The sequence below is a fragment of the Variovorax sp. CCNWLW235 genome, from assembly GCF_037204085.1.
In the GTDB taxonomy this organism is placed as follows: Bacteria; Pseudomonadota; Gammaproteobacteria; order Burkholderiales; family Burkholderiaceae_C; genus Variovorax.
Genome location: NZ_JBBCBW010000018.1, coordinates 1 through 54719, shown reverse-complemented (window position 1 = coordinate 54719; position 54719 = coordinate 1). Strand labels below are relative to the sequence as shown.

The window sequence follows — 54719 nt, the reverse complement described above, 5'->3', positions numbered from 1 at the left end:
TCACGCCGACGGCGCCGATCACCTGGCCGTCCTTCACGATCGGCACGCCGCCTTCAAGCAGGCCCTGCACGGCGGGCGCCGTGAGAAACGCGGTTCGGCCGCCGTTGATGATGTCTTCATAAACCTTGCTTTCGCGGCGGCCCATGGCTGCCGTATGGGCCTTGGCCGGGGCAATGTGCGAAGACAGAGCCGCAGCCCCGTCCAGGCGCTGGAGCCAGAGCAGGTTGCCTGCGTCGTCCGAAATGGCAATGGTGACGGCCCAATTGTTCTTCAGGGCTTCGGCTTCCGCGGCTGCGGCAATGGCCTTGACGTCGGCGAGTTCGAGGAAGGACTTGGTCTTCATTTTTGAGCGTCGGTTGCGTAAAACCCAAGAGCATAACGGCCAAAGAGCCGGCCGGTCCCGGCGCCCTTAGGACCATCATCCATACGGTCTTTGTATCACCCCCTCTTGCAGAACCCTAGAATGCGCCCAACTGCGTCAGTGCAGCAACCAAAGGAGCTACTGCCATGAACGACCGCGTGACCACCCTCGACACTTCCACCGGCTACGGCCAGGTGCTGCCGCAGGCTGAGCGCCAACGCGTCCTGCGCAACACCTACTGGCTGCTCGCCCTGAGCCTGCTGCCCACCGTGCTGGGCGCATGGATCGGCGTCAGCACCGGCATTACCCGCTCGCTCACGGGCGGCCTGGGCCTCATCGTTTTCCTCGGCGGCGCCTTCGGCTTCATGTTCGCCATCGAGAAAACCAAGAATTCGGCCGCCGGCGTGCCGGTGCTGCTGGCCTTCACCTTCTTCATGGGCTTGATGCTGTCGCGGCTCATCGCAATGGTGCTGGGCTTCAAGAACGGCTCCGAACTCATCATGACCGCGTTCGGCGGCACCGCCGGCGTGTTCTTCGTGATGGCTTCGCTGGCCACCGTGATCAAGCGCGACCTGTCGGGCATGGGAAAGTGGCTCTTCGTCGGCGCCATGGTGCTGATGGTGGGCTCCATCATCAACGTCTTCGTCGGCTCGAGCGCCGGCATGATGGCCATTTCGGTGGCTGCCATCGGCATCTTCTCGGCCTTCATGCTCTATGACCTGAAGCAGATCATGGACGGCGGCGAAACCAACTACATCAGCGCCACGCTCGCGCTCTACCTGGACCTGTTCAACGTGTTCCAGAGCCTGCTGGCCCTGCTGGGCCTTGCCGGCGGCGAACGCGACTGATTGAATCGAACGAAGGCGCTCTCGCAGCGCCGATATAAAAAGGGCCCTCTCGGGCCCTTTTTTCATGCCAGATCGAACACCGCAATCGACTCCACGTGCGCCGTGTGCGGAAACATGTTGATCACCCCGGCAAAGGTGCACCGGTACCCCGCCTGATGCACGAGCAACCCCGCATCCCGCGCAAGCGTGGACGGATTGCAGCTCACGTACACGATGCGCTTCGGCGGCGTCCAGCCGTCGGTTCGCAGCTCAGGCTGCAGGTGCAGGTCGGCCATGGCCTTGGCGAGCGCGAACGCGCCTTCGCGCGGGGGGTCGACCAGCCACTTGTCCGCGCTGCCGTCGGCCACCAGCATGGCGGGCGTCATTTCGAAGAGATTGCGCGCCACGAACCGGGTTGGCGAAAGCGCCCGCCTGGCCAGCGTGGCAGGTTCATTCTTCTTGAAGTTGTCGCTTGCGCGCGCCACCAGGGTGTCACTGCCCTCGATGCCCAGAACCTCGCGCGCACGGCTGGCCAGCGGCAGGGTGAAATTGCCCAGCCCGCAGAACCAGTCGATCACACGCTCTTGCGGCTGCACATCGAGAAGGCGCAGCGCCTTGCCCACCAGCGCGCGATTGATGTGCGGATTGACCTGCGTGAAATCGGTCGGCTTGAACGGCATGGTGACGCCGAACTCGGGCAGTTCGTACGACAGCGGCGTGCCGCCCTCTTCCAGCAGCTTTACTGTTTCGGGGCCCTTGGCCTGCAGCCACCACTGAACGCCCGGGTTCTGTGCCGCAAACGCCTTCAAGCGGCCGATGTCCGCGTTGGACAGCGGCTCCAGGTGTCTGAGCACCAGCGCAATCGTGCCGAGCGCGGTCGTCCCTGGCGCATCGCCGCAGGCAAGCTCGATCTGCGGGCAGGTCTCCCGCGCATCCATCGAGCCGATGAGTGCGCGCAGCGGCATCAGCATGTCGCTGACCTGCTCCGGCAGCACCGGGCACACCTGCATGTCGGCAAGGTACCGGCTCTTGCGCTCGTGAAAACCGATCAGCACCGTGCCCTTCTTGACCACATGGCGCACCGAGAGCCGCGCGCGGTAGCGGTAGTGCCAAGCCGGCCCTTCCATCGGGCGCAGCACGTTCTCCGGCCGCACCTTGCCGAGATGCCACAGGTTGTCTTCCAGCGCGCGCTGCTTCACCGCCACCTGCGCCGCGGCGTCCAGATGCTGCATCTTGCAGCCGCCGCACGCGCCGGTGTGCAGCCCGAAGTGCGGGCAGCCCGGGCGCACCCGCTGCGACGATTCCCGCCGGATGGCGGTGACCGTGCCTTGCTCCCAGTTGTTCTTGCGCCGGTGAACGTTGAGCTGCACTTCCTCGAAAGGCAAGGCGCCCTCGATGAACACGACCATGCCTTGGGCGTTGTGAGCGACGCCCTGCGCGTCCAGGTCGAGCGACTCGACCTTGAGCCATTCGTCCGGGGCGCTGGCCGGGGTCTTCCCGGCCGCTTTCGTGGGGACTTTCTTTTCTTCAGTGGATTCCGTCATCCCCCGATTGTCTCAGCGCCGGCCCGGCTTCCCGCGGCTGCGCCGGCTCCGCCTAGAACAAGGCGTCGCGACCCACGCCGGAGCGGACCAGCTGGCGGCGCATCTTGGCGAGCGCCTCGTTCTGGATTTGCCTCACGCGCTCGCGCGTCAGGCCGAGCCGAACACTCAGCACCTCGAGCGTTTCGGGCTCCCGGTCGTGCAAGCCGTAGCGGCCTTCGAGCACCTCGCGCTCGCGCGCATCGAGTGCATGAACCCATTGGTCGAGCAGGCGTTCGACCTCGTGCGTGTGGGTCACGTCAGTCGGGTCGCCTCGCTCGTCGTCGGAGGCCACCGTGTCGGCCAAGGCAAAGCCTTCGTCGCCATGCGCGTCGCCGCCATCCAGCGAGCGCGGCGCCTCCGCAAGCGCCAGCAGCTCCGCTACCGCCTGCACTTCGCGCCCCAGAAACGCGGCAATGTCTTCCACCCGCACACCGTCGGGCCGGTTCACCAGAAAGTCCGAATCGCCTTCGAGCGTGCGGCGGGCCCGCAGCACCTGCTGCAGTTCGCGCACCACCTGCACGGGCAGGCGGATTGCACGCGCCTGGGTCATGACGGCCCGCTCGACTGACTGCCGGATCCACCACGTCGCATAGGTGGAAAAGCGAAAGCCACGTTCGGGTTCGAACTTGGTGATGGCGTGCATCAGGCCGAGGTTGCCTTCCTCGATCAGATCGGAAAGCGGCACGCCGCGGCCCAGATAGGCCTTGGCGATGTTCACAACCAGCCGCAGGTTGTGTTCGATCATCGATTGCCGCGCTGCAAAGTCGCCGGCGCGGGCAGCGCATGCGGCCTGGTATTCCTGCTCGGGCGTGAAGAGTTCGGTGCGCCGAACCTGCCGCAGGTAGATGGTCAGGGCATCCGCGCCCTCGCCGCCTAGCGGTTCGGCAACCGCAATCGGGTGTGCGGCAGCACGGCCGGGCTTTGCAGGCGTGCTCTCTAGATTGTTGCCTGCAGCTGCTTCGCCCTTGCCCGCCGACCGGCGCACAGGCAGCGTGCGACGGGGGCGAGAGGCGGCCATGGCATTACCGGCTCGGCAGGTAGCGTGCCGGATCGACAGGCTTGCCCTGGCGACGGATTTCGAAATGCAGCTTGACGCGGTCTGCGTCGCTGTTGCCCATCTCGGCGATCTTCTGTCCCTTTTGCACCGACTGGTCTTCCTTCACGAGCAGCGTCTGGTTATGCGCATAGGCCGTGAGATAGGTGTTGTTGTGCTTCAGGATGATCAGGTTGCCGTAGCCGCGCAGGCCTGCGCCTGCATAGACCACGCGGCCGTCGGCTGCGGCCAGAACTGCGTCGCCGGCTTTGCCGCCGATATCGAAGCCCTTGTTCTTGGCGTCGTCGAACCCGGCAATGAGCGTGCCATGCGCGGGCCAGATCCAGCCGAGATCCTCGTCGCCCGAATTGGCGGCAGGTGCCGAGGGCGATGCAGTGACTGGCGGCTTGCTGGCCGCCGCGCTCGCGGGCGCCGCCGGCAGCACAGCCGGCGGCGTCACGGGCTTGGTCACCGCGCCTTCAGTGGGAGCAGCCGCGGCCGCCACGGTGGTGGAGGTCGGACCCACCGGAGGAACCACGCGCAGCACCTGACCGACTTCGATCAGGTCGGGGTTCTCGAGATTGTTCCAGCGTGCGATGTTCTGCCAGCCTTGGCCGGTTTCGATTCCGATGCGGCGAATCGTGTCGCCGGGGCGCACTGCGTAGTAGCCCGGCTTGCCATAGTTTTCGATGCCTGGAAGCGGCTTGCCCGACGCGTCGGTGGTGATGAGCGGGCCACCGGGTGCCGCATTGGGGGCGCGCGTCATCGTGCCTCGGTCTTCGACCGGCGCCGGCCCTCGCGGTGCGGCGCAGCCCGCGATCACGAGCACAACGGCCAACGTGATACCAGCGCACCAACTCCGATTGCCAAAACCCTGCATGTGTTGTTCCTTCAAGCGATGCCCGATTTTAGGGGGACAAAGTGAACCGCCTCAAGAATGCGGCGCTCCAGCCCACGGGCGGTTTTATCGATGACGACGAGGGCCTGTCCGCCCCCCGCCGATTGCGTGGGCGCGACGATGCGTCCGCCCACTGCGAGTTGATCGGTCCAGGCTTGCGGGACCGCTTCGCCGCCTGCTGCGGCGATGATTCCTGCATAGGGTGCCCCCTTGGCGTAGCCAACCATGCCGTCGCCGAGCATCAAGTGCACGGTGGCAAGCCGGAAGTGCCGCAGGTTGGCACGCGCGCGCTCGTGCAGCCCGCGCAAGCGCTCGATGCTGTAGACCTCCGTGGCCACGTGGTTCAGCACCGCAGCCTGGTAGCCGCAGCCGGTGCCGATTTCGAGCACGCGTCCGAGGCGGTCTTGCGGCTTGCCGGCCAGCGCAGGCGCACCCAGCAGAAGCTCGATCATGCGAGCCACCACGCTGGGCTTGGAGATAGTCTGGCCCAGCCCGATGGGCAGGCTCGTGTCTTCGTACGCCTGGTTGACCAGCGCACTGTCGACAAAACGATGCCGCTCCACCGAGCCGAGTGCACGAAGCACGCGGGGGTCGGTAATGCCTTGAGCGGCGAGCTTCTGCACCATGCGCGCACGCACGGCGTCGGAAGCCATCGAGGGCGTGGCCGGCACCAAAGGCTTGGCCGGCACGGCGGGCATGCGCCCTCGCGTGGCGGCCGATGCGGTGGGTGTCAGGCGAACCGGGAAACCAGGCCGTTGCGTGGCCATGCTCAGTTGCCGAGACGGGCGACCGTCTCGCGCCATTGCCCCAGGTTGGCGTGGTCGGTCAGGTCGATCTGCAGCGGCGTCAATGCGACGTGGCCGGCAGCGGTTGCGTGAAAGTCGGTGCCCTCGCCGCTGTCCTTGGCACTGCCGGCGCCCGCAATCCAGTACATCGTTTCGCCGCGCGGGCTCTCCTGCGTAATCACCTTTTCCGCCGCGTGGCGGCGGCCGAGGCGGCAAACCTTGATCGGCTTGAGCTCCTCGAACGGCCGGTTGGGCACATTCACGTTGAGCAGGAAAGCACCGCCTTCGATCATGCGCTCGCGCTCGATCTGCTGAACCAGCCGGCGCGCCACCTGCGAGGCCGCATCGACATGGGCCCAGCCCTTTTCGATCTGCGAGAACGCAATGGCCGGAATGCCGAACAGGTACGCCTCCATCGCCGCCCCGACGGTGCCCGAGTAGATGGTGTCGTCGCCCATGTTGGCGCCGTTGTTGATGCCGGACACCACCAGGTCGGGCCGGTAGTCGAGCAGCCCCTTGAGCGCGATATGAACGCAATCGGCCGGCGTGCCCGTGACGTAGCGAAAACCGTTGTGCGCCTTGTGCACGTACAGCGGCGCGGCCAGGGTCAGCGCGTTCGACTTGGCGCTGTTGTTGTGCTCGGGTGCAACCACCTCGACATCGGCGATGTCTTTCAGGGCGTCGTGCAATGCGACGATGCCCGGCGCCTGAAAGCCATCGTCATTGGAAATAAGTATCTTCATGTTGCTTCTGGATGCCCCGGATTGTAGGCGCCGGGTGCGTCGCAGCAGGGACAACGGCGCCCTGTCGCGCCCCCTATCATCGCCTCGCATTCATTGCCCACACACGACTCATCCAAGGAGACCCGAGCATGCACGCATGGCTTTGCGAAAACCCCACCGGCGTCGATGCGCTGACCTGGAAAGAACTGCCCACACCAACGCCGGGTCCGGGCCAGGTGCTGATCGAAATCAGGGCTGCCAGCCTCAATTTTCCCGATCTGCTGATCGTCCAGAACAAATACCAGATCAAGCCGCCCCTGCCCTTCGTGCCCGGTTCGGAATACGCGGGCATCGTGCAAGCGGTGGGTGAAGGCGTCACACATCTTTCCATTGGTCAGAACGTGGCGTGCCTTTCGGGAACCGGCGGTTTCGCAACCCACACGCTGGCGCCGGCTGCGCTTTGCATGCCGCTGCCGGAAGGCTTCGGCCATGTCGACGCGGCGGCATTCATCATGATCTATGCCACATCGTGGCATGCGCTGATGGACCGGGCGCAGCTCAAGGCCGGAGAAACGGTGCTCGTGCTCGGCGCCGCCGGCGGTGTGGGCACTGCGGCCATACAAATCGCAAAGGCAGCCGGAGCAAAAGTGATTGCGGCGGCTTCCACCGACGAGAAATGCGAACTCTGCCGCTCCATTGGCGCCGATGCCACCATCAACTACACCACACATGCGCTGCCAAACGGTTTTCGCGACGCCATCAAGGCTGCGACCGACGGCAAGGGGCCGGATGTCATTTACGACCCGGTGGGCGGCGATTTTGCAGAGCCGGCATTTCGCTCGATCGGCTGGCGCGGCCGCTATTTGGTGGTCGGCTTTGCCTCGGGCCCGATTCCATCGCTGCCTTTGAATCTGACACTGCTGAAAGGCGCGTCGCTGGTCGGTGTGTTCTGGGGCGATTTTGCCAAGCGCGAGCCCAAGGCCAATGCACAAATGATGGCCGAATTGGCGCAGTGGTACGGCCAGGGAAAGATCAAGCCAGTGATCGACAGCACGATGCCGATGGCAGAATTGAAAGCAGCCTACGCCCACATGGGTTCACGCGGCGTGAAAGGAAAACTCGTCATGGTGAACTGAGCGCGCCGCGCCCGGTTGGTTCCACGCTTGCAATAAAAAAAGCCCGCAGATGCGGGCTTTTTTTATTGGCCGACGGCCATGTCGAGCGTTTACTTGATCTCGAACTCGGAAAGCGACTTGCCGGCGGCCAGGGCTTCGGTCACCCAACGCGGCTTGCGGCCACGGCCGCCAGACCAGGTTTCGCCGCTCGGGCCGCGGTATTTGGCCGCTGCCTTGGCTCCGGGAACCGCGTTGCCGCGCTTGACCGACCCGCCGCGTGCGCTGAGTTTCAGATCGGAAGCGGTCAAACCGTATTCGGCGATTTTCTTGCGCACCTCTTCAATGACGCCCGCACGTTCTTGGTTGCGAAGGTCTTCGGCCTGCTTGCGCAATTGCGCAATCAGCTCGTCGTGCTTCTTGATCTGGGAATTGATATCGGCAAGGGTCGAAGCCATTGTGGACTCCTGAAAATTGGAAACGGGGCGGATTTTAATTCAATTCCAATTTAAAACAAGCATGCCGCTACCAGAAAAAACCCGGGGCACGCAGTTAACGTGCGGCAGCGCACAATGCAACGCGCACCTGGATCGGGCGTTCTTATCGAACAAAAAGCAGGAATACAAGGGGTTAAGCCCCAAGGCAGCAAGAGTCGGAAATGACAACGCCGGGGCTGGCCCGGCGTTGATGTCCCTTTGGACGCTATTGCGCAATAGCAGTCAGGGAAAGTATTTGGGGTGGCTGATGGGACTCGAACCCACGACGACCAGAATCACAATCTGGGACTCTACCAGCTGAGCTACAGCCACCGAAGAGCCCGCAATTGTAGCGTCAAAAACTCCCGTTTTCGCCACCGGGGCATTCAAGACGTCTGAAATCCCGTTCAACCCGTTGCCAACGGGCCCGCCGGCGCGGTTTTCTCGATCTTGATGGAGCCGTCTGGCCTTTCGCAGGTGCCGATCAGCAGGCCGCTGGCGAGAGCGTGCTCGCAGAGCGCTTCGAATATCTCATCGCGCCCCGGCGCGGAGGAAAATGAAGGCGTGCCGCCGAGCGCAAACAACTGGAAAGCGTAGCGGTGCCCGCCATGCCCCGGCGGCGGGTCCGGCGGTAGCCACGCGGCCTGCAGCCCCGAGTTGCGTCCGACGTGCAGGCCGACGGCGCCCTCGTTGTCGCGGCTCGGAATGGCGGCCTCGTCGAGCTTGCCGTCGCTCGGCCGCAGCCCCACCACGATCGCATGCACCAGTGGATTCGGGGTAGGCGAGTCGGCGTCCTCCACCACCAGCACCAACGAGGTGGTTTCCGCCGGCAGTTGGGCCCACTGAAGCGGCGGCGACAAGCCTTCGCCGTCGGCCGTATAGCGCGGGGGCAGCGGCCCGTGGTCCACGAAGGCGACGCTGGTCAGGGATATGGACGCCATGCCCTGCCGCATTCCGAGCGTATTGAAAATAATCTTGTCCAGGCCGGCGCGCACGCCGTGCAGCGCGTGGCCAATGACTTCGGGCAATTTTTCGAGCATGGTTTCGGTATAGCCCGGTGCGGCAGATCACCCTGTAGGACGCCGCTGCAAGCGAGAGATGGCCAGAGTCCGCGCCAAATTTCTCGAACGCAAATCCGATGTATTTCCTGGCGCGTGGCGCCGGTTTTGCTCCGCTATCATGATCGTCGCCTGAATCAACGGGCAATGCTTTCCCGCTTCTTCCAATTCACCGCCAAAGGAACTTCTTCATGAGCATCGTCTGGACTATTCTGATCGGGTTCATCGTGGGTCTGGTTGCGCGGGCCGTCAAGCCGGGCGACGATTCCGCGGGCTTCATCGTGACCACGCTGATCGGCGTTGCGGGTTCATTGATCGTGACCTATGTCGGCCAAGCCATGGGCTGGTACACCGCGGGCCAGGGCGCCGGCTTCATCGCTTCAGTGCTCGGCGCGATCGTGCTGCTCATTCTTTACGGCCTGATCAAGCGCAAGAGCTGATTTTGGGCAGTGCGCACTGATGCCGCGCAAACCACGAGCCAAGCATCATGTCTACGTGGTCGAGCTCGACGACCGCGTATGGAACCATGGCCGCTTCAGGCGAGCCAATCCCGACTATCAACTCGGCAAGCCTTTCGTCTACGTCGGAATGACCGGGCTCGACCCGGACATCCGCTTCGACAAGCACAAGGCCGGCATCCAGGCGAACACCTTCGTGCAGGAGTTCGGCCTGCGGCTGCTGCCCGCCCTCTATGAGCGCTACAACCCGATGAACTACGAGGACGCGCGGTCGATGGAGGTCGAGCTTGGCATCCGGCTGCGCGCGAACGGCTACGGCGTCTGGCAAGCCTGAGGCCGGCGCCCTCTTCCGGCGCCCTTCTAGCGCCCTTCTGGCGCCAATCGTTCAGGCGTAAGTAACCCAGCCCTCGTACGCCGGGGCATCCAGATGCGCCAGGGTGTTGTACGTCACGAGCATGTGGCGTTTGGGCGTAAAGGCGAACTCCGTCACCGCCGTATTGCGGATGCGCAGATTGAGCTCGATCGTCGTTTCCGGGCTCGTGCCAAGCACATGCCCGACTGCCGTGCTGATCGGTCCGCCGCTCGACACCACCAGCACTTTTGCGCCATGGTGGCGGTCGCGCACATGGTCGAGCGCCGTGGTCACGCCCGCCAGAAAGTCCACATAGCTCGGCATACCGGCAGGCTGGGTCTTGCCCTGCATCCAGGCGCCCAGTCCGTCGCGCAAAAGGCGGAAATGATGGCGGTACATCTCGGGCGAATCGGGTTTTTCGAGCTTGCCCTCGTGGATGGTGGCAATGACAGCCTCGCTGTCGTACTCGTTGAGCCCGGGCCATGGCAGCACGTCGTCGCGCTGCAGTCCGAGCCCCTGTGCAATGCCCTCCCAAGTCTGCCGATGCCGCTTCAAGGTGCCCGTGATCACCGCATCGAAGTGCATGCCGCGCTCGCGCCAGTATTCACCCAGCCGCACGGACTGCCTGTGTCCGAGCTCGCTCAGGTTGTCGTAGTCGGCAGCGCCGAAACTGGCCTGCCCGTGGCGCACGAGATAGAGGGTTCCCATGCGTGCGATTCTGGCGACAAGCGCATGGCGCGCTTGTCCCTCGTGCGACGGAAGGCGTGGTCAGCGTGCCGCCGGCAGCATGTCCGCCGGCTTCGGCACGAGGATCTCGGCCTTGAAGCGTTCCTTCAGCATGTTGTAGTACGCAACATCCTCCGCAGCGGCCACGGATTGGCCGACCTGCGCGTTCTCTTGCTGCGCTTGTTCAGGCGCCGAAGGCGTGCGCGGAACGACCCTGGTCACGCGAACCACCGCATAGCCCTGGGTGCCCAGATCGACACCCACCAGCGTCGGCAGCTTGGATGCATCGGCACGCAGTGCGGCGTCGATGACCGCCACGGGTTGGCTCTGCGATTCACGGCGCGAAACCGTGACCGGTGCGCCAAAGGTTGCGCCGTCGGCCTTCGTGGTCCAGGCTGCGAGCTTGGCTTCGCCGTCGGTCTTTGCCAGCACTGCGGCGCGCTCGGTGACGAGTTGCGCGCGGATCTTGTCCTTCACTTCGGCCAGCGGAATGGGACGCGCCGGCGAGTACTGCGTCACGCGGCCCGATGCGAGCTGGTTGGACCCGACTTCGATGGCTTCGGTGTTCTGCTTGCGGTCGAGCGAATCGGGCGCAAACAACGCGCTCAGGAAGTTGCGGCTCGCCAGCGCGCCGGTGGCGCCCGGCGCGGGCGTGCGCGCCACATTGGCTGCGGTCTGGATCGTGAGCTTCAGCTTTTCCGCCGCGGGCTTGAGGCTGTCGGGCTGCTGGTACACCGCATCGGTGAAGGCTTCTGCGGCCTTTGCGAACTCCTGCGTTGCCTGCTGCGCGCGAACATCGCTCTCGATGGTGGCACGCACCTGCTCGAAGGGAGGCACCACAGCCGGCTTGATGTCGGTCAGCCGGATGATGTGATAGCCGAACTCGGTTTCGATGATGTCGCTGATGTCGCCCTTCTTGAGCGCGAACATCGCGTCATCAAACGGCTTGACCATTGCGCCGCGGGTCACGAAGTCGAGGTCTCCGCCCTTCTCGGCGGAGCCGGGGTCCTGCGAATTCTTGCGCGCAACATCGGCAAAGGTGGCGGGCGCCTTTTTCACTTCGGCCAGCAGCTGCTCCGCTTTTGCCTTGGCCTTTTCGCGATCGGCCGCCGACGCGCTCGCCGGTGCGGTGATCAGAATGTGGCTCGCGCGCCGCTCTTCCTTCGTGCCGAAGCGCGCCTTGTTCTGCTCGTAGTAGGTCTTGAGGTCGGCCTCGTTCACCGAGACGTTCTTCTTGGCTGCTTCGAGGTCGAGCACCAGGTACTCGATGCTGGCCTGCTCGGGCGCCTGGAACTGGGCCGTGTGATCCTTGTAGTAGGTCTCGATGTCAGCATCGCTGACCGTCACCTTCGATGCGAAGCTCTCGGGTGTGAAGCGTGCGACCTGGATTTCGCGGCTGTCATAAAAAGCGTTGATGGTGGCAGCAGCCAGTGCAGGCGGCGTGAACGCCGTACCCGAAATGCCCAGCAGCACCTGCTGCGTTGCGAGGTCGGCACGCATCGAGGCCTCGTACTGCTCCGGCGTGCGGCCGGTCACGCGCTGGAAGGTCTCGCGATCGAACTTGCCGTCTGGCGTGCGGAACGCGGCAAGGCCCGCGTCCTGCGCGAAGATGCGGGTCAGCCGCTCTTCGGAAACCGTCATGTTCGACTTGGCTGCAGCAGCTGCCAACACGCGGTCGCGCACCAGACGCTCCAGCGTGGCATAACGCATTGCATCGGAATCGAGCAGCGTCGGGTCGACGTTCGGCGACTGCTGCCGGATGCGGTCGACTTCGTTGCGGTGCTGCGCGTCCCACTCGGAGCGGGTGATGTTGTTGCCATCGACGCGCGCAACCTTTTCCTCGTTGCCGGAGCCCTGGTAGCGGTCCACACCAAAGAGGACGAACGAGGGAATGATCAGCAAGAACAAGAAAATCATGACGATCTTGTTGTACTTGCGGAAGAAATCAAACATGCTTGAACACTCTCTTGCGACGGATGTCGAACGGCAATAAAAAAGGCGAACCTGTGTTCGCCTTTGCATCGGTGGTGGTGGGTGCTGAGGGGCTCGAACCCCCGACCTACGCCTTGTAAGGGCGCCGCTCTACCAACTGAGCTAAGCACCCCACCGGGAAACTCTCCGAGTCTACGTCTTAGTTGAGCGCGTCTTTCAGCGCCTTGCCCGGACGGAACTTCGGAATCTTGGCGGCCTTGATTTTAATCGCGTCGCCGGTCCGGGGATTGCGGCCGGTGCGAGCAGCCCGCTTGCCCACTGCGAAAGTGCCAAAACCGACCAGCGACACGGAGCCGCCTTTTTTGAGCGTGGTACGAATGGCGCCGATGGTGGATTCGAGCGCGCGCGTGGCGGCTGCCTTGGAAATATCGGCGTTTTTTGCGATGTGCTCAATCAGTTCGGTCTTGTTCACAAGGGCCCCTTGTCGAAGAAATAAAGTTGGTCGGCTTTCGTCAGTGCGACCTGGCCGCGAAATGACGCGGCGCAAGAAGTGTGGCAGGACTGACGCCTCGGCAGCGCGCTGCCAGCGAGGATTACAACCACTGGTCTGCAGGGTGTCAATACGACACGAGGCCATGCAGAACAGCGGAGCGCGCGATTTTAGGGGCGTTTCGTGAACTCTATTTCAAAGCGCTTCGGCAATCGCCTTGCCAAGGTCGCTGGTGCTCGCCTTGCCGCCGATGTCGGGCGTGCGCGGTGCTCCGCTTTGGGGCGCAAGCACCTTTTCGATGGTGGCAAGAATCGCGTCGTGCGCCTTCTTGTGCCCCAGGAACTCGAGCATCATCGCGCCGCACCAGATCTGTCCGATGGGGTTGGCAATGCCCTTGCCGGCAATGTCGGGCGCCGAACCGTGCACCGGTTCGAACAGCGAAGGCGTGGTGCGCTCGGGGTTCAGGTTGGCGCTGGGCGCAATGCCGATGGTGCCGGTGCACGCCGGGCCCAGGTCGGACAGGATGTCGCCGAACAGGTTGCTGGCCACCACCACGTCGAAGAAGTCGGGCCGCTGCACGAAGTGGGCGGTCAGGATGTCGATGTGGAACTTGTCGAGCTTCACGCCCGGGTAGTTCTTCGCCATTTCGGCCACTCGCTCGTCCCAGTACGGCATGGTGATCGAGATGCCGTTCGACTTGGTTGCGCTTGTCAAATGCTTCTTCGGCCGCGATTGCGCAAGCTCGAAGGCGAACTTGAGCACGCGGTCCACGCCCACGCGCGACATCACCGTTTCCTGCACGACGATCTCGCGGGGGGTGCCTTCGTACATGCGCCCGCCGATGCTGGAGTATTCACCCTCGGTGTTCTCGCGCACGATGTACATGTCGATCTCGCCCGGCTCGCGCGGCGTGCCGTCGCGGCGCACCACCGGCGCAATGATGCCGGGCATCAGCCGCGCGGGGCGCAGGTTGATGTACTGGTCGAACTCGCGGCGGAACAGCAGCAGCGAACCCCAGAGCGACACGTGGTCGGCAATCTTTTCAGGCCAGCCCACCGCGCCGAAGTAGATCGCATCGTGGCCGCCGATCTGGTCCTTCCAGTTGTCGGGCAGCATCTTGCCGTGCTTCTCGCAGTAGTCCCAGCTTGAGAAATCGAAGTGGTCGAACTTCAGGTCGATACCGAACTTGCGCGCCGCGGCATCGACCACGCGCAGGCCTTCGGGCATGGTTTCCTTGCCGATGCCGTCGCCGGCGATGACTGCGATTCTGTGGGTGGTCATGGTGTGGTTCCTTCTTGCTGGAAAGGGGGAGTAAAAAACTGGAGCGTCTCGGCAAGCACCTCGCCGGGGGCTTCTTCCGGAACATAGTGGCCGCACGGCAATGCACGGCCCGAAACCTGCCGGGCGCATTCGCGCCAGAGCGCCAGCACGTCGAAGCACCGGCCTACCGCGCCGTGTTCGCCCCAAAGCACGCGCAGGGGCTGCGCAAGTTGGCGGCCGGCGGCAATGTCGGCGCGGTCATGCACCAGGTCGATGGTGGCGGAGGCCCGGTAGTCGCCGCAAATGGATTCGGCCGTGCCCGCAATTGCGGCGCAGCGCTCGTACTCGGCCAGCACCTCGGGCGCAAAGGGCGCGAGCCCCGCGTGGCGCCCGCCCATCACGCTGCGCACGTAGCGCACAGGGTCGGAAGCAATCAGCGCTTCGGGCAGCGGCGGCGGCTGGATGAGGAAGAACCAGTGCCAGTAAGCGCGGGCAAATGCCTCGCCGGTGTTCTCGTACATCGAGAGGGTGGGCGCGATGTCCAGCAGCAGCATGCGTTCGACCGCAGCGGAATGGTCCGCCGCCAGCCGGTGCGCCACGCGCGCGCCGCGATCGTGCGCAAGCACGCCGAAGCGTTCGAAGCCGTGGTGGCGCATTGCGGCGAGCGCATCGAGCGCCATCTCACGCTTGCTGTAGGCCACGTGATCGGCATCGTCTGCAGGGCGGCCAGAGTCGCCGTAGCCGCGCAGGTCCACCGCCACCACCGTGAAGCGCTCGGCAAGCGCGGGCGCCACCCGATGCCAGATGAGGTGCGTCTGCGGATGGCCATGCAACAGCAGCAGCGGAGCACCGCGGCCGCCGATGCGGCCATGCACGCGCACGCCGTCGCGCTCGATGTCGAATTCAGGAAAGTCGAAGAATGAAGCAGTCACGCAGCCATTGTGCGTTGCGCTCCGTCGGCCATCAAGCAACAATCAGCCAATTCATACTTTCCAATTTGGCATGAATCCATTGTCGATGGACCGGGGCGACCTTGAGCTGGTGCTGGCCATTCGCGACCAGGGCAGCCTGGCAGGCGCATCCGCCACGCTGGACGTGGTGCCTTCGGTGGTGACCAAGCGGCTGGGCGCCCTCGAAGCGCGGCTGGGCCAGCGGCTGTTCGAGCGCACCACGCGCCGGCTCAGCGTCACGGCCGAGGGCGAGGCGGTCTGCCTGCATGCCAAGGCGCTGCTCGAGGGTTTTGCGGCTCTCGAAAGCGAGCTCGGCGAACGGCAGAACGCACTTGTCGGCACGATACGGCTCGCCGCCACCTTCGGCTTCGGCCGGCGCTGGCTCGGCCCCGCGCTGGCAGCATTTCAGTCGCGGCACCCCGGGCTGCAGATCGAACTGCTGCTGACCGAGCGGCTCCCGGACCTCGGCGCCGAAGGCTACGACGGCGCGCTGTGGCTCTGGGCCGTGCAGCAGCGCCGCGCGGCCGACTGGGTCACACGCCGCATCGCGCGCAACCAGCGCGTGCTCGCCGCCTCCCCTTCATATATAGAGCGGCGCGGCTTGCCGGCCACGGTCGATGCGCTGGGCACGCACGACTGCCTGGTGGCCCGCGAAAACGGCGAGGTCAACCAGCACCAGTTCGCGCTCTGGACGCTGCGCCACGCGCGCGACGGCAGCACGGCGCGTGTGCGCGTCCAAGGGCCGCTAACCAGCAATTCCGGAGAGATGGTGCGCGACTGGTGCATGGCCGGCCACGGAATCATGCTGCGCAGCCTGTGGGATATTGCGCCGCAACTGGCGTCCGGCGAGCTGGTGCGCGTGCTTCCCAACTACGCCATGCCCGATGCGGACATCCACTGGATCGCGCCCTGGCGGCCCAAGACGCCGCGCCGCGTGCGCCTGCTGCTAGACCACCTGGCCGAACAGTTTCGCGGCGAGCCCTGGAAGCCGGGAAAGCCCGGTTCGCCACGCTGAAAGAAAACGCGCCCGGTCAGCGCTCGCTGCGCACCACCAGGCTCACGCCCGCCGCAGTCAGCCCGATGCCCAGCAAGGTCACCAGGGTGATCGGCTCGCGGAACAGCAGCCAGGCCATCACCGCCGTGCATGGCGGGACGAGGTACAGCAAGCTGGTGACGGCGGTGGCCGTGCCGCGCTGAATCAGCATGTAGAGCAGCGAACTGCCGCCGAGCGACAGCACCAGCACCGACCACGCCATGGCACCGGTCGAGTACGCGTTCCATTCGATGCCCTGCGTTTCCATGGCCGCAAAGGGCAAGGTCACGAGCAACGCCGCCGCCATCTGCACGGCGCTCGCGCTGCGAACGTCGCACGGCGCAACGAAGCGCTTCTGGTACAGCGTGCCCGCGGTAATCGAAAGCAGCGCCATGACGGCGAGCCCCATCGTCAATGCGCTGACCTCGGTGCCCTGCCCGAACTTGCGCGACACCACGAGCACCAGGCCCGCAAACCCCAGGACCAGCCCCGCCCATTGGCGCTGCGAAATGCGCCCGCCGGTGAATGAAAGCCAGATGGCGGTCAGCACCGGCTGGATGCCGACCATCAGCGCCACCAGCCCCGCACCCATGCCCGCATGCACGGCCGCCCACACGCCTCCCAGGTAACCCGCCTGCATCAGCACGCCCGTGGCTGCAAGGTGCCCCCACTGCGCGCGCTCCTTCGGCCAGGCAACCCGCGCCAGCGCGACCCAGATGCAGAAGCACAGCAGAGAAAGTGCATAGCGCACGGCCAAAAACTTGAGCGGCGGCGCATAGGGCATGCCGTAGCGCGCAACGATGAAACCCGTGCTCCATATGAGCACGAAGACCGCCGGCATGGCCCGCAGCCACCCGGAGCCACGAGCCGTGGCCGCCGCCGTCATTTGCTGTGGGCCCGAATCTCGGGGATGGCCTTTTGCAGGTAATAAACCATCGACCACACGGTGAGCACCGCCGAGATCCAGATCAGCCACTGGCCCCAGAGGCCCGTGTCGATGACCTTGAACAGGCGCCCGTCATACAGCAGGAAGGGAATTGCGACCATCTGCACGGTCGTCTTGACCTTGCCGATCATGTGGACCGCCACGCTCTTGCCGGCGCCGATTCGCGCCATCCATTCGCGCAGCGCCGAGATGGCGATTTCACGGCCGATGATGATCAGTGCCACGAACACATCGGCGCGCTGCAGATGCACCAGCACCAGCAGCGCGGCGCACACCAGGAACTTGTCGGCCACCGGATCGAGGAAGGCGCCGAAGGCCGAGGTCTGGTTCAGCTTGCGCGCCAGGTAGCCGTCGAGCCAGTCGGTGGCGGCAAAGACGATGAACATCACCGTGGCAATCAGGTTGCGCGTCGGCTCGGCCATCGGCAGGTAGAACACGCCAACGATCAATGGAATCGCGACGATGCGCGTCCAGGTCATGATGGTCGGGAGGGTCCAGAACATGCGGGCGATTGTGTCATGCGCGCGTGACCGGCCGAAGGCCAAAGGGCAAATCGGCTCAGTGCAGTGCGCGATAGATTTCCTCGGCAAGGTCGGTGGCAATGCCTTCGACCGATGCGATGTCCTCGACACTGGCCGCCGCCACGCCGCGGATTCCGCCAAAACGCTGCAGCAGGCGCGCCCGCCGCTTCGGCCCGATGCCCGGAATGTCTTCGAGCTGGCTTCCGCCCACGCGCACCTTCGCGCGCTTGGCCCGCATGCCCGTGATGGCAAAGCGGTGCGCCTCGTCGCGAATCTGGGCGATCAGCATCAGGGCGGCGGAGTCCTTGCCCAGGTAGACCTTCTCGCGGCCGTCGGCAAACACCAGCTCCTCGAGTCCGACCTTGCGGCCCTCGCCCTTCTCCACCCCCACGATGAGCGAGAGCGCCAGGCCCAGTTCGCTGAACACTTCGCGCGCCATCGACACCTGGCCCTTGCCGCCATCGACCAGTACCAGGTCGGGCATGCGCGCGGCCTTGGTCTTCACGGGCGCGTCGCTGCCCGCGCCCGCGGCATCGCCCATGGGCGGCGCGTCGGTCTCGGCCGCCATGGCCTCAGCGAGCTTGCCGTAGCGGCGGTGCAGCACCTGGCGCATTGCGGCGTAGTCGTCGCCGGGCGTGATGCCCTCGATGTTGTAGCGGCGGTACTCGCGGTTCTGCATCGTGTGGTGCTCGAACACCACGCAGGACGCCTGCGTGGCCTCGCCCGCGGTGTGCGAGATGTCGAAGCACTCGATGCGAAAGTTGTCGAGGTCGTCGGGCGCAAGCTCCAGCGCATCGGCCAGCGCGCGGGTGCGCGCCTGCTGCGATCCTTCTTCAGCCAAGAGGCGTGCCAGCTGCAGGCCCGCGTTCGTCTCGGCCATTTCGAGCCAGTGCCGGCGCTGCTCGCGCGGCTGAAACACGGCGGTCACGCGCGAGCCGGCCTGCTGCGAAATTGCCTCGATCAACTCGCGGCCCACCAGATGGCTCAGCACCAGCGTGGCGGGCACCGGCACGTCGATGTAGTGCTGGGCAATGAAGGCCTCGAGCACCTGCACTTCGATCGAATCGGCCGGGGCGGGCACCACGCCTTCTTCCGCATCGAGCTCGCCATGATGGATTTGCGCGGCGTCTTCCACGTGCACTGGAAAATAGGCGCGGTCGCCCAGGTGGCGGCCGCCGCGCACCATTGCCAAATTAACGCAGGCCTTGCCGCCCTGCACCTTGACGGCGAGGATGTCCACGTCCTTGTCGGAAGCAATTTCGATCGACTGCTGGTGCAGCACGCGCGAGATCGCCGACATCTGGTTGCGCAGCTCGGCCGCCTGCTCGAATTCGAGCTTCTCGGCGTGCTCGGTCATACGCGCCTCGAGCTTCGACAGCACCAGTTGCGTGTCGCCCATCAAGAAGGCTTCGGCGCTGGCCACGTCCTGCGTGTAGGCCTCGGGCGTGATGTAGCCCACGCAGGGCCCGGTACACCGCTTGATCTGGTACAGCAGGCAAGGCCGGGTGCGGTTGGCATACACCGTGTCTTCGCAGGTGCGCAGCTTGAACACTTTCTGCAGCAGCTGGATCGACTCCTTCACCGCCCAGGCGCTCGGGTACGGCCCGAAGTAGCGGTGCTTCTTGTCGACCGCACCGCGGTAGTAGGCCAGCCGCGGAAACTCGTGCGAGGCGATCTTCAGGTACGGGTAGCTCTTGTCATCGCGAAACAGGATGTTGTAGCGCGGCTTGAGCGTCTTGATGAGGTTGTTCTCGAGCAGCAGCGCCTCGGCCTCGGAGCGCACCACGGTGGTCTCCATGCGCGCGATCTTCGAGATCATGTGGCCGATGCGCGTGCCGCCATGGCTCTTCTGGAAATAGTTCGCAACCCGCTTCTTGAGGTTGCGCGCCTTGCCCACATAGAGCACAGCGCCGGCCGCATCGAAATAGCGGTACACGCCCGGCAACTGCGGCAGGGCCGCGACTTCGCTGAGCAATTGATCGGAATGCACGTCTGACATGGCGGCTATTGTGGCGCGCTGAAGAAAGCAGAAACGCGGCAGCCAGCTCGGCCGCCGCGTTTCTTATGACCCGGAGCTACCTGGCGAGTTCGCTCACCAGCCGGTACAGGAACTCGCGGCCGTCATACAGCCGCTGAATCTCGATGCGCTCGTCCAGGCCGTGGGCGCGCGCGTCCGCCGGGTCGAGGAACATGCCCGTCACACCGTACATCGGAATGCCGGCATTGCGCATGAAGCGGCTGTCGGTAGCGCCCGTGCTCATTGCCGGCACGACGGGCACGCCCGGCCACATGGCCTGCGTCACCGATTCGACCGTCTTCACAAGATCGCCGTTCAGCGGAGAGGCCGGGCTGCGCAGCGGCTTGCCGACATTGCGCACCACGATCTTGTCGTTGCCGATGGCCTGGGTCAGCAGGCGCTCGATTTCCTCGGGGTCGTCGTGCGGCAGGATGCGGCAATTGACCGTGGCCTTGGCCGACTGCGGCAGCGCATTTTCGGCATGCCCCGCCTGCACCATGGTTGCCACGCAGGTGGTGCGCAACTGCGCGTTGTAGGCCGGGTTGGCCGAAAGCCGCTCGATCACCGCGGCGTCCGGATTGCCCCCGCCGATGGCCCGCATGTCGTCGGCCAGCTGGCCGGTGGCAAACGGTGCGCTGCGTGCGAAATAGGTCTTGGTGACATCGGCCAGCTTGACCGGGAACGCGTAGTTGCCCAGGCGTTCCAGCCCCGCGGAAAGCGCATAGATCGGATTGCTCTTGGTCGGCACCGAGCTGTGGCCGCCCACGTCGCGCGTCTCGAGCATGTAGGTGGTGTACATCTTCTCGGCCACCTGCATGCGGTGCAGGTTGGGCTTGCCGCCGCGCAACTCCCCGCCGCCGCCTTCATTGATGCCGAATTCCGCCTGCAGCAGTTCGGGTTTGTTGTTGATGAGCCAGAAGGCGCCGTTGCTGAGCGCATCGCCGCGCTCTTCGTCCGCCGTCAGCGCCAGGATGATGTCGCGGCTGGGCTTGAATCCTTCCTGTTTGAGCTGCCCCAGCACCGACACCAGCGCCGCGGCCATGGCCTTGTCGTCGATGGAACCGCGCGCCGTGAAATAGCCGCCGGTTTCCTGCAGCTTGAAGGGGTCGCTCTTCCAGTCCTCGCGTTTGGCCTCGACCACGTCGATGTGGGCCAGCAGCAGCAATGGCTTCTTGCTGCCGTTGCCCTTGAAGCGCAGCACCAGGTTGCCCTTCTTGGGGAAGGGCTCGAAGATCTGGATGTCGCCCGGCGCAAAGCCCGCCTCGACCAGCCGCTTTTCCATCGCGCGCGCCGCCAGCGTGTTGTCGCCCACCGAATGGCTGGTGTTGATCTCGATCAACTCCTTGTAGATGCCATGAAATCGCTGCTGCTGCGGCGTGAGCGACGGCGTGGTTTGCGCCGACGCGCCCACGATGCCGCCCAAGGCCAGAGAAATGGCGAGCACGGTTCTCGCCGCGCGAAGGCAACCAGGGAAAAGCGGCGAACGGCGGGTCTTCATGCGCATGGTTTCTCGCTCCGGGGTGTTGTGGTGCCGGCCAGCATACCAAGCAGCCGCCGCTGCCTCGGACCACCGAAGACAGGCACACTGACACCATGCAATGGGACATCTTCTGCAAGGTCATCGACAACCACGGCGACCTCGGTGTGTGCTGGCGGCTGGCCAGCCAGCTGGCGGCGCTCGGCGAGCGCGTGCGGCTGTGGATCGACGACGCCACGGCGCTGCACTGGATGGCGCCCGCCGGCTGCGAGGGCGTGAGCGTGGTCGACTGGCTCGATCCCGCAGCCATCCGGCAGGCCGCCGCAGCGCCGCCGCCCGACGTGCTGATCGAAGCGTTCGGCTGCGAACCGGCACCCGAGTTGATCGCCCGCTTTGCCGAGCCGCCGACCGAGGGGGCGCCGGATCGGGCGTGGATCAATCTTGAATACCTCTCCGCCGAGCCTTATGTCGAGCGGCTGCACGGCCTGCCTTCGCCGGTGTTCAAGGGACCCGGTGCGGGGCTGACCAAGCGCTTCTTCTATCCGGGCTTCACGCCTGCCACCGGAGGCCTGCTGCGAGAACCCGATTTGCTGGAACGGCGGGCGCATTTCGACCGCGGGCAATGGCTGGCGGCGCAGGAAATCCCCTGGCGCGAAGGCGAGCGGCTTGTCTCGCTCTTCTGCTACGAACCCCCGGCGCTGGCGAGCCTGCTCGAGCAACTGGCGGCAGATTCGCAGCCGACCCGGCTCCTGGTGACTTCAGGCCGCGCCGCGCATGCGGTCAGGGCGTTCTTTTCCGGCCGAAACCAGCCGGACCACGGGCTCTCAGGCTGGGGGGCGCTATCAATTTCATACCTGCCCTACCTCACGCAGCCGGATTTCGACCATCTTCTGTGGGCCTGCGACCTGAACTTCGTGCGCGGCGAAGATTCGCTGGTGCGCGCCCTCTGGGCCGGCTCCCCGCTGGTCTGGCAAATCTACCCGCAGGACGACGACGCGCACCACGTGAAGCTCGGCGCCTGGCTCGACTGGCTCGGCGCTCCGCCCTCGCTTCGGCAGTTTCACCACGCCTGGAACGGCTTTGGCGACGGCGCCCTGCCCCCTCTCGAAACGCTGGACGCGTTGCGTGAAACGGTGCTCGCCGCCCGCCAAAAGCTGTGCCGACAAGAGGACTTGGTCACTCAATTGCGGCATCTGGTCGCCGGAAAAAGCTAAAATAGCGGGCTTTGCGGATTTCGGCCCGGATTTACACAGATCCGAGATGCTGTCCGCCAAACCTGCCGCGGGACATGTACCGCGGGGCCAAGAACGCCGGCAAGACGTTGCACCGCAACATTGCAAACGTCGCCCATGGCCCCGTGCACCGAGCGGCCAACATCCAGAGAACCTGATATGAAAATCGCTCAAGAAATCCGCGCCGGCAACGTCATCATGCACGGCAAGGACCCGATGGTCGTCCTCAAGACCGAATACAGCCGCGGCGGCCGCAACTCCGCCACCGTGCGCATGAAGCTCAAGAGCCTGATCGCCAACTTCAACACCGAAGTGGTCTTCAAGGCCGACGACAAGATCGACCAGATCGTGCTCGACAAGAAGGAGTGCACCTACTCCTACTTCGCCGATCCGATGTACGTCTGCATGGACACCGAGTACAACCAGTACGAAGTCGAAGCCGAGAACATGGGCGACGCCCTCAACTACCTCGAAGACGGCATGGCTGTCGAAGTGGTGTTCTACGACGGCAAGGCCATCTCGGTCGAACTGCCGACCAGCGTCGAGCGCGAAATCACCTGGACCGAGCCGGCCGTCAAGGGCGACACGTCGGGCAAGGTCATGAAGCCCGCCAAGATCGCCACCGGTTTCGAAATCGGCGTGCCGCTCTTCGTTGCGCAAGGCGACAAGATCGAAATCGACACCCGCACCGGCGAATACCGCAAGCGCGTCTAAGTGCTTCTGGCTGGCTGAACGGCCAACCTGACAAAAGGCTCCGAAAGGAGCCTTTTTGCGTTGAGGGGCGTACCCTTTGCCCTCATGAACACGTCCGACAGCGTCCGTACAGAAATCGATGGGCCGGTCAGCACCATCGTCATGAGCCGCCCGAAGCAGCGCAATGCGGTCGACCGGCCCATGGCCGAAGCGCTGTGCGCGGCTTTCGAGCGCTTCGAGGCCGACGAAAGCCAACGCGTGGCTGTGCTGTGGGGCGCGCACGGCACCTTCTGCGCGGGCGCCGACCTCAGCGCGGTCGGCGACCCGGCCCGGCGCAATGAGCTTGACCCCGACGGCGGCGGCTCCGGCCCGATGGGGCCGACTCGCATGGTGTTGAACAAACCACTGATTGCCGCCATCAGCGGCCATGCGGTGGCCGGCGGTCTCGAACTGGCCCTGCTGGCCGATCTTCGGGTGGCCGAAGAAGATGCGGTGCTGGGCGTGTTCTGCCGCCGCTGGGGCGTGCCGCTGATCGACGGCGGCACCGTGCGGCTGCCGCGCATCGTCGGCATGGGCCGCGCGCTCGGTCTCATCCTGACGGGCCGGCCCGTGAGCGCCCATGAAGCGGCTGACATGGGCTTGGTGAACCGCGTCGTGCCCAACGGCAAGGCCCGCGAGGCGGCCGAAGCGCTCGCCCGCGAGATTGCCGCCTTTCCGCAGCAATGCATGCTGGCGGATCGCCGCTCCGCCTACGCCCAATGGAACTTGCCGCTGGCCGAGGCGCTGCAGCAGGAGGGGCGCCTGGGCGTGCCGATCGTCGCGGCCGAAGGCGCAGCCGGCGCCGAGCGCTTTGTGCGAGGCGCGGGGCGGCACGGCACTTTCTGAACCGGCGGGCATGCCGGTTGCAAGGCTGCACAATGCACAAGTCTTCCTGTCTGATTCCTCCATGAACAACACGCACGACCTTCACGACAAACGCCTTGCCGATGCCTGGGCCACGCTCAAGACGCATTCGGAAAAAGGCCTCCCGCTCGATCCCGATCCCTCGCGCATCGCCTTCGCCGATCCCGAGTTTCTGCTGCGCCGCGAAACCCGCGGCATCCGCATGCAGCTCGAGCTGATGAAGCCCGACCTTGAGCAGCGCGCCCACGGCATTGAAAACACCGTGGTGGTATTCGGCAGCGCCCGCTTTCGCAGCGAGGAAGAAGCTGCCGCCCTGGTCGCCCAGGCCGAAGCCAGCGGCGATGCCGTCGCGGCCGAGCGCTGGCGCCGGCTGGCGCGCAGCTCGCACTACTACGAGAAGGCGCGCGCCTTCGGCAAGCTGGTGGCGCAATACAGCGAGGGCAAGCAGCCCGAAGACAAGCTCTTTGTCTGCACCGGCGGCGGCCCCGGCATCATGCAGGCGGCCAACCGCGGCGCGCATGAAGGCGGCGGTCTTTCGGTAGGCCTTGCCATTGCACTGCCGATGGAAGAAGAAGCCAACCCGTACGTCACGCCGGCGCTGAGCTTCAAGTTCCACTACTTCGCCATCCGCAAGATGCATTTCATGATGCGTGCGAAGGCGCTGGTGGCCTTCCCGGGCGGCTTCGGCACGCTCGACGAGCTGTTCGAAGTGATCACGCTGGTGCAGACCAAGAAGTCGAAGCCGGTGCCGATCGTGCTGTTCGGCTCGGCCTACTGGAAGAAGCTGATCGATTTCGACTTCCTGGTCGAGGAAGGCGTGATCTCGCCGACGGATGTGAAGCTGTTCGAATACGTCGATGCGCCCGAAGACGCGTGGGACGCGATCAAGCGCTTCTACAAGCTGTAGGCGCAGACTGCGCCGAGCCTTTCGGGGCTCTCAGGCCTTCAAGCCCCAGGTGGCCCGGGCGCCCAGTGCAACCACGGCGCCCACCACCCAGAAAACCCCGGCAATGCCGATCAGCGCGCCGATCGAGCCGAAGAGCATCGGCATTGCCACGCTCGACGCATTGATGGTCATGAGCCGCAGGCCCAGCGCCTCGCCGTGCCGCTCGTGCGGCGTGATCTGGTGCAGCATGCTCATCACCATCGGCTGCACGGCCCCTAGCGCAAAGCCCAGCACCACGGAGCACAGGCCCATGGTCAGGGCCGAATCGAGCAGCGGATAAACCGCGAACACCGCCGCCGTGACGATGGTGGAAATCAGGATCACGCTGCGCTCCGACGCGCGCGAGGCGATGAGCGGCAGCACGACGCGGATGGCGGCGGCCGCAATGGCAAAGGCACCAAGAATGGAGCCGATGACCGAAGCGCTGATGCCGCGGTCGTGCCCCAGCACGGGCAGCACGAAGGCATGCACGTCCCAGCTCGACGACTGCAGCCAGTTGACGAACAGCAGGCGCCGGAACATCGGTTCGCGCAGCAGGTCCCAGGCCCGCGTGGGTGCGGCCCCTGCCGCGGGCGCGGCGGGCGGAGGTTCGTGCGCGCCGCGTGCAAACAGCCAGCAGACGATGGACAGCACCGCCATGGCCGCAAAGCAGACCCGGAATGCCAGCATGTCCGCGGGCGCGCGGCCGGCGTGGTCGATGAGCATACCGGCGACGAACGGGCCGACGAAGTTGGCGACCGCCGGCGCAATTGCGAGCCAGCTGAACACGCGCTTGAGCTGCGTGGCGTTGGTGGCGGAGCGGCCCACATGCCGCTGCAGCGCGATGACCGTTGCGCCGGTGGCTCCGCCCGTCAGCAGCGCGGCGAGGCACATGACCGGGAAGACCGGAAAGATCACCACGAGCCCCGCACCGCCCGAAGCCGCCAGGACCGAAAGCCACAGCGGCCGCTTGAAGCCGTGCCGGTCGGCAAACCTCCCTGCGGGCAGCGCAAGGAACACCTGCGTAAGCGCGAACAGCGCAATCAGCACCCCGACTGCCGCTGCGCTGTACCCCTGCTGCAGCGCCAGCAGCGGCGTTGCGAGCCGCATGCCGGCCATGGTGGCGTGCAGGCACACCTGGGCGCCGATCACGCGCAGCAGTTCGGAGCCTTTCACGGGGTGTCGTCGCCCTCGCTGTCGGCCGTGGGGGGCAGCAGCACCTGCGACTGCGCCTCGGGCAGCGCCTCGACCTTGCGGAGTGCGAGGCGCATCTGCTTGGCGCGCGTGTCGGCCTTGTCGAGCGTGTCGGAAGCCTTGGCCACCTGCTCCTTGATGCGCGACACCCATTCGCCATAGCGCTCGAATTCGGTCTTGACCGCGCCCAGCACCTTCCACACCTCCGAGGCCTGCTGCTCGAGGGCCAGCGTGCGAAAGCCCATGTGCAGGCTGTTGAGCATGGCAAGCAAGGTGGTCGGCCCCGCCAGCGTCACGCGGTGCTGGCGCTGGATGGCGTCCATCAGGCCCGGGCGGCGCAGCACCTCGGCATAGAGGCTCTCGACCGGCAGGAACAGGATGGCGAAATCGGTGGTGTGAGGCGCCGCCAGGTAGTTGTCGGCAATCGACTTGGCCTCGCTGCGGATGCGCGCCTCGAGCGCCTTGGCCGCGAGCTCCGCCCCGGCCGCATCGGCGCGCTCGTGCGCATCGATCAGGCGCTCGTAATCGTCGCGCGGAAACTTGGCGTCGATCGGCAGCCACACGGGCGCGCCGTCGTCGCCGCGGCCCGGAAAGCGAATGGCAAAGTCCACCCGCTGGCCGCTGCGCGGCTTGGTCTCGATCTGCTTGGCGTACTGGTCCGGAGTCAGCACCTGCTCGAGCAGCGCCTCGAGCTGCACTTCGCCGAACACGCCCCGCGTCTTCACGTTGGTCAGCACGCGCTGCAGGCTGCCGACGCCTACCGCCAGCGTCTGCATTTCGCCCAGGCCCTTGTGCACCTGCTCGAGCCGGTCGGCCACCTGCTTGAAGCTTTCACCCAGACGCGCTTCGAGCGTGCTCTGCAGCTTCTCGTCGACGGTCTTGCGCATTTCGTCGAGCTTGGCGGTGTTGCTCTGCTGCAGCTGCGCCAGCTGCGCCTCCATGGTCTCGCGCACTTCGGCAAGGCGGCGCGCGTTGGAATCGCTCAGGCCCTGCAGTTGCGTATTGAGCGTGTCGGCCAGGCTCTTCTGCAGCGACGCAAGCTGCAGCGAGAAAGCATCGAGCTGCGCGTTCTGCGTGCGCGTGGCCTCGGCGCCCTGCTGCACCAGTGCCTGCTGGAAGGTGGCAAAGGCCTGTGCGGTTTCCTGCCGCGCGCCGCGCGAGCTCTCGCCGATTTCGTGGCGCAGTTCGCGCTCGGTGCGCTCGTTGGCCGCGCCCATGGCGGCCAGCACGGTCAGCATTTCGCTGTGGTCGGGCTTGGGCTGGCGGCGCGCCAGCAGCCAGATCACTAGCACGAGCTGCACCACGGCAAAGGCGGCCAGCAGAAGAAGAATCAAGTCGGTCGATTGCAAAATGGGATCGCTGTTTTCGCTTGGGTTGCGGGTGTTACTTGCCAGCCGCCGGAACGGGCGTGACGGGCGTGAGCGGCCCCTTGCCGCCGAACCAGGCAATGAGGTTGTCGGCCGCCAACTCGGCCATGGCGCGGCGCGTGGGCACGGTGGCGCTTGCAATGTGGGGCGTGAGCACCACGTTCGGCACGGTCAGCAGATCGGGATGAACCTTGGGCTCGCCTTCGAACACGTCCAGGCCCGCCGCCGCAATGCGCTTTTCGCGCAGCGCCACGGCAAGCGCCGCGTCGTCGACGATGCCGCCCCGCGCAATGTTCACCAGCGTGGCGGTCGGCTTCATCAGCGCGATTTCGGCCGCGCCGATGGTGTGGTGCGAAGCCGGCGAATACGGCACCACCAGCACCACGTGGTCGGCGGTCTTCAGAAGCTCTTCCTTGCTCACGTAGCTGGCCTTGCATTCAGCCTCGAGCGAGGCGTCGAGCCGCGAGCGGTTGTGATAGACCACCTTCGTGCCGAAGCCGTGCGCGCCGCGCTTGGCAATGCCCTGTCCGATGCGGCCCATGCCGATGATGCCGAGGGTGGAGCCATGAATGTCGGAGCCCGCGAACATGTCGAAGCTCCATTTCTGCCACTTGCCCGCGCGCAGGAAGTGTTCGCTTTCGGTAATGCGGCGGGCCGTGGCCATCAGGAGCGCAAAGCCGAAGTCGGCCGTGGTCTCGGTGAGCACGTCGGGCGCGTTGGTGCCCAGCACGCCGTGCGCGGCCATCGCGTCGACGTCGAAGTTGTTGTAGCCCACGGCCATGTTGGCGCAGATTTTCAGGTCGGGGCAGGCGTCGAGCACCGCGGCATCGATGCGCTCGCTGCCGGTGGTAAAGGCGCCCTGCTTGCCCTGGAGCCTGGCAATCAGCTGCTCTTTGCTCCAGCTCTCGTCGGACTGGTTCGACTCGACTTCGAAGTGCTGCGAGAGGCGTTCGATGGTTTCGGGAAAGATCGCGCGTGCGACCAGGATCTTGGGCTTGCTCATGATGATGTCTGCGCCTATCGGAAAAAGATGAAGGTGGAGAGAACGAACAGCGGTATCAGGATGGCCACCGACCATGCCATGTAGCCGAAGAAGCTGGGCATCCGCACGCCGCGGCTCTCGGCAATGGCCTTGACCATGAGGTTGGGCGCGTTGCCGATGTAGGTGTTGGCGCCCATGAACACGGCGCCGGCCGAAATGGCCGCCAGCGTGGTGGCGTAGGTGGTCATGAGCGCCGCGGCGTCGCCGCCTGCGGTGTTGAAGAACACCAGGTAGGTCGGTGCGTTGTCCAGGAACGAGCTCAGGATGCCGGTGGCCCAGAAGTACATCGCCGGATCGGGCAGGCCGTCGGGCCGGGTCACCGCGGCAACCACCGCGCCGAAGGGCCCGTGCACGCCCGCCTTGAGCATGGCAATCACGGGGATGATGGTCAGGAAGATGCCCGCGAACAGCTTGGCCACCTCGGCCATCGGACCCCATTCGAACTGGTTGTCGGCATGCACCTTGGCAGAGGTGATCTTGAGCGAGAGCAGCGTGATGGCGATCAGGCCGACGTCGCGCACCAGCCCCGGCAGGCCGACGCGCGTGCCGAACACATCGAAGCCCACGGGCGATTTCCAGATGCCCGAGAGCAGCACGAAGAAGATGATGCCGCCCAGCAGCCAGAAATTGGCCGCCCCGTCGAAGCCGACACGCTGGGTATCGGGCGTCGGATCGAACGGCAGCACGCCCTCCTTGCGGTAGTGGTGACGGTCGACCACATAGAACAGCGCGAGCAGCAGGCCCACCAGGAACAGCGTGTTGGGCAGGATGTTCCGCGCCGTCCAGAAAAAGTCGACACCCTTCAGGAAGCCGAGGAACAGCGGCGGGTCGCCCAGCGGCGTGAGCGAGCCGCCCGCGTTCGACACGATGAAGATGAAGAACACCACCACGTGCGCCTTGCTCACGCGGTTGTCGTTGGCGCGGATCAGCGGCCGGATCAGCAGCATCGAGGCGCCCGTGGTTCCCATGAAGCTCGCAAGCACCGCGCCGATGGCGAGGATGGCCGTGTTGAGCCCGGGCGCGCCATGCAGGTTGCCGCGAATGTGGATGCCCCCCGCCACCGTGAACAGCGCGGTGAGCAGGATGATGAAGGGGATGTATTCCTCCACCAGGGCATGCACGAGTTGGGCTCCGGCCAGCGGCGCACCGTAGATCGCGGCAAAGGGAAGAAGAAACGCCAGCGCCCAGGCGGCCGAGATCTTGCCGTAGTGGTGGTGCCAGAAGCCCGGTGCCAGCAGCGGCATCAGCGCGATCGACAGCAGGATGCCCGCAAATGGAACACCCCAGAGCGCCGAAAGCTTGCTGCCGTCGAATTCGGCAGCCATGGCAAGCGCGGGAAACATCATCGGCAGCACTGCGGCCGCCGCCAGGCGAACTGTTTTTTTCATGGGGCCGTACCGTACCAGACGAGGGTCAGGCCGGCGGCTGTTCGATCTCGAACACCTGGCGCAGGTACGCCAGGTATTTTTCGTCCTCGCACATGTTCTTGGACGGCGTGTCCGACAGCTTGGCCACGGGCTGGCCGTTGCAATTGATCATCTTGATGACGATCTGCAGCGGCTCGTAGCCCAGGTCGTTGGTGAGGTTGGTTCCAATGCCGAAAGCCAGCTGGCAGCGGCCGCGGAACTGCTGGTAAAGCTCGATGGTGCGCGGCACCGTGAGGCCGTCGCTGAAGATCAGCGTCTTGGTGAGCGGATCGACACGGTTGGCCGCGTAGTGCGCCAGCATGCGTTCACCCCACTGGAAGGGGTCGCCGCTGTCGTGGCGCGCGCCGTCGAACAGCTTGCAGAAGTACAGGTCGAAGTCGCGCAGGAAGGCGCTCATGCCATACACGTCGGACAGCGCAATGCCCAGGTCGCCGCGGTATTCACGGGCCCAGCTCTCGAAGCCGAAGATCTGGCTGTCGCGCAGCCGCGGACCGAGCGCCTGGCAGGCCTGCAGGTATTCATGGGCCATGGTGCCCAGCGGAATAAGGCCCAGCTTCATGGCGTACAGCACATTGCTGGTGCCCGCGAGCTGCGGCAGCCGCGCACCGGGCTTGGGGTGCAACGTCGGCGGCGTCACCGCGCCCAGCCGCACGTTGAGCGTGCGCAGCACTTCTTCATGCCAGTCCTTGGAAAACCGGCGGCGCGTGCCGTAGTCGGCAATCTTGAGATCGGCCAGGCCGGCATCCTGCAGCTGCCCGATCTTGGTCTCCAGGCGCCGCCGGCCTTCCTCGAAGTCGGGCTTCTTCTGCGTGTTGCGGAAGTAGACCTCGTTCACGATGGCCAGCACCGGAATCTCGAACAGGATGGTGTGCAGCCACGGCCCCTGGATGCGGATCTCGAGCTCTCCCGAGGGTTGCGGAATGATGTTGATGTACTTCTCGTTGAGCCTGAAGAGCCCGAGAAAGTCGACGAAGTCGCTCTTGATGAAACGCATCGACCGCAGGTAGGCCAGCTCGGCGTCCCGGAACTGCAGCGAGCAGAGGCTTCGCACTTCCTCCCTGATCTGCCCGGCGAACTGCGCCAGGTCGACACCGGGGTTGCGGCACTTGAACCGGTACTCGACCCGGGCTCCGGGAAAGTGATGCAGGACGACCTGCATCATGGTGAACTTGTAGAGGTCGGTGTCGAGCAGGCTGTGAATGATCATGGTACGGCGCGCGTTGTCTCAAGCTTTTCGGCGTGCGTTCGATTATCACGGGCAGCGTCGGCTTGTGCCTACGGGGCCTGCACTGCACGTCCTACCGTCAGGGTGAATCGGCCCCGCCACATTTTGTTCACGGCGGCCAACGAGCCCGCCGAATCAACCGTACAAGGAGATTCGCATGAACAAGGACACCATCGAAGGCAACTGGAAACAGCTCAAGGGCAAGGTCAAGGAGCAATGGGGCAAGCTGACCGACGACGACTTCGACGTCATTGCCGGCAAGCGCGACCAGCTCCTCGGCCGCATCCAGGAACGCCACGGCATCAGCCGCGACGAAGCCGAAAGACAGGTCAAGGAATGGGAATCGCGCGACGGCCGCACGCCGGACACCCTCTGGTACGAAAAGTACTGACGCCTGCCGGGCGGCCTGAAGGCTGCCCCGCGCCCTGATTCCTTTCCAACTTCACTTTTCAACTTCAAAAAGAAAGAACACCAAAATGAAAAAACATCTGCTCATGCTCGCTCTCGCCTCGACCTGTTTCATGGCCACGCACGCCAGCGCGATGACCAAGGACGAATACAAGGCCGCCAAGGACAAGATCGAAGCCGACTACAAGTCCGCCAAGGCCCAGTGCGATGCAATGAAGGACAACGCGAAGGACGTCTGCCAGAAGGAAGCCAAGGGCGCGGAAAACGTGGCCAAGGCCGAACTGGAGCAGCAATACAAGCCGAGCGATGCACACGCACGCAAGGTTGCTGAAGAAAAAGTGAAGGCCAAGTACGAAGTCGCAAAGGAAAAGTGCGATGACCAGGCGGGCGATGCCAAGTCTGCCTGCGAGAAGCAGGCCAAGGCCGACGAAGCCCAGGGCAAGGCCGACGTCAAGGCCATGAAGAAGACCATGTAAGCCCGCAGCGGTCCCAAGCGGATCGCGGCAAGAAAAACGGCGCCCTCGGGCGCCGTTTTTCATGGCATCAGGTTTTCAGGGAGTCGACCACGCGCTGCAGCGCCTCGGGCAGCGGCACCGGCCGCTGGGTGGCACGGTCGACATACACATGCACGAAGTGGCCCTGTGCCGCGGCGGTTTCCGCCCCCTCCGCAAAGAGAGCAATTTCGTACCGGACGCTCGACCGGCCCGCCTGGGCCACGCGGATGCCCGCTTCCACCGTTTGCGGAAATGCGATCGGCGCGAAGTAGTTGCATTGCGTCTCGACCACGAAGCCGATGACCTGCCCCTGGTGGATGTCGAGCGCGCCGCGCTCGATCAGCAGCGCATTCACCGCCGTGTCGAACCAGCTGTAGTAGACGACGTTGTTGACATGGCCGTACATGTCGTTGTCGGCCCAGCGCGTGGGGATGCTGCGAAATGCGCGGTAGCCGCTCCGGGAATTCGGCGTGGGTTTGGTGGCGGAGCTCATCGCGCGGCATTTTGCCAGCGGCGCCAGTACTCGAAGGCCACCCTGAAGGTGCCTAGCTGCACCTGCACCGTCTCGGCAATGTCGCTGGCGTAGCCGCCGGCCATGGCAAAGGCCACCGGAATGCGGCGCCGCCAGGTCCAGTCGAACACCCGCCGGTCCCGCGCCTCCAGGCCGTCGAACGTCAGCTTGAGCCGGCCGAGCCGGTCGCGCTCAAAGGGGTCGGCACCCGCCAGGTAGATCACCATGCCGGGCGAAAAGCGCCGGTCCAGTTCGTCCAGCGCATGCTCGAGCGCCGTGAGGTAGTCGGCATCTCCGCAGCCGTCGGGCAGCTCGACGTCCAGGTCGCTCGCCTCCTTGCGGAACGGAAAGTTCTTCTGGCCGTGCAGCGAGAGCGTGAAAACGCTCGGGTCGTTGCGAAAGATGCTCGCCGTGCCGTTGCCCTGGTGCACGTCGAGGTCGATGACCGCCACCTTCAGCTGCCGGCCGCTGCGCCCATGCTCGGCCTGCATCAGCCGCGCGGCTACGGCAGCGTCGTTGAAGACGCAGAATCCCCCGCCCTTGTCGGCATAGGCGTGGTGCGTGCCGCCCGCCATGTTGGCCGCCACGCCGCCGGCAAATGCCGCACGGCAGGCCGCGATGGTCGCCCCCGTGGAGCGGCGGGAACGCTCGACCATCGCCTCGCTCCAGGGAAAGCCGATTTCGCGCATCGCCTGCGGGCTTACGCTGCCGTCGCTGATGGCCGCTATCCACTGCGGGGTATGGGCCAGCGCCAGCTCTCCATCGGTGGCGCGCGGCGCCTGGTCCATGTCCACCCCGGGCAGGTGCTCGAGCAGGCGGTCGCGCAGCAGCGCGTAGCGGGACATCGGAAAGCGGTGGCCGGGCGGCAAAGGCAAGACGAACTGGCCGGAATAGAAGGCGCGCATGGCTGCATTCTGGGGCGCGTGCCGAATTTAGAAAGTGTGTTCTAAATTGCTGCAAAGCAGCAAAACCCCCTTGATCGCAAAGCTGTGCTGCCTATACTTGAGGCCATGCTGCACCGCAACAAAAACAAAGACGACGAGGCAGCGCAACGTGAACCGACCACCATCATCCTTACTGGAGATTCCACATGGCACTGACCGCTGACCAAATCCTCGCCGCCCAAAAAGCAAACCTCGAAACCCTGTTCGGCCTGACCACCAAGGCTTTCGAAGGCGTCGAGAAGCTCGTCGAACTGAACGTGACCGCTTCCAAGGCTGCCCTGGCCGAAGCCGCTGGCACCGCCCAAGCCGCCCTGAACGTCAAGGACGCGCAAGAACTGCTGACGCTGCAAGCCAGCCTGTTCCAGCCCCTGGCCGAAAAGACCGCCGCCTACAGCCGTCATCTGTATGACATCGCCCAAGGCACCGGCGCCGAGTTCACCAAGGCTTTCGAAGCCAAGGCTGCTGAAGCCCAGCAAACCTTTGTCGGCCTGGTCGACAGCGCTTCCAAGAATGCACCCGCCGGCTCGGAAACCGCCGTTGCCGTGCTGAAGAGCGCCGTGGCTGCCGCCAACAACGCTTTCGAATCGGTCCAGAAGGCCGTCAAGCAAGCGTCGGACGTTGCCGAAGCCAACTTCAACGCCGTGTCGTCGCAAGCCGTCGCCGCCGCGAAGACCGCGACCACCGCTCGCAAGCGCTAAGCCGCCGACCACCACCAGTTGTCTCCTTGGGTCCTCACGGATCCAATTCAGGGCCTCATCTCCGGATGAGGCCTTTTTTTTCGAGCACTTTTGCTCGCTCCCAGGCTGCGCGCACTTCGTGTCGCTTCTCCCTCCCCCTATCGGGGGCAACACCAGAGGCCCGGCAGAGCCGGTTCCTCGGTGTTTCTGGCTTGGATAATGCGGGTCTTATTTCAGGAGACTTTCAATGCAGATCGACGGCAAGGTTTTTATCGTGACCGGTGGCGCTTCGGGCCTCGGCGAAGGCACGGCGCGCATGCTGGCGGCCAATGGCGGCAAGGTGGTCATTGCCGACATGCAGGCTGAAAAAGGCGAAGCCGTCGCAAAGGACATCGGCGGGATGTTCGTGAAATGCGACGTGAGCCAGGAAGCCGACGGCCAGGCGGCGGTTGCCGCGGCCCAGAAGCTCGGCAAGCTGGTGGGCCTGGTCAACTGCGCGGGCATTGCGCCGGCCGAGAAGACCGTGGGCAAGAACGGCGCGCACGCGCTGGCCGTGTTCAGCAAGACCGTCACCGTCAACCTGATCGGCAGCTTCAACATGATCCGCCTTGCCGCCGAGGCCATGAGCAAGAACGAGCCCGAAGCCACCGGCGAGCGCGGCGTGCTGATCTCCACCGCATCGGTCGCGGCCTACGACGGGCAGATGGGTCAGGCGGCCTACAGCGCCTCCAAGGGCGGCGTGGTCGGCATGACGCTCCCCATTGCGCGCGACCTGGCGCGCAATGGCATCCGCAACATGACCATCGCCCCCGGCATCTTCGGCACGCCCATGCTCTTCGGCATGCCGCAGGAAGTGCAGGACGCGCTGGCCGCCAGCGTGCCCTTTCCTTCCCGCCTGGGCACGCCGGAGGACTACGCCAAGCTTGCCAGGCACATCATCGAGAACGACATGCTCAACGGCGAGGTGATTCGTCTCGACGGAGCGATTCGACTTCCGCCCCGGTAAGCGGCGGCACCGCCGTGCTGCCGGTGCGGTCCAGGCGCTCGTACTGGGCGATGACCTGGGCCCCCAGCAGCACCAGCGTGGCGGCAATCTCCAGGCTCAGCAGCACCACGATGGCCGTGGTGAGCGAGCCGTAGACCACGTTCACCTGCGAGAGCGTCGAGAAGTACCAGATCAGCACGTGCCGCGTGGCCTCCCACAGCAGCGCGGCCGTCACGCCGCCCAGCAGCGCGTGGCGCAGCGACATGCGGCCGGCCGGCATCACCAGGTAGAGCGAGGTCAGCATGAAGATTTCGCCGCCCAGGCCAAGCAGGTAGAGCAGCAGCCCCGACACGCCCGACAGCGACCAGTTGCGCCCGAAAAGGTCGACGCTCTCCTGCCCCACCAACTGCAGCGCACCCGAAACCAGCGTGACCAGCAGCAGCCCCACGCACAGGCACAGGATGTAGATGTAGGGCATGACGGCCGACACCAGGAAGTGGCGCTTGTGGTCCGCCTTGCGGTGATGAAAGATCACCGCCATTGCACTTTCGAGAATGCTGAAGGCAAGCGAGCTGAAGAAAATCATCGTGACCAACAGCACCGGCCCCATCACGTCCCGGTGGTCGAGAAAGTTCGACAGCTCCGTGACAATGGCCTTCGACTGCCCCGGCAGCAGCCACTCGAGATACCGGCCGATGGTGCGCAGCAATTCGGCCTGCTCGATCACATGCGACATCGCAATCACGCTCACGATGAGCAGCGGCACGATGGAAAGCAGTGCGTAATACGCCACCGCGCCCGCGAGCAGCAGGCCCTGGTTCGCGCGGAATGCCTTGAGCGAGTCCCACACGAATCTAAGGGGGTGGCGCAGCAGCGGCGCAACGTGGTGCAATGGCTTGGGCGTCTTCATGCGTGGAAATCCGGGGCGTTCGTCCGGTGCGGGCAGTATGCCGTCCGGGCGCGGGCGTTCTGCCGCTTGCGTATGATTTGCCGCTCTTCGCCTACATGACCATCCCCGCTTCTTTCATCCAGGAACTCATCGCGCGCGCCGACGTGGTGGAGATCGTCGGGCGCTATGTGCAGCTGAAGAAGGCCGGCGCCAACTTCATGGGCCTGTGCCCGTTCCACGGCGAAAAATCGCCCTCCTTTTCGGTCAGCCCTACCAAGCAGTTCTATCACTGCTTCGGCTGCGGCGTGCACGGCAACGCCATCGGTTTTCTCATGGAGCACGCGGGCATGGGCTTCGTCGAGGCGGTGCACGACCTTGCCGGGCAATACGGACTGCAAGTGCCCGAGGACGACGCCTCGCCCGCCGAACGCGCCCGCGCCGCGAACCAGCGCCAGAAACAGGCCACGCTGACCGACGTGCTCGAAAAGGCCGGCGAGGCCTACCGCAAGGCCTTGCGGCAGGCGCCGGGCGCCATCGAATACCTGAAGGGCCGCGGCGTCTCGGGCGAAGTGGCCAAGCAGTTCGGCATCGGCTATGCGCCGGCCGGCTGGCGCGCCTTGGCCAGCGTGTTTCCGGACTACGACGACCCGCTGCTTGCCGAAAGCGGCCTGGTCATCGTCAACACCGAGGACGGCGCCGAAGACGCCAAGCGCTACGACCGCTTCCGCGACCGCGTGATGTTCCCCATCCGGAACGTCAAGGGCGAATGCATCGGCTTCGGCGGCCGGGTGCTCGGCGACGAAAAGCCCAAATACCTGAACTCCCCCGAAACGCCGGTCTTCAGCAAGGGCCGCGAGCTCTACGGCCTTTACGAGGCGCGCGCCGCCTTCCGCGAGCGCGGCTATGCGCTGGTGACCGAGGGCTACATGGACGTGGTCGCCCTGGCGCAGCTGGGCTTTCCGAATGCGGTGGCCACGCTCGGCACGGCCTGCACCACGGAGCACGTGCAAAAGCTCTTCCGGTTCACCGAATCGGTGGTGTTCAGCTTCGACGGCGATGCGGCCGGCCGGCGGGCCGCGCGCAAGGCGCTCGACGGCGCCCTGCCCTATGCCACCGACGTGCGCAGCATCAAGTTCCTGTTTCTGCCGGCCGAGCACGACCCCGACAGCTTCATCCGCGAATTCGGCGCCGACGCGTTCGCGCGCTTCGTGCAAGAGGCCACGCCGCTCTCGCGCTTCATGATCGAAGCCGCGCGCGAGGGCTGCGACCTCACCACCGCAGAGGGCCGCGCCCACATGAGCAGCAATGCAAGGCCGCTCTGGAGCGCCATGCCCGACGGCGCGCTCAAGCGGCAGATGCTGAGCGAGATCGCGACGCTGGTGCAGTTGGACGCCAATGCCTTGTCGGAGCTCTGGGCCGCCACGCCCGGCCCGCGCAAGGCGGCTGCGGCACCCGCGCCGCGCCACTCTGGCGAGCCGGGCGATCCTTCTTTCGACTACCCCGACATGCCGCTCCCGGCCGAGTACGCGCCGCCCCGCTACGAAAGCGATAGCGGCGGCAAGCCCCGCGGCAAATTCACCAAGGGCAAGCGCTGGGGCGGCAAGTTCGAGGCGCCCATCGAGCCCCTGCGCGGCCGCGGCAAGCCGCCGAGCCGGCCCGACGTGGCGGTGCGGCTGCTGCTGTCGAACATGGCGCAGTGGGAAGCCCTGTCGCACGAGCTCCACGTGATGCTGTGCGACCTGCCCGGCCAGCACGGCGCGCTTTTTACCTGGCTCGACAGCCAGCTGCACGAGCACGGCTTGCAGCCCTGGGCGGCGTTGCGCGAAGGCATGCGCGGGCTCGACTTCGAACCGCTGGCGGAACGGCTCATGAGCGTGTCAGAAGCCGCGCCGGTGCCCGAAGGAGAGGAAGACCAGCACCTGGCTGACGCAGCCAAGGAGCTTTCGAGCGTGCTCGATTTCATGCTCGACGACCGGCTGAAAGCCGAGCAGAGCGAGGCCATTGCCGCCGTCGGCACGGACCCGAAGGCCCTCGAGCGCTACAAGGCCCTGGAAGCCCGAAGGCTCGAATTGCGCGCCCGGCTGAAGCCGTCCGGTGCATAAAGTGCTTGAAATTTGCGCAATAGGCTATAATGTAAGGCTTCGCAACTGGCGAAATTAGGCAAGAGCGACAGCAGCACCTCCGGGCCGACCCCTAGCGCAACGCACTCCAACGGAAAAAATCCGTCGGAAAGGGTCAATAACCGCAAGGACTGCACACCAAATGTTCGCCCGACATCTTGCCTGACGAGGAATTTCTTCCTCTTTCCCATTTGTCCTGTCCGTGCCTGTGCGCGGGCTTTGTGTCTCGTCCGTGCTGTGCACGGGCTGTGGCGGCACTGTCCATGTGGCGGTGCGCCTGTGATTTCGCTTGGTCCATCTTGCTGTAACGAGGTCGTATGCCCAGTTCAAAGAAGCCTGCTCCTTCACTCGCCAAAGGCGTCGCCGCAAAGTCCGTCGCAGAAAAACCGTTGAAAGCTGGCGCTATGCCGGCAACTAAGTCGGGTGCCGCCGCGTCCAAATCGGCAGCCGCAACGAAAGTGAAAACCGTGCCCACGAAATCGACCTCCATCGACGATCCGAAAAAAGCCGCCGCCAAGACGGTTGCCGCCGCCCCTGCCGCCAAGAAAGTCGGCCGCCCGCCCAAGGCCGCCGGCGCTGCCGCGCCCGCCACCGGCGCCAAGCGCGGCCGCAAGCCCAAGGCCGGCAATGACGCCCCCGAGAGCGACATCGACCTGTCGGACATCGAGGAAGACCTGGTCGGCGACGAACCCGCAACCGCAACGACCACCGAGGAAAAGGTCAAGCCGCTGCGCATGAAGATCAGCAAGGCGAAGGAACGCGCCTTGATGAAGGAATTCGGTCTCGACGAGACCGTGCTCTCCGAGGAAGACCTGGCCAAGCGCCGCTCGCGCCTGAAGACCCTGATCACGCTGGGCAAGACCCGCGGCTACCTCACGCACGGCGAAATCTCCGACCACCTGCCCGACAAGCTGGTCGACGCCGAGACCATGGAAGTCGTGGTCACCATGCTCAACGACATGGGCGTGGCGGTTTACGAGCAAACGCCCGACGCCGAAACCCTGCTGCTGAACAACACCGCGCCCACTGCCACCACGGTGGAAGAAGCCGAAGAAGAAGCCGAAGCCGCGCTCTCCACGGTGGACAGCGAATTCGGCCGCACCACCGACCCCGTGCGCATGTACATGCGCGAAATGGGCACGGTCGAGCTGCTGACGCGCGAAGGCGAAATCGAAATCGCCAAGCGCATCGAAGGCGGCCTCATGGCCATGATGGAAGCCATTTCGGCCTCCCCCGCCACCATCGCCGAAATCCTGCGCCTGGCCGCAGACATCCGTGAAGGCAAGGTCGTCATCTCCACCGTGGTGGACGGCTTCTCGAACCCCAACGAGGCCGACGACTACGTTGCCGAAGAAGACTTCGACGAATTCGACGAGGAAGACGACGACGACGGCAAGGGCGGCTCCAAGGCGCTGACCAAGAAGCTCGAAGAACTCAAGCGCGACGCGCTCGAGCGCTTCGACCGCATTGCCGTCATGTTCGAGAAGGTCCACAAGATCTACGACAAGGAAGGCTACGGCACGCCCGCCTACCAGAAGGCCCAGCAGGCCCTGTCGGACGAGCTCATGACCATCCGCTTCACGGCGAAGACCATCGAAAAGCTGTGCGACCTGGTTCGCACGCAGGTCGACGACGTGCGCAAGAAGGAGCGCGAGCTGCGCCGCATCATCGTGGACAAGTGCGGCTTCCCGCAGGACGAGTTCATTCGCGACTTCTCGGGCTACGACAAGAACGGCAACCGCGTGCCGTCGAACCTGCTCAACCTGAAGTGGGTCGAGAAGCAGGCCGCCTCCGGCAAGCCCTGGAGCGCCGTGCTCGCGCGCAACATTCCGCCGGTGCAGGAACTGCAGCAAAAGCTCGCCGACATCCAGTCGCGCGTGGTGGTGCCGCTCACCCAGCTGAAGGAAATCAACAAGCGCATGAACGAGGGCGAATCGTCCTCGCGCGACGCCAAGAAGGAAATGATCGAGGCCAACCTGCGCCTCGTGATCTCCATTGCCAAGAAGTACACCAACCGCGGCCTGCAGTTCCTCGACCTGATCCAGGAAGGCAACATCGGCCTCATGAAGGCGGTCGACAAGTTCGAATACCGCCGCGGCTACAAGTTCTCGACCTACGCCACGTGGTGGATCCGCCAGGCGATTACCCGGTCCATCGCGGATCAGGCTCGAACCATCCGCATTCCGGTGCACATGATCGAGACGATCAACAAGATGAACCGCATCTCGCGCCAGCATCTGCAGGAGTTCGGCTTCGAGCCCGACGCCAGCATCCTGGCAGCGAAGATGGAGATCCCGGAAGACAAGATCCGCAAGATCATGAAGATTGCGAAGGAGCCGATCTCGATGGAAACCCCCATCGGCGACGACGACGATTCGCACCTGGGCGACTTCATCGAGGACAGCAGCAACACGGCCCCCATCGAGGCCGCAATGCAGGCGGGCCTGCGCGACGTGGTCAAGGACATCCTGGACAGCCTCACGCCGCGCGAAGCCAAGGTGCTGCGCATGCGCTTCGGTATTGAAATGAGCACGGACCACACGCTGGAAGAAGTCGGCAAGCAGTTCGACGTGACCCGCGAGCGCATCCGCCAGATCGAGGCCAAGGCCCTGCGCAAGCTCAAGCATCCTTCGCGTTCGGACAAGCTGCGCAGCTTTATTGATACGCTCTAAGCCGGTCTCCCGGTATTTCTCTGACGAGGAGGCGCCCGCAAGGGCGCTTTCTTTTTTGGCCTTCGGATAAGAAAAATGGAGCAAACCTCATGAATCCCGATGCAGACAAGCTCTGGCTGGCCCCGCGCTGGGCGCTTGCCGTGCTGCTCGCAGTGCTGGGCATGCTCGGTCCCTTTTCCATCGACACCTACATTCCGGCCTTCTCGGGCATCGCGCGCTCCATCGGCGCCACGCCGGCCGAAATGCAGCAGACGCTTTCGGCCTACCTGTTCGGCTTCGCGTTCATGAACCTGTTCCACGGCGCGCTGTCGGACAGCTTCGGCCGCCGGCCCGTGGTGCTGTGGGGCCTTGCGGTGTTCACCATTGCGTCGCTGGGCTGCGCGCTGTCGCAGAACATTGCGCAGCTGGTGCTGTTCCGCGGCCTGCAGGGCCTTTCGACCGGCGCGGGCATCGTGGTCTCGCGCGCGGTCATCCGAGACATGTTCCCGCCGGCCGATGCGCAGCGGGTGATGAGCCAGGTGACGATCTACTTCGGCGTGGCGCCGGCCATTGCACCGATCGTCGGCGGCTTTCTATTCGTTCATGCCGGCTGGCATGCGATCTTCTGGTTCCTGGTGGCGGTCGGCGTGATTTTGTTCGTGGCCAACTACAAGCTGCTGCCCGAAACCCTGCACCAGAGCCAGCGCCAGCCGTTCCAGGTGCGCCACCTGATGCGCGGCTACTGGGACCTGTGCTCCGATCCGCGCTTTCTGCTGCTCGCCTTTGCAAGCGGTGTTCCGTTCAACGGCATGTTCCTCTATGTGCTGGCGGCGCCCGCCTTCCTGGGCGATCACCTCGCCCTGGCGCCGACGCAGTTCTTCTGGTTCTTTCTGCTGACCATCGGCGGCATCATGTCCGGCGCGTGGGCCAGCGGCCGCATGGCCGGCAAGGTGGCGCCCAAGCGGCAGATCCGCGACGGCTTTCTGATCATGCTCGTCACATCGCTGGTGAACGTTGCGGCCAATGCGCTGTTCACCGCGCACGCCGCGTGGGCCCTGTGGCCGCTGGCGGTTTTTGCCTTCGGCTGGGCGCTCATGGTGCCCGTCGTTACCCTGCTGGTGCTCGACCTCCATCCGGAGCGGCGCGGCATGGCCTCGTCGCTGCAGGCCGTGATCGGCTCCACCGCCAACGGCCTTGTTGCCGGCGTGGTGGCGCCGCTGGTCATGCATTCCACGCTGGCACTGGCGTTGACCTCGATGCTGATGCTCGGCATCGGCCTGGTCGCCTGGGTCTGGCTGCACGGCCAGTGGCCCGAAATCGGCCGCCGAGTGGCGGCGGAGGTCTGACGCCATGCCGCAGCTTTCCGCTTTGCTGACGCATGCGCGCGCCTGGTTGCCGGGCCGCAATACCGTCGACGTGCGCGAGCGCATGCGCGCCGTGGGCGGGGCGGCAATTGGCCTGCTCATCACCGCGCTGCTGTGCCGCTGGATGGCCGAGGCGGCGGGCATCAGCATCTGGCTGATTGCGCCGATGGGCGCAAGCGCGGTGCTGGTGTTTGCGGTGCCCGCGAGCCCGCTGGCGCAGCCCTGGTCGGTGATCGTGGGCAACACGCTCTCCACGCTGGTGGGCATTGCCTGCGTGCGATGGGTGCCCGATGCGGCCTGGGCCGCGGCGCTGGCCGTCGGCGCGGCCATCGGGCTGATGTTTGCGACGCGCAGCCTGCACCCGCCGGGCGGCGCCGCCGCGCTGCTCGCCGTGCTGACGCACACCACCGATTTTTCCGCGGCGTTGTTCCCCACCCTCGTCAATTCGCTGCTGCTGGTGCTGGCCGGCGTGGCCTACAACACGTTCACCGGCAGGCGTTATCCGCACGTGCAGGTGGCGCGGCCACCGTCGGCGGATGCCCGCTTCAGCCAAGCCGACATCGATGCGGTGCTGGCCCGCTACAACCAGGTGCTGGACATCAGCCGCGACGACCTCGAATCGCTCATCCAGCAGACCGAGCTCGAGTCTTACAAGCGGCGCCTCGGCACGCTGCACTGCGCCGACATCATGTCGCGCGACCCGGTGTCGGTGGAGTTCGGTACGCCGCTGCAGGAGGCCTGGACGCTGATGAACCAGCGCCGCATCAAGGCCCTGCCCGTCATCGACCGCACGCGCCGCGTGGTCGGCATCGTCACGCAGGCCGATTTCTTTCGCATGCTCGACCTCGAACACCACGAAGGCATTGCGGGGCGCCTGCGCGACCTGATACGCGCCACGCGCACCGTGGTGTCGAACAAGCCCGAGGTGGTCGGCCAGATCATGACGCGCCAGGTGCGCGTGGCCAGCGCCGACCGCCCGGTGGTCGACCTGGTGCCGCTGTTCTCCGAGGGCGGCCACCACCATATCCCCATCATCGACCATGAAAGGCGGCTCACCGGCATGATCACGCAGTCGGACTTCGTGCGCGCGCTCTACCGCGCCGTGCGGCCCGAGAACTGAAACCTTTTCAAGGAGCGCACATGGCGTGGGTCGTGTTGTTGGTGGCGGGTCTGCTCGAAATGGGATGGGCCATCGGTCTCAAGTACACCGAAGGATTTACCAGGCTGTGGCCTTCCATCGGCACAGCCATTTCGATGGTGCTGAGCGTGGTGCTGCTGGGCTGGGCGATGCGCTCGCTGCCCGTGGGCACGGCCTATGCGGTGTGGACCGGCATCGGCGCGGTGGGTACGGTCATCCTGGGCATCGTGCTGTTCCACGAGCCTGCCAACGCGGCGCGGCTGATTTGCGTCGGCCTGATCGTCGCAGGCATTCTCGGGCTCAAGATCACGAGCCCGGCCTGAGCCCGCGCTTCACTCCAATACGACGTTCGCCTTTTTCACCAGCGCCGCATAGCGCGCGGCTTCGCTGCGAAAGTAGCTCGCGGCCTGTTCGGGCGAAGTGGGCTTGATGACGTTGCCCTGCTTGTCCATGGCGTCCCGCACCTCTTCGCTCGTGAAAGCCGCGGCCACCGCGGCGTGCGCGCGCTGGATGTCGGCGGCCTGCATCTTGGGCGGGCCGATCACCGCGAACCAGCCTTCGACTGCGTAGTTGGGCAAGCCCTGTTCCGCAATGGTCTGGATGTCCGGCGCAGCCGGCGAGCGCTGCGCGCTGCACAGGCCAATGGCCCGCAGCGCCCCGCTCTTGAGGTGCGGCTGCACCGCGGGCAATGCCACCACGCCCATCTCGACCTGGCCCGCGATCATGTCGGTGACCATGGGGCCGGTGCCCTTGTAGGGAATGTGCCGCGCCTTCACGCCGGCCTCTTCCATGAACATCTCGCCGGCCAGGTGAATGATGGTGCCGTTGCCCGACGAAGCGTAGTTGTAGGTGTCGGGCTTGGCGCGCAGCAGCGCCACCAGTTCCTTCACGTTCTTGGCGGGGAGCTTCGGATTGACCACAAGCACCAGCGGCGTCGCGCCCACCACGCTGATGGGCGTCACGTCCGCGATGGCGTCGAAGGGCATCTTCTTGTACACCGCCGGGTTGATGACGTGGTTGTTCGACACCATGCCGAGCGTGAGCCCGTCGGGCGCGGCCTTGACCACCACCGATGTGCCGGTGATGCCGCCCGCGCCGGGCAGGTTTTCGATCACCACCGGCTGGCCGAAGGCCTTGCCGAGCGCAACCGATGCCGCGCGCGCGATGGCGTCCACGCCCGAACCAGCACTGATCGGCAGGATGAAGCGAATGGGCTTGTCGGAGCCCTGTGCGAGCGCTGGGCAAGCAGCCAGTGCGGCTGCGGAAGCGCCAACACCCAATACGGCGCGGCGGGTCATCGGGGGAAGCATCGTGTGCATGGTCTTGTCTCTCTTTATGGTCTTCGAAGAAAAAATCGCGCTCAGGCGATGGCCAATTCGGCCTGCATTGCAGCCACCTGCGCATCGGCATAGCCGAGTTCGGCCAGCAGCTCACGCGTGTGTTCGCCGAGCGTCGGCGGATCGAGCCGCACGCCCAGTCGCTCGCCGCCCAGCGTGATCGGGAACAACGTGGTCTGCGCGGTTTCTCCTGCGCGCTCGCCGTCGGGCAGGCGGATGTCGGCGAGGCCGCCGGTGGCCTTCAGGTGCGGATCGTCGTAAAGGTCTTCAGGCCGCACGATGGGCGCGAAAGGCAGGCCACGCGCCTCGAAGATCGCCGACAGCTCGGCGGCCGAGCGGTCGGCCAGCCGGCCGCGCAGGTCCGCGAGCAGCTTCGGCCGCACGCGAACCCGGTCGTTGTTGGTGCGCAAGGCGGGGTCGGCCTTCAGGTCGTCGAAGCCGAGCGCATCGCAGAACACCCGCCATTGCGCATCGCTCACCGCGGCCAGAAAGATCTGCTCGCCGTCCTTCACGGTGAACACGTCGTACAGCGCCCAGGCCGAGATGCGCTCGGGCATCGGCGCCGCCGCCTGGCCCGTGATGGCGTACTGCAGCATGTGCTGGCCGACCAGGAACACGTTGTTCTCGAACAGCGCGGACTGCACTTCCTGGCCCTTGCCGGTCTGTATGCGCTGCATGAGCGCGGCCATGGCACCGATGGCGCCGAACATGCCGCCCATGATGTCGTTCACGCTGGTGCCCGCGCGCAGCGGGTCACCGGGCCGCCCCGTCATGTAGGCCAGGCCTCCCATCATCTGCACCACCTCGTCGAGCGCGGTGCGGTGCTCGTAGGGCCCGGGCAGAAAGCCGGTGTGGTTCACGTACACCAGCCGCGGATTGAGCTTGCCGAGCGCCGCGTAGCCGAGCCCGTATTTGTCCATGGTGCCGGGCCTGAAGTTCTGCGCCACCACGTCGGCGGTGGCGCACAGGCGCAGCGCCGCCTCAAGCCCCTGCGGGTGGCGCAGATCGAGCGCGATGCTCTTCTTGTTGCGGTTGAACATCGGGAAGAAACCGGCGCCCGCACCCAGCAGGTGCCGCGTGCGGTCGCCGTCGATCGGCTCGACCTTGATGACCTCGGCGCCCAGATCCGCCAGCACCATGCCGCAGGTCGGCCCCATGACCATGTGCGTGAACTCGACCACGCGAATGCCGGTGAGCGGCAGGCGCTTTTCCTCGGGCTTCGTCGTGGTGTCGCTCATGCCGCGACTCCGGTGCTCGCCGCAAAGGTCTTCGGAAAGCCGGCGCGCCACACCGTACCCTGCAGCGTTTCGCCTTCGAGCCAGCCGGCCACGCGCTCGCGCAAGTCGAGCAGCTTCGGCAGATCGACGCCGGTGCGCACGCCCATGCTCTCGAGCATGAAGACGAGGTCTTCGGTGTCGACATTGCCGCTGGCACCCGGCGCATGCGGGCAACCACCGATGCCGGCCAGGCAGGCGTCGAAGCGTGAAATGCCGACTTCGAGCGTGGCATACACGTTGGCAAGCCCCAGGCCGCGCGTGTCGTGGAAATGGCCGCACCACAAGCGGTCGCCCGCAATGCGCCGCGCGCGTTCGAACAGGCTGCGGACCATGGCCGGATCGGCATAGCCGACGGTGTCTGCCAGGCCCACCCGGTCGGCGCCCGCATCGAGCAGCGCCTGCATCAGGCGCAGCACCTCTTCCGTATCTACATGGCCCTGGATGGTGCAGCCGAAGGCGGTGCCCACGCCGCCCTCGATCATCGTCTTGGAGCCCGCGGCATCGCGCGCGGCGCGGATGCGGGCGACCTCGGCCACCACCTCGTCGGGCGTCTTGCGCAGGTTGGCCAAGCTGTGCGCATGGCTGGCCGACAGCGGCACCATCATCAGGTCGGCCTCGCCCGCAATGGCGAGTTCCGCGCCCCGCAGGTTGGGCACCAGCACCGAAGTGAAAAGCCCCGGCAGCGTCTTGGCGTAGGCCAGCAGCTCGGCCGTGTCCGCCAGTTGCGGCAACAGGCGGGCGGGCACGAAGGAGCCGACTTCGATCTCGCGCTGCCCGGCGGCATGCGCGTCGCGAATCCATTCGAGCTTCTGCGCAGTGGGCAGCGTTCTCGCGATGCTCTGCAGGCCGTCGCGCAGCCCCACTTCGCGGACAACCGCGCTGGGCGGCAAAAAGGCGTGAGCGGCGGGTGCTGCTACCGATGCATCGTTCAAAGGTGTCTCCTTCGTGGTCTGGCGCCGATGTTAGGAGTTCCCATTCGAATCAGAAAATAGATTTTGGAAGCCAATTCGTTCCAAAATGGAATACCACATCTCAAGACCCGGCAACCACATGAGAGACCTCGACCTGACCACCCTCCGCCTCTTCGTCTCCGTGTGCGAAACCCGCAGCATCGCGCGCGCTGGGGAGCAAGCCAGCATCGTCGGCTCGGCCATCAGCAAGCGGCTCGCGCAGCTCGAAGACGCCGTGGGCACGCCGCTGCTGCTGCGCAAGCGCCGTGGCGTGGTGCCTACGCCGGCCGGCGAAACCTTGCTGGAGCATGCGCGCGCGATGCTCGGCAGCGCGCAGCGCATCGAGCGCGACATGGCTGCATATGCAAGCGGAGCGCGGGGGCATGTGCGCATCCTCGCGTCGGCCTCGGTCATGGCCGAATCGCTGGCCGAAGACGTGGCCAACTTTCTGCAGAACCCGGCACACCGCGACATCCGGGTCGACATGGAAGAGCGCGTGAGCCCCGAGATCGTGCGCGGCATTCGCGAGGGCAGCGCATCGATCGGCCTGTGCTGGGACGCAGCCGACCTCGAAGGCCTGCAGCGGCGCAGCTACCGCACCGACCACTTGGCGGTGGTCGCGCACCCGTCACACCCGGCGGCGCGCCGCGGCAAGGTGCGCTTCGAGGATGTGCTCGAGCACGAGTTCGTCGGCATGCCGGCGCTGAGCGCCGTGCAGCTGATGCTCGCGCGCGAAGCCGCCGTCGCCGGCAAGCCGCTGGCCTATCGCGTGCTGGTGAGCAACTTCGACGCCGCGCTGCGCGTGGTGCGCGCCGGCTTGGCGATCAGCGTGGTGCCGGCGGAAGTGGCGCAACCCTTTGCCGACGCCTACGGTCTTCGGCTCATGCCGCTGACCGACGCCTGGGCGCGCCGCCGCTTCGCCATCTGCTTTCGCGGTGAAGAGACGCTGTCGCTGGCGGCGCAGTTGCTCGTGGCGCATCTCGAAAGCTGCGCCACAGACTGATCATCCGGCACCCCATTCGACCGAAAACAGAAACTATTCATTGGCCGAATCGGGATTTTTGTTTCTTTTATAGAAACCTACCATCGGGTCTGTCACGTTGTCACCCATCAAGCCTATTCAACCGAAAGACCCGACATGTTCCGCAGAAGCCTTCTTTCCGCCGCTGCCCTTTCCGCCACGCTGTCCCTCGCCTCGCTCGCAGCCCATGCGGCCGAGCCGCTGAAGCTGGACGTGTACAACCCCGGCGCCAAGTCGATGTTCCCCGTGTCTTCCGAGCTGGTCACCGGCGAGGCCGATGCGGTGCTGATCGACGCGCAGTTCCAGCGCAACGATGCCGAGGCGCTGGTGCAGAAAATCAAGGCCAGCGGCAAGAAGCTGACCACGGTCTACATCAGCCACAGCGATCCCGACTACTACTTCGGCCTCGACGTGATCCAGGCCGCCTTCCCCGACGCGAAGATCGTCGCCACGCCGCAGACCGTCGCCGCCATCCAGGCGTCGAAGGACGGCAAGCTCGCGCACTGGGGCCCGATCCTGAAAGAGAACGCCCCCAAGGCGCTGGTCGTGCCCGAGCCGCTGGCCGGCGACAGCATCGAACTCGAAGGCCGCAAGATCCAGGTGGTGGGCCTCGACGGCCCGACGCCGGCCCGCACCTTTGCGTGGATTCCCTCCATCAAGGCAGTGGTCGGCGGCGTGCCCGTGTCGGCCAACATCCACCTCTGGGTGGCCGACACGCAAACGCCCGAATCGCGCCGCGACTGGATCAAGACGCTCGGCCGCATCGAAGCGCTGCGCCCCAAGACGGTGGTGCCCGGCCACTTCGAACCCAATGCCGATGGATCGATGCCCTACTCTGTGGCTTCGGTGAAGTTCACGCGCAGCTACCTGCAGGCCTTTGAAACCGAAGCCGCCAAGGCCAAGGATTCGGCCGCGCTGGTCGCCGCCATGAAGAAGCGCTACCCCAAGCTGCAGCACGCTTCGTCGCTCGAACTGAGCGCCAAGGTGATCAAGGGAGAAATGAAATGGCCGCAGTGAACGACAACAACAGCACCACGCTGCACTACATCTTCGATCCGATGTGCGGCTGGTGCTATGCGGCCGCACCGCTGGTCGATGCGGCGCGCAGCGTGCCGGGCCTCAAGGTCGAGTTCCACGGCGGCGGCATGATGACCGGCGCCAACCGGCGGCCCATCACCGCGCAGTGGCGCGAGTACGTGATGCCGCACGACCGGCGCATTGCCGAACTCACGGGCCAGCCCTTCGGCGAAGGCTACTTCGAAGGGCTGCTGCGCGACACCGGCGCGGTCATGGATTCCGAGCCGCCGACCACCGCAGTGCTCGCGGCCGAAGCGCTGCGAACGGGTGGCGGCCTCGACATGATCCACCGGCTGCAGCGCGCGCACTATGTCGAAGGCCGGCGCGTCGCCGATATGGGCGAGCTCGCCGCGCTGGCCGCGGAACTTGGCTTCGATGCCGAGGCCTTTGCATCGGCGTTCGCACGACTGTCCGGCGAGGCGACCTCCCGGCATATCGCGGAGAGCCGGCAGCTGCTGCAGCGCGCAGGTGGCCAGGGCTTTCCGACCTTCGTGCTGGCGCAGGCCGATGGCACTGCGAGCCGCATCGACATCGGTCCGTGGCTCGGCCGCGCCGATGAGTGGAAGGCTCAACTGGCCACGCTTGCAGCACCTTCCGGCGCTGCGGCAAAGGCTGGGACCGGCCAGGCATCGTGCGGCCCTGACAGTTGCGCAATCTAGGCCATCACAGCCTTCGCACTGCTACCTGCTGCACTGGAAGCTGCCCGCCTGCGATGCGTCGCCACCCGTGTAGCGCGGCCACAGCGGCCATTCGCACAGCGGGCGGGAACGAACCACCCTGAACGGCGGCTGCACTTCCTGCTCGGCCAGTTGCAGGCCAGCCGGTGCGCGGCCGCGCTCGACCCAGTCGGCCAGTGTGCCGAGCATGTCGACATTGGCCGGCGCGCCGGCGCCCACGTGGTCCACGCCCGGTGCGGTGTAAAGGCGCATGAAGCGGTCGACGTTGTCGCGCCCCATGCGCGCCACCACCGACTCGTAATAGCGAATGCCGGCGAACGGGCTCTGGGCATAGTCGGCCATGTGCTCGAGCATCAGCAGCTTGCCGCCGCGAGCCTGGAACGCACCGAGATCAGGATTGGTCGAATCCATCAGCTGCGACACCGTGGCAATGCGCGCAGCGAAATCTTCCGCGCGGTAGTTGCGCACGTCGAGCGACGGATTGCGCGCATAGAAATACTGCAGCGCCCCGCTGCCGTAGAACCATGCAATGCCGTTGCTCTGTTGCGGCGGCACGGTGGGCGCGGCGGTGCCCGTCCACCACGCGTTCCAGCCGCCCGTGGCTGCAAAGGCCGGCGTGCCTTCGCCTCCGATGCCCCAGCCTGGGTACTCGGCCACCCCATTCGCCAGCGGCACGGGTGAGCGCCATGGGGAGCGCAGCGTGCGCACCGCCTGCACCTGTGCATCGTTCAGGCAGTTGTCTCCGCTGGTGCCGGCGGCGCAGCGCAGGCTGGCGGGATCGAAGCGCTGCAGGCAGGCCACCGGGTTCGACACGATGCCGTCCGCCACACCGTCCGTTGTGTCGCATGACGCGAGCACAGCGTTGTGCACCAGCTGCACCTGTGCGGGCCGCAACCACCCTTCGCCCATGGTGGCAATGCCGTTGCGCGTGCCGGCGTGTTGCAGTCCCGTCCAGTTGATGACCGGCACGCGGCTGAAGATGCCGTCGAAATCCTGCGGATAGCGCTGCGCCATGGTGAGCCCTTCGCGGCCGCCTTCGGAGCTGCCCACGAAGTACAGCTTCTGCGGCGCCTGCCCGTAGGCGCGCTGCATCAGCGCCACCGCCACGTCGCGCACCTTCTTGTACGAGGCGTGCGCAAAATTCACCAGCGCCTCGTCGTTGAGCGCAAAGGCCTGCGGCGGCTGGCCCTGCACGTTCTGGTGGCCGGAATCGGTGCCGTAGGTCACATAGCCTTGCGCGAGCGGCGTGGGCTGCTCGAAGCGCGCGCCCGGCACCAGCGCAAGGCCGGTGATCAGCACGCCGTTGAAACCGCCGCCGCCGTATTGCACGCTGCGCCCGTTCCACACGAGCGGCAGGTTGACCTGGAACAGGATGGGCGGCGCCGCCGCATCGAGCGGCGCAATGCGGCCGAGCACCTTGCAGTGCGCGGGCGTCGGCGGCGTGATGCGCGCCGCAGGGGTCGGCCCACGCTCCGCCACCGCAAGCGCGGCGGCGGGAACGAGGGTGGCCGAGTCGATCGTCGCCGCGCCGCTCGGCAGGCCGATGGCCACGGGCGCCACCGGGGCGACGAGCGCCGCGCAAGATGCCGCAGGATTGCCGCCGAGCGACAGGCTCTGCGGCCCTGTGGTGGTGCCGCAGGCAGCCAGCAAGATGGCGGAGGCCAGCATGGCGCCCCCGCAAAATACTTTCTTCGGGGTCGCCATTTGTGTGTGTCTCCTTCTTGTTTGCCGGGACAGTTACCGGGCCACGCCCAGCAATCTTTCAAGCACCTGCGGCTGGCTGCGCAATGCCGCCGCGCTGTCGGTGTGCACGATGGTGCCGTGGTCGAGCACCACCGCGTGGTCGGAAATCGCGAGGATCGCCTGCGGGTGCTGTTCCACGATGATGGCCGCCAAGCCCTCGTCCTGCGTGATGCGGCGGATGGCGCGCAACAGCTCTTCCACGATGATCGGCGCGAGGCCTTCGAGCGGCTCGTCGAGCAGCAGCAGCCGGGGGTTGAGCACCAGCGCGCGACCGACGGCGAGCATCTGCTGCTCGCCGCCCGAAAGCTGCGTGCCGAGGTTGGTCTTGCGCTCGGCCAGGCGCGGGAACATCTCGTAGACGCGCTGCGGGTTCCACTTTCCGGGGCGCTCCACCGCGGTGAGGTTTTCATGCACCGTGAGCGACTTGAAGATGTTGCGCTCCTGCGGTACCCAGCCAATGCCAGCCGCCGCACGCTGATGCGGCGCGAGCTTGTGCAGGGCTTGCCCGCGGAGCGTGATGGTTCCGCCATGTTGTCGGGTGGCCCCTGCCAGCGTGTTGATCAACGTGGTCTTTCCTGTGCCGTTGCGCCCCAGCAGCGCCAGCGTTTGCCCTTCGCCCAGCGAAAAGGCAACGTCGTGCAGCACCACGGCCTCGCCGTAGCCGGCGCTCAGGTTCTCGATGCGCAGCAACTCAGACATGGGCACCCTCTCCATGGCCCAGATAGACCTCTTTCACCTTCGGATCGTTGGCGATGGTTTCGGGGTCGCCCTCGGTCAGCAGCGCGCCGTTCACCAGCACCGTCATGCGGTCGGCAAAGCTGAATACCAGGTCCATGTCGTGCTCGATCAGCAACACCGACACATCGGCCGGCAGTGCGGCAACGGTTTCAAGCAACTCTTCGCGCTCGCCGGCGGGCACGCCCGCCACGGGTTCGTCGAGCAGCAGCACACGCGGTTCGCAGGCCAGCGCAATCGCAATCTCGAGCAGGCGGCGCTTGCCGTAGGCCATGAATTTCGTCTGCTGCCGGGCCACGTCGCCGAGGTGAAACTGCTCCAGCAACTGCGCCGCGCGTTCGGTCACGGCCTTGGTGGAGCCCAGCGGGCGCCACCATTGCGACGAGATACCTTGATGCTGCGACACGACGAGCGCCAGCGTTTCGAGCGGCGTCATCGAATCGAACAGCTGGTTGATCTGGAAGGTGCGCACCAGCCCGCGCGCCACCCGCTTGTGCGGCGCCAGCGTGGTGATGTCTTCGCCGAGCAGCGAGATGCGGCCTTCGGTAGGCACGAGCACGCCGGTCAGCAGGTTGATGAGCGTGGTCTTGCCGGCACCGTTGGGGCCGATCAGCGCATGGCGCGCACCGCGCTTGAGCTCCATGGTGACATTGTTGGTGGCCGTGATGCCGCCAAAGCGCATCACCAGCCCCTGGGTCGAAAGCACGGTGTCGGTCATGCGCCGCTCCCTTTTCTCTTGCCCAGCCAGCTCCACGGCTTGAGCACGCGGTCGCGCCCCACCAGAACCAGCAACACCAGCAGCAGGCCGATCCAGAACATCCAGTACTGCGGCGTCACGGCCGAGAGCCAGTTCTGCAGCAGCTTGAAGACGATGGCACCCGCCACGCCGCCATAGAGCCAGCCCACGCCGCCGATCACCAGCATGAGCAGCACGTCGGCCGATCGGTCGAAAGCCAGCACATCGAGCGAGGCAAAGCCGGTGGTCTGCGCCAGCAGCGCGCCCGCCGCACCAGCAATGCCGGCCGCCACGGTATAGATGACCACGAGCCGCGACACCACCGGAATGCCGATGGCCATGGCGCGCAGCCGGTTGTCGCGAATCGCCTTCAGTGTGGCGCCGAAGGGCGAGTGCACGATGCGGCGCATCACGAGGAACAGCAGAAGCATCACGGCCAGCGAATACCAGGCCGCCGTGCGGCCGTACAGGTCGAATTCGAACAGGCCGAGCACCGGCCCCATCACCACGCCCTGCAGCCCGTCGGCACCGCCGGTGAGCCAGTCGAGCTTGTTGGCAAGCTCGAGCAGCAGCAGCGCGGTGCCGAGCGTGACCATGAGCCGCGTGAGGTCGCTGCCGCGCAGGATCGTCACGCTGGCCACGAGCCCGAGCATGGCCGAGAGCACGGTAGCCACCACCAGCCCCACGGTCGGATCAGGCATCACGAGCTTGGCGAAGAGCGCGGCGGCGTAGGCGCCAAAGCCGAAGAAGGCGGCATGGCCGAGCGACACGATGCCCGTGTAGCCGAGGATCAGATCGAGCGACATCGCGAACAGCGCAACGATGGCAATCTCGTTGACCAGCAGCGAATGCGAAGGCATGACGAACGGCAGCGCAAACGCCACTGCCCACACCACGAATTCGAGCGGACGCCAGCGCGCCTTGTGCAACAGGGCCGACTGGTAGGTTGAAGGCTCGTTCATTCAGCGGCCTCCCTTGCGCGTGAACAAGCCCTGGGGCCGCCACATCAATATCAAGATCATGAGCAGGTAAACGGTGAACGCGCCCATCTTGGGAATGAAATACTTGCCCGCCACGTCGGCAATGCCAAGCAGTAGCGCAGCCGCGAGCGGCCCGGTGATCGACGAGGTGCCACCGACCGACACCACGATCAGAAAATAGATCATGTACTTGAGCGGAAAGGTCGGATCGAGGCCGAGGATTTCCGCGCCCAGTGCACCGCCGAGCCCTGCAAGGCCTGAGCCGACTGCAAAGGTCAGCAGGAACACAACATTGACATTGATGCCCAGACCCGAAGCAACGCGCGGGTCATCCACGGCCGCGCGCAAGCGGCTGCCGAAGCGGGTCTTCGAAAGAACGAGCTGAAGCACCACGGTGAGCACGGCGCATACGGCAATGATGAAGAGCCGGTAGTGCCCCATGCCAAGCAGCAGCGCACCATCACCAATTTCTGTACGGCCGCGCAGCCATTCGGGCAACTGGATGTTCTGCTGCGACGAGCCGACGAAGTAATCGATGGCCGCCACGGCCATGAAGGCTAGGCCGATGGAGAACAGCACCTGGTCGAGGTGCGGCTTGCCGTACATGGGCCGGTAGAGCGTTCGCTCGAGCAATGCGCCCGCCAGAGCCACGACGATGAATGCAAGCGGCAGGCAGGCCAGGAACGGCACGCCGAGTTTCTGCATCGCAAACACGGTGAGGTACCCGCCGGCCATGGCGAATGCACCGTGGGCCAGGTTGATGAAGTTCATCAGCCCGAGCGTCACGGCCAAGCCTACCGCGAGCACGAAGAGCAGCATGCCGTAGGCGATACCGTCGAAAAGAATGGTCAACATGTCATTTTTTCCGCCACGTTTTTGCGCGGCTGGCTTTCTGGGCGCTGTTGTTCAGGGCTTGTGCAAAGGCCACCGGGTACTCCCCTCCGCGAATGTCCCCCGCCTTCGGCTCCTCCTTTATTTCG

53 protein-coding genes, 2 tRNA genes and 1 pseudogene (1 of these 56 running past the window's edge) are annotated in these 54719 nt (G+C 65.4%); 21 read left to right on the top strand and 35 right to left on the bottom strand.

The annotated features are described in order from the left end of the window. Positions 1–343, bottom strand: partial view of a GlcG/HbpS family heme-binding protein gene (locus V9L21_RS19060; protein ID WP_028258861.1) — the 5' portion only. 65 nt of this gene lie to the left of the window's left edge; the window shows 343 of its 408 coding nt (coding positions 1–343); it begins with the start codon at positions 341–343; the stop codon falls past the left edge of the window. Between the two features lie 164 nt (positions 344–507). On the opposite strand from V9L21_RS19060, the gene V9L21_RS19055 reads away from it, so the two are divergent. Continuing rightward, on the top strand, positions 508–1209 hold the full coding sequence (locus V9L21_RS19055; protein ID WP_337314528.1) for a Bax inhibitor-1/YccA family protein: 702 nt from the start codon (positions 508–510) through the stop codon (positions 1207–1209). 62 nt (positions 1210–1271) lie between these two features. On the opposite strand, the gene rlmD is transcribed toward V9L21_RS19055, so the two are convergent. Genes rlmD through surE form a run of 5 tightly spaced genes read right to left on the bottom strand, consistent with a single transcriptional unit; the run spans position 1272 to position 6230 of the window. Beyond that, complete coding sequence (gene rlmD, locus V9L21_RS19050; protein ID WP_337314527.1) at positions 1272–2732, bottom strand: 23S rRNA (uracil(1939)-C(5))-methyltransferase RlmD; 1461 nt, start codon at positions 2730–2732, stop codon at positions 1272–1274. A 52-nt stretch (positions 2733–2784) separates the two neighbouring features. Further along, on the bottom strand, positions 2785–3789 hold the full coding sequence (locus tag V9L21_RS19045; protein WP_337314526.1) for a sigma-70 family RNA polymerase sigma factor: 1005 nt from the start codon (positions 3787–3789) through the stop codon (positions 2785–2787). Positions 3790–3793: 4 nt separating this feature from the next. Further along, the gene (locus tag V9L21_RS19040; protein WP_337314525.1) at positions 3794–4684 is read right to left on the bottom strand and encodes a peptidoglycan DD-metalloendopeptidase family protein; all 891 of its coding nucleotides are present in this window, start codon (positions 4682–4684) and stop codon (positions 3794–3796) included. A gap of 11 nt (positions 4685–4695) precedes the next feature. Further along, positions 4696–5469 (bottom strand): protein-L-isoaspartate(D-aspartate) O-methyltransferase, encoded by a 774-nt coding sequence (locus V9L21_RS19035; RefSeq protein ID WP_337314524.1) that lies wholly within the window; start codon positions 5467–5469, stop codon positions 4696–4698. A 2-nt stretch (positions 5470–5471) separates the two neighbouring features. Continuing rightward, the gene (gene surE / locus V9L21_RS19030; RefSeq protein WP_337314523.1) at positions 5472–6230 is read right to left on the bottom strand and encodes a 5'/3'-nucleotidase SurE; all 759 of its coding nucleotides are present in this window, start codon (positions 6228–6230) and stop codon (positions 5472–5474) included. A 128-nt stretch (positions 6231–6358) separates the two neighbouring features. Between surE and V9L21_RS19025 the strand changes: the two genes are divergently transcribed. Then, on the top strand, positions 6359–7345 hold the full coding sequence (locus V9L21_RS19025) for an NADPH:quinone oxidoreductase family protein (RefSeq protein WP_337314581.1): 987 nt from the start codon (positions 6359–6361) through the stop codon (positions 7343–7345). A gap of 89 nt (positions 7346–7434) precedes the next feature. Here V9L21_RS19025 and V9L21_RS19020 read toward each other — a convergent pair whose 3' ends face one another. The 3 genes from V9L21_RS19020 to V9L21_RS19010 all read right to left on the bottom strand — a co-directional run bounded on the left by V9L21_RS19020 (position 7435) and on the right by V9L21_RS19010 (position 8837). Beyond that, on the bottom strand, positions 7435–7779 hold the full coding sequence (locus tag V9L21_RS19020; RefSeq protein ID WP_258505272.1) for an H-NS histone family protein: 345 nt from the start codon (positions 7777–7779) through the stop codon (positions 7435–7437). A 275-nt stretch (positions 7780–8054) separates the two neighbouring features. Further along, positions 8055–8130 (bottom strand) — tRNA-His (locus V9L21_RS19015). A gap of 74 nt (positions 8131–8204) precedes the next feature. Continuing rightward, positions 8205–8837 carry a YbhB/YbcL family Raf kinase inhibitor-like protein gene (locus V9L21_RS19010; RefSeq protein ID WP_337314522.1) on the bottom strand — a complete coding sequence of 211 codons (633 nt, stop codon included), beginning with the start codon at positions 8835–8837 and terminating at the stop codon, positions 8205–8207. Positions 8838–9046: 209 nt separating this feature from the next. Between V9L21_RS19010 and V9L21_RS19005 the strand changes: the two genes are divergently transcribed. Together V9L21_RS19005 and V9L21_RS19000 are read left to right on the top strand one after the other, a co-directional pair. Beyond that, positions 9047–9295 (top strand): GlsB/YeaQ/YmgE family stress response membrane protein, encoded by a 249-nt coding sequence (locus V9L21_RS19005; protein ID WP_281150088.1) that lies wholly within the window; start codon positions 9047–9049, stop codon positions 9293–9295. A gap of 19 nt (positions 9296–9314) precedes the next feature. Further along, a complete protein-coding gene (locus V9L21_RS19000) occupies positions 9315–9647 on the top strand; it encodes a hypothetical protein (RefSeq protein WP_337314521.1) in 333 nt (110 codons plus the stop codon). Positions 9648–9698: 51 nt separating this feature from the next. On the opposite strand, the gene V9L21_RS18995 is transcribed toward V9L21_RS19000, so the two are convergent. The 6 genes from V9L21_RS18995 to V9L21_RS18970 form a co-directional block, all read right to left on the bottom strand. Beyond that, complete coding sequence (locus V9L21_RS18995; RefSeq protein WP_337314520.1) at positions 9699–10373, bottom strand: histidine phosphatase family protein; 675 nt, start codon at positions 10371–10373, stop codon at positions 9699–9701. 60 nt (positions 10374–10433) lie between these two features. Then, positions 10434–12344 (bottom strand): SurA N-terminal domain-containing protein, encoded by a 1911-nt coding sequence (locus V9L21_RS18990; protein ID WP_337314519.1) that lies wholly within the window; start codon positions 12342–12344, stop codon positions 10434–10436. Between the two features lie 75 nt (positions 12345–12419). Further along, positions 12420–12495 (bottom strand) — tRNA-Val (locus tag V9L21_RS18985). A 27-nt stretch (positions 12496–12522) separates the two neighbouring features. After that, complete coding sequence (locus tag V9L21_RS18980; protein ID WP_007830705.1) at positions 12523–12795, bottom strand: HU family DNA-binding protein; 273 nt, start codon at positions 12793–12795, stop codon at positions 12523–12525. Positions 12796–13008: 213 nt separating this feature from the next. After that, positions 13009–14094: a tartrate dehydrogenase gene (locus tag V9L21_RS18975; protein ID WP_157613134.1), complete on the bottom strand. Its 1086-nt coding sequence runs from the start codon at positions 14092–14094 to the stop codon at positions 13009–13011. After that, positions 14091–15005: an alpha/beta fold hydrolase gene (locus tag V9L21_RS18970; protein WP_337314518.1), complete on the bottom strand. Its 915-nt coding sequence runs from the start codon at positions 15003–15005 to the stop codon at positions 14091–14093. The genes V9L21_RS18975 and V9L21_RS18970 overlap by 4 nt, the downstream gene beginning before the upstream one ends. A 70-nt stretch (positions 15006–15075) precedes the next feature. Here V9L21_RS18970 and V9L21_RS18965 point away from each other — a divergent pair, with 70 nt between their 5' ends. Then, complete coding sequence (locus V9L21_RS18965) at positions 15076–16038, top strand: LysR family transcriptional regulator (RefSeq protein ID WP_337314516.1); 963 nt, start codon at positions 15076–15078, stop codon at positions 16036–16038. 16 nt (positions 16039–16054) lie between these two features. On the opposite strand, the gene V9L21_RS18960 is transcribed toward V9L21_RS18965, so the two are convergent. The 4 genes from V9L21_RS18960 to V9L21_RS18945 all read right to left on the bottom strand — a co-directional run bounded on the left by V9L21_RS18960 (position 16055) and on the right by V9L21_RS18945 (position 21044). Next, on the bottom strand, positions 16055–16942 hold the full coding sequence (locus tag V9L21_RS18960) for a DMT family transporter (protein ID WP_337314514.1): 888 nt from the start codon (positions 16940–16942) through the stop codon (positions 16055–16057). Next, positions 16939–17505: a CDP-diacylglycerol--glycerol-3-phosphate 3-phosphatidyltransferase gene (gene pgsA, locus V9L21_RS18955; RefSeq protein ID WP_337314512.1), complete on the bottom strand. Its 567-nt coding sequence runs from the start codon at positions 17503–17505 to the stop codon at positions 16939–16941. The genes V9L21_RS18960 and pgsA overlap by 4 nt, the downstream gene beginning before the upstream one ends. 55 nt (positions 17506–17560) lie before the next feature. Further along, complete coding sequence (gene uvrC, locus V9L21_RS18950) at positions 17561–19522, bottom strand: excinuclease ABC subunit UvrC (RefSeq protein ID WP_337314510.1); 1962 nt, start codon at positions 19520–19522, stop codon at positions 17561–17563. Positions 19523–19598: 76 nt separating this feature from the next. Continuing rightward, positions 19599–21044, bottom strand: coding sequence for a M20/M25/M40 family metallo-hydrolase (locus V9L21_RS18945; RefSeq protein WP_337314508.1), 1446 nt, complete (start codon positions 21042–21044; stop codon positions 19599–19601). Positions 21045–21133: 89 nt separating this feature from the next. Here V9L21_RS18945 and earP point away from each other — a divergent pair, with 89 nt between their 5' ends. From earP to V9L21_RS18925, 4 genes are all read left to right on the top strand, one after another. After that, positions 21134–22231: an elongation factor P maturation arginine rhamnosyltransferase EarP gene (earP, locus tag V9L21_RS18940; protein WP_337314506.1), complete on the top strand. Its 1098-nt coding sequence runs from the start codon at positions 21134–21136 to the stop codon at positions 22229–22231. Between the two features lie 177 nt (positions 22232–22408). Next, on the top strand, positions 22409–22963 hold the full coding sequence (gene efp, locus V9L21_RS18935; protein ID WP_093011949.1) for an elongation factor P: 555 nt from the start codon (positions 22409–22411) through the stop codon (positions 22961–22963). An 84-nt stretch (positions 22964–23047) separates the two neighbouring features. Next, positions 23048–23827, top strand: a complete 780-nt coding sequence (locus tag V9L21_RS18930; protein ID WP_337314498.1) for a crotonase/enoyl-CoA hydratase family protein — start codon at positions 23048–23050, stop codon at positions 23825–23827. Positions 23828–23888: 61 nt separating this feature from the next. After that, entirely contained in the window at positions 23889–24752 is an 864-nt protein-coding gene (locus tag V9L21_RS18925; RefSeq protein ID WP_258505245.1) for a TIGR00730 family Rossman fold protein, read from the top strand. 30 nt (positions 24753–24782) lie between these two features. Here the strand turns inward: V9L21_RS18925 and V9L21_RS18920 are convergent, their stop codons facing one another. From V9L21_RS18920 to pncB, 5 genes are read right to left on the bottom strand one after another with little or no spacing between them, the layout of a single operon-like run. Beyond that, a complete protein-coding gene (locus tag V9L21_RS18920; protein WP_337314494.1) occupies positions 24783–25946 on the bottom strand; it encodes an MFS transporter in 1164 nt (387 codons plus the stop codon). After that, the gene (locus tag V9L21_RS18915; RefSeq protein WP_337314492.1) at positions 25943–27298 is read right to left on the bottom strand and encodes a DNA recombination protein RmuC; all 1356 of its coding nucleotides are present in this window, start codon (positions 27296–27298) and stop codon (positions 25943–25945) included. Before V9L21_RS18915 ends, V9L21_RS18920 begins: the two co-directional genes overlap by 4 nt. Before the next feature lie 49 nt (positions 27299–27347). Continuing rightward, a complete protein-coding gene (locus V9L21_RS18910; RefSeq protein ID WP_337314490.1) occupies positions 27348–28334 on the bottom strand; it encodes a 2-hydroxyacid dehydrogenase in 987 nt (328 codons plus the stop codon). Between the two features lie 14 nt (positions 28335–28348). Beyond that, positions 28349–29761, bottom strand: a complete 1413-nt coding sequence (locus tag V9L21_RS18905; RefSeq protein WP_337314488.1) for a sodium:proton antiporter — start codon at positions 29759–29761, stop codon at positions 28349–28351. Between the two features lie 25 nt (positions 29762–29786). Continuing rightward, positions 29787–31007 (bottom strand): nicotinate phosphoribosyltransferase, encoded by a 1221-nt coding sequence (gene pncB, locus V9L21_RS18900; protein ID WP_337314486.1) that lies wholly within the window; start codon positions 31005–31007, stop codon positions 29787–29789. Between the two features lie 175 nt (positions 31008–31182). On the opposite strand from pncB, the gene V9L21_RS18895 reads away from it, so the two are divergent. Both V9L21_RS18895 and V9L21_RS18890 read left to right on the top strand, forming a co-directional pair. Further along, complete coding sequence (locus V9L21_RS18895; protein ID WP_337314484.1) at positions 31183–31416, top strand: CsbD family protein; 234 nt, start codon at positions 31183–31185, stop codon at positions 31414–31416. 85 nt (positions 31417–31501) lie between these two features. Beyond that, on the top strand, positions 31502–31909 hold the full coding sequence (locus tag V9L21_RS18890) for a hypothetical protein (protein WP_258505237.1): 408 nt from the start codon (positions 31502–31504) through the stop codon (positions 31907–31909). Positions 31910–31976: 67 nt separating this feature from the next. On the opposite strand, the gene V9L21_RS18885 is transcribed toward V9L21_RS18890, so the two are convergent. Together V9L21_RS18885 and V9L21_RS18880 are read right to left on the bottom strand one after the other, a co-directional pair. Continuing rightward, entirely contained in the window at positions 31977–32420 is a 444-nt protein-coding gene (locus tag V9L21_RS18885) for an acyl-CoA thioesterase (protein WP_337314482.1), read from the bottom strand. Next, positions 32417–33343, bottom strand: a complete 927-nt coding sequence (locus V9L21_RS18880; RefSeq protein WP_337314481.1) for a histone deacetylase family protein — start codon at positions 33341–33343, stop codon at positions 32417–32419. The genes V9L21_RS18885 and V9L21_RS18880 overlap by 4 nt, the downstream gene beginning before the upstream one ends. Positions 33344–33528: 185 nt before the next feature. Between V9L21_RS18880 and V9L21_RS18875 the strand changes: the two genes are divergently transcribed. Then, positions 33529–34080: a phasin family protein gene (locus tag V9L21_RS18875; protein ID WP_126747372.1), complete on the top strand. Its 552-nt coding sequence runs from the start codon at positions 33529–33531 to the stop codon at positions 34078–34080. Positions 34081–34306: 226 nt separating this feature from the next. Beyond that, a complete protein-coding gene (locus V9L21_RS18870; RefSeq protein ID WP_337314479.1) occupies positions 34307–35065 on the top strand; it encodes a 3-hydroxyacyl-CoA dehydrogenase in 759 nt (252 codons plus the stop codon). Here V9L21_RS18870 and V9L21_RS18865 read toward each other — a convergent pair. After that, positions 35013–35954 (bottom strand): YihY/virulence factor BrkB family protein, encoded by a 942-nt coding sequence (locus V9L21_RS18865; RefSeq protein ID WP_337314477.1) that lies wholly within the window; start codon positions 35952–35954, stop codon positions 35013–35015. The genes V9L21_RS18870 and V9L21_RS18865 overlap by 53 nt on opposite strands. Positions 35955–36049: 95 nt before the next feature. Here V9L21_RS18865 and dnaG point away from each other — a divergent pair, with 95 nt between their 5' ends. The 5 genes from dnaG (at position 36050) to sugE (ending at position 43529) form a co-directional block, all read left to right on the top strand. Further along, entirely contained in the window at positions 36050–38035 is a 1986-nt protein-coding gene (gene dnaG, locus V9L21_RS18860; RefSeq protein ID WP_337314475.1) for a DNA primase, read from the top strand. Between the two features lie 335 nt (positions 38036–38370). Next, positions 38371–40725: an RNA polymerase sigma factor RpoD gene (rpoD, locus tag V9L21_RS18855; RefSeq protein ID WP_337314473.1), complete on the top strand. Its 2355-nt coding sequence runs from the start codon at positions 38371–38373 to the stop codon at positions 40723–40725. Between the two features lie 89 nt (positions 40726–40814). Beyond that, the gene (locus V9L21_RS18850) at positions 40815–42050 is read left to right on the top strand and encodes a multidrug effflux MFS transporter (RefSeq protein WP_337314471.1); all 1236 of its coding nucleotides are present in this window, start codon (positions 40815–40817) and stop codon (positions 42048–42050) included. Positions 42051–42054: 4 nt separating this feature from the next. Beyond that, the gene (locus V9L21_RS18845; RefSeq protein ID WP_337314469.1) at positions 42055–43188 is read left to right on the top strand and encodes an HPP family protein; all 1134 of its coding nucleotides are present in this window, start codon (positions 42055–42057) and stop codon (positions 43186–43188) included. Between the two features lie 20 nt (positions 43189–43208). Further along, positions 43209–43529, top strand: coding sequence for a quaternary ammonium compound efflux SMR transporter SugE (gene sugE, locus V9L21_RS18840; protein ID WP_157613110.1), 321 nt, complete (start codon positions 43209–43211; stop codon positions 43527–43529). A gap of 9 nt (positions 43530–43538) precedes the next feature. On the opposite strand, the gene V9L21_RS18835 is transcribed toward sugE, so the two are convergent. Genes V9L21_RS18835 through V9L21_RS18825 form a run of 3 tightly spaced genes read right to left on the bottom strand, consistent with a single transcriptional unit; the run spans position 43539 to position 46752 of the window. Continuing rightward, a complete protein-coding gene (locus tag V9L21_RS18835) occupies positions 43539–44525 on the bottom strand; it encodes a tripartite tricarboxylate transporter substrate binding protein (protein WP_337314467.1) in 987 nt (328 codons plus the stop codon). A 41-nt stretch (positions 44526–44566) separates the two neighbouring features. Then, positions 44567–45781: a CaiB/BaiF CoA transferase family protein gene (locus V9L21_RS18830; RefSeq protein ID WP_337314465.1), complete on the bottom strand. Its 1215-nt coding sequence runs from the start codon at positions 45779–45781 to the stop codon at positions 44567–44569. Next, positions 45778–46752 carry a hydroxymethylglutaryl-CoA lyase gene (locus V9L21_RS18825; RefSeq protein WP_337314463.1) on the bottom strand — a complete coding sequence of 325 codons (975 nt, stop codon included), beginning with the start codon at positions 46750–46752 and terminating at the stop codon, positions 45778–45780. Before V9L21_RS18825 ends, V9L21_RS18830 begins: the two co-directional genes overlap by 4 nt. A gap of 118 nt (positions 46753–46870) precedes the next feature. Here V9L21_RS18825 and V9L21_RS18820 point away from each other — a divergent pair, with 118 nt between their 5' ends. The 3 genes and pseudogenes from V9L21_RS18820 (at position 46871) to V9L21_RS18810 (ending at position 49527) form a co-directional block, all read left to right on the top strand. Then, positions 46871–47773, top strand: a complete 903-nt coding sequence (locus tag V9L21_RS18820; protein WP_337314461.1) for a LysR family transcriptional regulator — start codon at positions 46871–46873, stop codon at positions 47771–47773. 135 nt (positions 47774–47908) lie between these two features. After that, a pseudogene (locus tag V9L21_RS18815) lies at positions 47909–48802 on the top strand (MBL fold metallo-hydrolase); the annotation flags it as partial. Next, the gene (locus tag V9L21_RS18810) at positions 48796–49527 is read left to right on the top strand and encodes a DsbA family protein (protein ID WP_337314460.1); all 732 of its coding nucleotides are present in this window, start codon (positions 48796–48798) and stop codon (positions 49525–49527) included. The pseudogene V9L21_RS18815 and the gene V9L21_RS18810, both read left to right, overlap by 7 nt. Positions 49528–49548: 21 nt before the next feature. Here the strand turns inward: V9L21_RS18810 and V9L21_RS18805 are convergent, their stop codons facing one another. The 5 genes from V9L21_RS18805 to V9L21_RS18785 are packed head-to-tail and all read right to left on the bottom strand — an operon-like array spanning position 49549 to position 54594. Then, a complete protein-coding gene (locus V9L21_RS18805; RefSeq protein ID WP_337314457.1) occupies positions 49549–51249 on the bottom strand; it encodes a tannase/feruloyl esterase family alpha/beta hydrolase in 1701 nt (566 codons plus the stop codon). A 33-nt stretch (positions 51250–51282) separates the two neighbouring features. Continuing rightward, positions 51283–51987 carry an ABC transporter ATP-binding protein gene (locus tag V9L21_RS18800; RefSeq protein ID WP_337314455.1) on the bottom strand — a complete coding sequence of 235 codons (705 nt, stop codon included), beginning with the start codon at positions 51985–51987 and terminating at the stop codon, positions 51283–51285. After that, complete coding sequence (locus tag V9L21_RS18795) at positions 51980–52741, bottom strand: ABC transporter ATP-binding protein (protein ID WP_337314453.1); 762 nt, start codon at positions 52739–52741, stop codon at positions 51980–51982. The genes V9L21_RS18800 and V9L21_RS18795 overlap by 8 nt, the downstream gene beginning before the upstream one ends. Further along, a complete protein-coding gene (locus V9L21_RS18790) occupies positions 52738–53721 on the bottom strand; it encodes a branched-chain amino acid ABC transporter permease (protein ID WP_337314451.1) in 984 nt (327 codons plus the stop codon). The genes V9L21_RS18795 and V9L21_RS18790 overlap by 4 nt, the downstream gene beginning before the upstream one ends. Beyond that, the gene (locus tag V9L21_RS18785) at positions 53722–54594 is read right to left on the bottom strand and encodes a branched-chain amino acid ABC transporter permease (RefSeq protein WP_337314449.1); all 873 of its coding nucleotides are present in this window, start codon (positions 54592–54594) and stop codon (positions 53722–53724) included. Positions 54595–54719: the final 125 nt, after the last annotated feature.

Excerpts from the sequence above, each read along its gene's own strand:
- V9L21_RS19055 (WP_337314528.1), top strand. The coding sequence starts at position 508 with ATGAACGACCGCGTGACCACCCTCGACACTTCCACCGGCTACGGCCAG.
- rlmD (WP_337314527.1), bottom strand. The coding sequence starts at position 2,732 with ATGACGGAATCCACTGAAGAAAAGAAAGTCCCCACGAAAGCGGCCGGG.
- V9L21_RS19045 (WP_337314526.1), bottom strand. The coding sequence starts at position 3,789 with ATGGCCGCCTCTCGCCCCCGTCGCACGCTGCCTGTGCGCCGGTCGGCG.
- V9L21_RS19040 (WP_337314525.1), bottom strand. The coding sequence starts at position 4,684 with ATGCAGGGTTTTGGCAATCGGAGTTGGTGCGCTGGTATCACGTTGGCC.
- V9L21_RS19035 (WP_337314524.1), bottom strand. The coding sequence starts at position 5,469 with ATGGCCACGCAACGGCCTGGTTTCCCGGTTCGCCTGACACCCACCGCA.
- surE (WP_337314523.1), bottom strand. The coding sequence starts at position 6,230 with ATGAAGATACTTATTTCCAATGACGATGGCTTTCAGGCGCCGGGCATC.
- V9L21_RS19025 (WP_337314581.1), top strand. The coding sequence starts at position 6,359 with ATGCACGCATGGCTTTGCGAAAACCCCACCGGCGTCGATGCGCTGACC.
- V9L21_RS19020 (WP_258505272.1), bottom strand. The coding sequence starts at position 7,779 with ATGGCTTCGACCCTTGCCGATATCAATTCCCAGATCAAGAAGCACGAC.
- V9L21_RS19010 (WP_337314522.1), bottom strand. The coding sequence starts at position 8,837 with ATGCTCGAAAAATTGCCCGAAGTCATTGGCCACGCGCTGCACGGCGTG.
- V9L21_RS19005 (WP_281150088.1), top strand. The coding sequence starts at position 9,047 with ATGAGCATCGTCTGGACTATTCTGATCGGGTTCATCGTGGGTCTGGTT.
- V9L21_RS19000 (WP_337314521.1), top strand. The coding sequence starts at position 9,315 with ATGCCGCGCAAACCACGAGCCAAGCATCATGTCTACGTGGTCGAGCTC.
- V9L21_RS18995 (WP_337314520.1), bottom strand. The coding sequence starts at position 10,373 with ATGGGAACCCTCTATCTCGTGCGCCACGGGCAGGCCAGTTTCGGCGCT.
- V9L21_RS18990 (WP_337314519.1), bottom strand. The coding sequence starts at position 12,344 with ATGTTTGATTTCTTCCGCAAGTACAACAAGATCGTCATGATTTTCTTG.
- V9L21_RS18975 (WP_157613134.1), bottom strand. The coding sequence starts at position 14,094 with ATGACCACCCACAGAATCGCAGTCATCGCCGGCGACGGCATCGGCAAG.
- V9L21_RS18965 (WP_337314516.1), top strand. The coding sequence starts at position 15,076 with ATGAATCCATTGTCGATGGACCGGGGCGACCTTGAGCTGGTGCTGGCC.
- V9L21_RS18960 (WP_337314514.1), bottom strand. The coding sequence starts at position 16,942 with ATGACGGCGGCGGCCACGGCTCGTGGCTCCGGGTGGCTGCGGGCCATG.
- pgsA (WP_337314512.1), bottom strand. The coding sequence starts at position 17,505 with ATGTTCTGGACCCTCCCGACCATCATGACCTGGACGCGCATCGTCGCG.
- uvrC (WP_337314510.1), bottom strand. The coding sequence starts at position 19,522 with ATGTCAGACGTGCATTCCGATCAATTGCTCAGCGAAGTCGCGGCCCTG.
- V9L21_RS18945 (WP_337314508.1), bottom strand. The coding sequence starts at position 21,044 with ATGCGCATGAAGACCCGCCGTTCGCCGCTTTTCCCTGGTTGCCTTCGC.
- earP (WP_337314506.1), top strand. The coding sequence starts at position 21,134 with ATGCAATGGGACATCTTCTGCAAGGTCATCGACAACCACGGCGACCTC.
- efp (WP_093011949.1), top strand. The coding sequence starts at position 22,409 with ATGAAAATCGCTCAAGAAATCCGCGCCGGCAACGTCATCATGCACGGC.
- V9L21_RS18930 (WP_337314498.1), top strand. The coding sequence starts at position 23,048 with ATGAACACGTCCGACAGCGTCCGTACAGAAATCGATGGGCCGGTCAGC.
- V9L21_RS18925 (WP_258505245.1), top strand. The coding sequence starts at position 23,889 with ATGAACAACACGCACGACCTTCACGACAAACGCCTTGCCGATGCCTGG.
- V9L21_RS18910 (WP_337314490.1), bottom strand. The coding sequence starts at position 28,334 with ATGAGCAAGCCCAAGATCCTGGTCGCACGCGCGATCTTTCCCGAAACC.
- V9L21_RS18905 (WP_337314488.1), bottom strand. The coding sequence starts at position 29,761 with ATGAAAAAAACAGTTCGCCTGGCGGCGGCCGCAGTGCTGCCGATGATG.
- pncB (WP_337314486.1), bottom strand. The coding sequence starts at position 31,007 with ATGATCATTCACAGCCTGCTCGACACCGACCTCTACAAGTTCACCATG.
- V9L21_RS18895 (WP_337314484.1), top strand. The coding sequence starts at position 31,183 with ATGAACAAGGACACCATCGAAGGCAACTGGAAACAGCTCAAGGGCAAG.
- V9L21_RS18890 (WP_258505237.1), top strand. The coding sequence starts at position 31,502 with ATGAAAAAACATCTGCTCATGCTCGCTCTCGCCTCGACCTGTTTCATG.
- V9L21_RS18885 (WP_337314482.1), bottom strand. The coding sequence starts at position 32,420 with ATGAGCTCCGCCACCAAACCCACGCCGAATTCCCGGAGCGGCTACCGC.
- V9L21_RS18880 (WP_337314481.1), bottom strand. The coding sequence starts at position 33,343 with ATGCGCGCCTTCTATTCCGGCCAGTTCGTCTTGCCTTTGCCGCCCGGC.
- V9L21_RS18875 (WP_126747372.1), top strand. The coding sequence starts at position 33,529 with ATGGCACTGACCGCTGACCAAATCCTCGCCGCCCAAAAAGCAAACCTC.
- V9L21_RS18870 (WP_337314479.1), top strand. The coding sequence starts at position 34,307 with ATGCAGATCGACGGCAAGGTTTTTATCGTGACCGGTGGCGCTTCGGGC.
- V9L21_RS18865 (WP_337314477.1), bottom strand. The coding sequence starts at position 35,954 with ATGAAGACGCCCAAGCCATTGCACCACGTTGCGCCGCTGCTGCGCCAC.
- dnaG (WP_337314475.1), top strand. The coding sequence starts at position 36,050 with ATGACCATCCCCGCTTCTTTCATCCAGGAACTCATCGCGCGCGCCGAC.
- rpoD (WP_337314473.1), top strand. The coding sequence starts at position 38,371 with ATGCCCAGTTCAAAGAAGCCTGCTCCTTCACTCGCCAAAGGCGTCGCC.
- V9L21_RS18850 (WP_337314471.1), top strand. The coding sequence starts at position 40,815 with ATGAATCCCGATGCAGACAAGCTCTGGCTGGCCCCGCGCTGGGCGCTT.
- V9L21_RS18845 (WP_337314469.1), top strand. The coding sequence starts at position 42,055 with ATGCCGCAGCTTTCCGCTTTGCTGACGCATGCGCGCGCCTGGTTGCCG.
- sugE (WP_157613110.1), top strand. The coding sequence starts at position 43,209 with ATGGCGTGGGTCGTGTTGTTGGTGGCGGGTCTGCTCGAAATGGGATGG.
- V9L21_RS18835 (WP_337314467.1), bottom strand. The coding sequence starts at position 44,525 with ATGCACACGATGCTTCCCCCGATGACCCGCCGCGCCGTATTGGGTGTT.
- V9L21_RS18830 (WP_337314465.1), bottom strand. The coding sequence starts at position 45,781 with ATGAGCGACACCACGACGAAGCCCGAGGAAAAGCGCCTGCCGCTCACC.
- V9L21_RS18820 (WP_337314461.1), top strand. The coding sequence starts at position 46,871 with ATGAGAGACCTCGACCTGACCACCCTCCGCCTCTTCGTCTCCGTGTGC.
- V9L21_RS18810 (WP_337314460.1), top strand. The coding sequence starts at position 48,796 with ATGGCCGCAGTGAACGACAACAACAGCACCACGCTGCACTACATCTTC.
- V9L21_RS18805 (WP_337314457.1), bottom strand. The coding sequence starts at position 51,249 with ATGGCGACCCCGAAGAAAGTATTTTGCGGGGGCGCCATGCTGGCCTCC.
- V9L21_RS18800 (WP_337314455.1), bottom strand. The coding sequence starts at position 51,987 with ATGTCTGAGTTGCTGCGCATCGAGAACCTGAGCGCCGGCTACGGCGAG.
- V9L21_RS18795 (WP_337314453.1), bottom strand. The coding sequence starts at position 52,741 with ATGACCGACACCGTGCTTTCGACCCAGGGGCTGGTGATGCGCTTTGGC.
- V9L21_RS18790 (WP_337314451.1), bottom strand. The coding sequence starts at position 53,721 with ATGAACGAGCCTTCAACCTACCAGTCGGCCCTGTTGCACAAGGCGCGC.
- V9L21_RS18785 (WP_337314449.1), bottom strand. The coding sequence starts at position 54,594 with ATGTTGACCATTCTTTTCGACGGTATCGCCTACGGCATGCTGCTCTTC.